This is a genomic window from Pseudomonas sp. TH08 (assembly GCF_016651275.1).
Classification (GTDB): domain Bacteria; phylum Pseudomonadota; class Gammaproteobacteria; order Pseudomonadales; family Pseudomonadaceae; genus Aquipseudomonas.
Genome location: NZ_JAEKEE010000002.1, coordinates 65,172 through 120,829 on the forward strand (window position 1 = coordinate 65,172; position 55,658 = coordinate 120,829).

Here is a 55,658-nt window from a genome sequence, read left to right on the forward strand (position 1 = left end):
GTCATAGATCTGGAAGCCACCACCGATGAGGGTGGCTGGCCGGTCACCGAGATGGAAATTATCGAGATCGGCGCCACCCTGGTCGATCGTGCCGGGCGCGAGCAGGATCACTTCCAGCGCTTCGTGAAACCGACGCGGCGGCCCTTGCTCACGCCCTTCTGTCGCGAACTCACGCACATCTCCCAAGCCAACATCGACGCAGCGCAGCCGTTGAACGAAGTCTGGCCGGCATTTGAACGCTGGCTCGCTCAGCATCAGGCGCGCCTGGAAGGCTGGGCCAGCTGGGGCGATTACGACCGCAAGCAGTTGTTGCAGGAATGGCAGCGTCTGCACATCGACAGCGGGTTGAGCCGCGTGCCGCACATGAACCTCAAGCAACGTTTCGCCAAGGCCCGGCGCTTGGAACGGCCGCTGGGGCTTAACGGTGCACTGCAACTGGCCGGCATGCAGTTCAGCGGTCAACAGCATCGGGCCCTGGAAGATGCACGCAATACCGCACGGCTACTGCCCTTGGTATTGCCACTCTAGGGTCAGTTCGAGAACTCGGCGGACAGAGGCTGGGCAGGTGACGGCGCTAAAAGCCTTGTGCATACTGGCCGCCTCACTTTTTAACCCTTTTCGAGGAATCGCCCATGTTTAAAGTCAACGAGTACTTCGACGGCACCGTCAAGTCGATCGCCTTTGGCACTGCTGAAGGTCCTGCGACCATTGGCGTCATGGCCCCGGGCGAATACGAATTCGGCACCAGCCAGCGTGAAATCATGCACGTGGTGTCGGGCGCACTGACGGTCAAACTGCCGGACAGCAGCGACTGGGAAACCTTCGCCGCCGGCAGCCAGTTCAACGTCCCGGCCAACAGCAAGTTCCAACTGAAAGTCGCGGTCGATACCGCTTACCTGTGCGAGTACCGCGGCTAAACCCACGGTTTCCAAAGCGCCAATAAAAATGCCCGTGTCCAAGGACACGGGCATTTTTTGTTTCCGCGGCGGATTACTCGAGGATTTCTACCGGCATGCCGACTTCGAGTCGGCCATTACCGTCATTGACCAGGTTCTGGCCGAACATCGCGCCATCGGCCTCGGCACGGTATTTCTGCAAGGTCGCCAGTGGTTCGCGATCGGTGCTGCGCTCGCCCGTTTGCGGATCAATGGTGGTAAGGATGCAGCGCGAGCACGGTTTGACCACGCGGAACTCGACATCGCCAATGCGAATGCGCTTCCAGCGGTCCTCGGCATACGCTTCGCTGCCTTCGATCACCAGATTCGGTCGGAAACGCAGCATTTCCAGGGGCCGCCCGACCTTTTGCGCAAGGTCCTGCAGCGACGCTTCGCCGATCAACAACAACGGAAAACCATCGGCAAACGCAACCTGATCATCATCGTTGCCATAACCGGCTTGCGTGGTGCGGGCACGATCCAGCGGCACTTGTACCAGTCGCGTCGGTTTGCCGATGAAGTCGCTGACCCAGCGGGCCGCCTCGTCGCCGGCATCCGGCACGCGCAGGGTGTCTCGCCAGATGGTCACGCCGCGCAGTTCAGCGTCGTTGCCCGGCAAGGCTATCTCGATGGAGGACTGTTGCGGCGCGCTCAGGGTCAAGCCGCCCTGCGCATTCCACAAGGCCGACAACTGGCTCATCTTCGCCTCGGCACGCTGGGTCAGGAAGCGCCCACTGGCTTCATCCACGAGCATCCAGCGTCGGTCGCCATCAAGCCCCAGCTTGTCGAGGTCGACGCTTTGCAGCACATCGACTTTGCCGGATTTCAACGGGTAACGATAAAGCGCGCTCAGACGCAGCATGGCCAGCTCCCTGGAGGGTAAAAAACGCCACCCTATACGAGCTTCATGCACGAATCAAAGGCTGAATGAATCCATTAGAAGATGAGCCCTGTGGCGAGGGGATTTATCCCCGATGGGTTGCGGAGCAGCCCCTCTTTCGATTTCAAGAAAGGGACATTCCGTAGCGCATCGGGGATAAATCCCCTCGCCACAGGGCTCACTCCTACAAAGGGGGTGTGATCAGGCCGGGACTTCGTCGAGCATCAGGCGCTGGCGCACCACGTCGACCAGTTTGTCCGGCTGGAATTTGGAGAGGAAGTTGTCGCACCCGACCTTCTTCACCATCGAGTCGTTGAAACTGCCCGACAGCGAGGTGTGCAACACCACGTACAAACCGCGCAGGCGCGGGTCGTTACGGATCTCGGTGGTCAGACGGTAGCCATCCATTTCCGGCATCTCAGCGTCGGTGAAGATCATCAGCAGCTTGTCGGTCATGTTCACGCCGGTGTCGGCCCAGGCCTTGAGCATGTTCAGCGCCTTCAAGCCATCGCTGGCGATGTGCATTTTCACACCGAGTTGGCCGAGGGTGTCGCGCAACTGCGAGAGCGCCACGTTGGAGTCGTCCACCAGCAGCACTTCACGACCACGGGCACGTTCCAGCACCGGGTCTTCGAGTTTTTCCCGCGAGACTTTGGCGTTGTACGGGACGATTTCGGCGAGAACTTTCTCGACGTCGATGATTTCCACCAGTTGGTCGTCGACCTTGCTGATCGCGGTCAGGTAATGCTGACGGCCAGCGCTGGTCGGCGGCGGCAGAATGGCTTCCCAGTTCATGTTGACGATGCGATCCACACCACCGACGAGGAAGGCCTGCACCGAACGGTTGTACTCGGTGACGATGATAGTGCTGTTCGGACCCGGCACCAGCGGGCGCATGCCGATCGCCTGCGACAGGTCGATCACCGGCAACGTCTGTCCACGCAGATTGACCACGCCGCAAACAAACGGGTGACGCTGAGGCATCAGCGTCAACTTCGGCAACTGCAATACTTCCTGAACCTTGAACACGTTGATCGCGAACAACTGCCGTCCGGCCAGACGGAACATGAGAATTTCCAGGCGATTCTCACCCACCAGTTGCGTGCGTTGGTCTACCGTGTCGAGAATGCCGGCCATCAATGACTCCTGGGCTTGTTCTGATGAATTCACTATGGGAGGTTATCGGCTGCGGATGGCGGTTCTTGATGGCCACACGCAGTCCGTTAAAAATGCCATGTTCAGGCATTGATGTCACATTAACATCATGGTTTACTGGCCCGGTGAAATTCATCTGCTACATTCTCTGCAGCGCGACCTCGGTTTGCGCCACAGGTTCCCGCGCCTAAGGGATTCCCCTATGGGCAATCAGGCCTAACCTGATGTTCGCAATATCCAATAGCCATTAATGTGACGCCATTCTCATTGCATGAACGGAGTCAGGCTATTGTGTGCGATCGCAGGTCAGTGGAAACACATCCTCTTGAAACCCCGAACCTGTGCACCTGCACACCGGGGCGCGATCTCGCGACGGTTCATGAACGTCGACACACACGGCATTCCCTCATCAGACATGACGTTGTGGAGATAAGCATGCCAAACGACCTCAAGGACTGGGCGCAACGGTTCCCCGAATTCCTCGTCGAGGCTGAAACACTCCTGGCCAAATCCGAGGAATGCCTCAGTCACCTGCGATTGATCAGCAACGACAAAGACGCCATCGAATGCATGCTCAGCACTCTCCTCAAGCTGGCAAGCAAAGCCGATGCCCTCGCGCTGGAAGCGATTTCCGGATTTTCCCTGCACCTGCACGGCCTGCTCAATCAGGCGCAAGACCACGTCGACCTGCATGCACAGGCACTCGAAGCCCTGCAAGACTGCTTCACCCTGATGGCCTGGCAACTGGAACTGATCGATCAGACCACCGGCCAGTTGAGCCTCGACGACAGCGAACAGACCTCGCTCATCGAAGCCTTCGCCTCTCAGGTCGGTCAAAGTCAGTTCCAACGGCCACACGCCAAAACGCTGTCTCTGGTGACGTTTACGGAGCGACAAGCCTGACCCCGGCTAGAGAGCTGCGCGTTGCCGGCGCCTGACAACGCCGATACCGAATGTCGCAATTGAATAGTTCATACCCGCCAGCGACATAATCGAATAAATAATCACACCTGAACCCAGCAGACTTCTTCCTCCCGGTGTCAGGGTTTGCCTGTGTATATAGAAGCCAACTTCAGGCATCGTCGATTGCTATCGAATTGAATAAATCAACTTTTTCATTATGGAACTCACGTCCATCCTCACGTGTTTCCTGACCGACTGGACATATATAGCAAACGCGACCAACGGTATCTTAAGTGGTATTATGCCGCGCATTAGTTGCTTTCAATTAATGGCACAGTGATTTCAGCGATAAGCTCCCGGCGAAGTTGGCGAGCACATATCGATCACGCGACGTTGTTGAACTCAATAACATAAATGACAGTGTTTTCAGACAGAGACCCGCCAGCCAGCTGACCGGTCTGCCCGCAGCGAACATCCATTGGCTCCATCCGTTATGTACGCCAGCCTCAAGTCAATCGCCACATGGCCACCTTCCCGGGAAAATGCCCGCCGGTTCACACTTATATTGTGTGTCGCCGCGGCGCTCGGCAGCCTGCTGGCCTATGGCTTTTCCCTGCCGCTGCCCTTGGGGGTGCTGGTTCTCACCATCGCCGCCACCGCGTGTGTCTGGGTGCAATATCGGCTGTCGCGCAAATCAATCAAGTTTCAGCCCCAAGAGCTGGCGGACCGCTTGCTGGAAGTCCAGGAGAACGAGCGCCATCGTCTCAGCCGTGAACTGCACGACGACATCGGTCAACTGCTGACTGCCGCCAAACTGCAAGGCGAATGGCTCAAACGACGACTGCCGGACGACCTGCAGGAACACTGCACAACGCTGTGCGAGACCCTCGAGGAAACCCTCAATAAAGTGCGCGACGTGTCGGCCATTCTTAACCCACGGCAACTCACCAGCCTGGGTCTTGAAGCCAGTTTGCGCGCGCATTTGCTCAAGACACTGACCAACACGTCGGTGAACTGGAGCCTTGATTGTCAGCAGCGGTTGAACGGCATTCCCGAAGAAATGGCCGTCGCGGCCTTTCGCATTACTCAGGAAGCCGTGACCAACATCCTGCGCCACGCGCAGGCGAAGAATCTGCTGATTCGCGTCCAGCGTTTGCCCAAGGGCCTGACGCTGCTGATCAGCGATGACGGGCAGGGATTTGCCCCGGCAGCCAATCCGGGGCGTGAAGGACAACGCGGCATGGCCGGGATGGCCGAACGGATCGAGCAGTTGGGTGGCACCCTGAGCGTGACCAGCGAGCCGGGCAAAGGCACTCAAATCGAAGCACTTTTCCCCTGGGCGCCGCGCGCACTCGAGCGGGCCAGTACGAATAAGGTTATGCGTTGACTTGTAACTTACTTCTGGTGGATGACCACTCGCTGATCAGGGCCGGCGTGCGCGCTCTGGTACTGGATATTCCCGGTTACGCGGTAATTGGCGAGGCCAATGACGGCTCGCAGCTGCTCGAAATGGTCGAGCAACTGAACCCCGATATCGTCTTGCTGGATATTTCCATGAAAGAAACCGGCGGCCTGGAAGCCCTGCAACGGCTCAAGCGTGTGCGACCACAAAGCAAAGTGCTGATCCTGTCGATGCACACCGACCCGGCGCTGATCATGCAAGCGCTGGAGTCCGGCGCGCATGGCTACCTGCTCAAGGACACCACCGCCACCGAACTCGAACACGCGCTCGAAGCGTTGCGTAACAACGAACGCTACCTGAGCCCGGCCATCGCTCACACGGTGATCAACCAGGCCCTGACGCGCAACCAGAAGAGCCAGCCGGAAACCTCCGACTCGCACAACCTGACCGCGCGCCAACTGGAAATCCTGCGGCTGATCGTACGGGGCAAATCGACCCGGGAGATCGCCAACGGCCTGGGCCTGAGCATCAAGACCGTCGAAACCCACCGCTCGCAGATCATGAAGCGCCTGCAGATCTACGACGTGGCGGGCCTGGTGCTGTTCGCCGTGCGCGAACAGATCATCAGTCTGGACGACTGACGGCGCGAACGCCGCCCAACAGCGGCGAGTCAGCCGGCAGGTGCACCTGCAGCGCTGCCGGCCGCGCCTCGAAGCGCATGCTGCTGCCCTCCAGTGGTTCGCCGTCGAGATTGATATAGAGCCCTTCGGCCACTTTGATTTCGACCCACGGCAAACGCGTGCGTACAAACATGTTTTCGATGCCGAAACCGTCACTGAGCAAGTTCTTCAAAGTGCCGACCAACTCCTGCGGCGCCGGCAGAATACTGATGTCCAGCAAACCGTCATCGGCCAGCGCTTGCGGGCACAACACGTGCCCGCCTCCCGCCTGACGGCCGTTACCGATGCCCAATGCGAGCAGCTCGCCACTCCAATGGAAGTCCGGCCCTTGCAGCTCGCCGTAGGCAGCATGCAATTCGCTGAAGCGCGATAAGCCGGTGAACAGATAGGCCGCGCCACCCAAAACCTTCTTTAGATCTTCCGAGGTATTGGCGGTGACCTGACTGCCAAAGCCGCCGGTGGCCATATTGAGGAAAACCTGCCCGCCCACCTCGCCCAGATCGATGTCACGCGGCGGTACGTCCAACAATTCGAGCGCCTCGGCCGGTTCCAGCGGCACACCCGCCGCACGGGAGAAATCATTGGCCGTGCCCAGCGGCAACAGCACCAGACTGGCCTCGCCCGGATGCGCCGCCAATGCCTGAGCGACGTCGCGCAACGTACCATCGCCGCCCCCGGCAATGATCTTCGAGTAACCGGCAGCCAGCGCCTCCTCGACCATCCGCTCGGCGTCACCGGCTTCCCAGGTCACGCGCACTGCCAATTGCCATCCTTGCTCGCGTTTACTCTCGACGGCGCTGCGAACCGCCTCGTTGAGTGCCTGCTTGCCATGCAGAATCAATAGCGCCCTGCGTTCACTCATTACGGTCACTCCCTGAATGGAATCGGTACGGGACATCTTGACCACTGCGCCGCGCAAAAAAGCCGCAACAATGACAATTAATTCAAGCACTCCAGCCAGCACGTCCTACACGGCGGTATATTTTCTTACAAAACCTGAGGAAACGGCTGAATTGACCCGGCGCCATCATTGGCACATCGTGCCCTGGCGGTAGCAATCTTCAATTTGAAACACACAAGGATGTGCAGTAATGAGTCGATACACCCCGAATGCTTTTAAAAGCTCAAAAGATGGAACAGGTCGCCAACGAATTTCGGAACATGCCGGTGGATACTTCCATGCAAAGCCATGAAGCCAGAATGCCAGTGAGTCCGGTTGCCCCTCTCGCCGATAATCGTGCGAATCACAAATCCGAATTCAAGAACAGCGCCAAGACCACTGGAGAAGTGAATATGGAACCTCGTGTCACAGAGCTGGAAACCCACCTCAAATACATTCGCCGGGACATGGATGAAGTCCGCAGCGATGTCAGAACCATCAAACATCGATTGGCCTATTCGGCGGGCGCCACAGCCGTGATCCTGTGCTTGCTTGGATGGGTGGCGAACAGCCGCTTCGAACAACTCGTTTCGATCATGACTCGCTGAATGTTCGATTGAATGCAGGCTTCGGAGGCACCTCCGAGCCTGCACATGCAGCGGTCGAACTAGCTGAGGAGCTCACTCAGCGGAATGAACAGCACTTCGTCGCCCTCGACAAGCGTTCGCCCTTCCAGCACCTCCACCAGCCCATCGGCCCACGCCGCGCTGCGCAGGACACCCGAGCTTTGATTACGATAGATAACGGCACGCCCCTGATCCAGGCGCCCACGCAAATACTCGCGCCGGTTACCTGCCACAGACCAGACGAACCCTGCAGGCACCACAAACTTCAGCGGCTCAACGTCCTGAACGCCCTGACGGCGCAACAGATAGGGGCGCGTCAGCAAGGCGAAGGTCACCAGAGTCGACGCAGGATTGCCGGGCAGCCCAATGACCGGGACACCCCGAAAATGACCAAACGTCAGCGGCTTCCCGGGCTTGATGGCGAGTTTCCACAGCGCCAGTTCGCCCTCCTCTCTCAACGCAATGCCAAGAAAGTCAGCCTCACCCACCGACACACCACCGGTCGAAAGAATCAGATCAACGTCCTGCAATGCACCGAGGCGCTCGCGGGTGGTGGCCAGATCATCCGGAAGAATTCCGGCATCAATCACCTCGCAACCCATGCGCTGCAACCAACTGCACAGCACCACGCGATTGCTGTTGTAGATTTGCCCCGGGCCCAACGCCTGACCCGGTTCGACCAGCTCATCGCCGGTCGACAGCACCGCCACGCGAACCTTGCGCACCACCTGCAAGCCAGCGCAACCCAAGGATGCCGACAAACCTTGTTCAATGGGCCCAAGCCGGGTGCCAGCCGCCAGGATCAATTCGCCGACTGTGGTCTCCTGACCTTGCGCACGAATGTTTTGCCCGGCAATCATGCTTTCAACGAAACGCACGCGGCCATCGGCAAGCACTTCAGCGTTTTCCTGCATTTCAACGCAATCAGCCCCGGCCGGTACCGGCGCACCGGTAAAAATCCGCGCGCAGGTTCCAGGCTGCAAGGGTTCAGGCGCTTGCCCGGCAAAGATTTTCTGACTGACCGGCAACGGCTCGCCGGTCCAATCGGCCAGATTCAGGGCATAGCCATCCATTGCACTGTTCGGCCAGGGCGGCAGATCCAGTGTCGATATCAGGTCCTCGGCGAGCACCCGCCCCTGAACGTCTGCCAATGGCAAAAACTCGCGCTCGACTATCGGCGAGGCCTCGGCCATTTCCAGCAGTCGCGCCAGCGCCACTTCGACCGGCATCAAGGTGCCGGTCTTGCCCGGCTTACCCACGGGATTCACAAGGTTCAGCCTGTTTCAGATGGGGGACAAAATTGCATGGGCGGTGCCGAGAATCCAACTGCTCGGCAAGAATACCGTCCCAGCCTGTACGCACGGCGTTGGTCGAGCCCGGCAGGCAGCACACCAGCGTGCCGTTGGCCAGACCTGCCAGCGCCCGGGATTGCACGGTCGAGGTGCCGATATCGGCCACCGAGATCTGCCGGAACAACTCACCGAAACCATCAACCTGTTTGTCGAGCAGGCAAGCCACCGCTTCGGGGGTGCTGTCACGACCGGTAAAGCCGGTGCCGCCGGTAATCAGCACAACCTGCACGACATCGTCGGCAATCCAGTTGGCGACTTGCGCGCGGATTTTGTAGAGGTCATCTTTGAGCAGAACCCGCTCGGCCAGCAGGTGGCCTGCCGCCGTCAAACGGTCGACGAAGACCTGGCCCGAGGTGTCGGTTTCCAGGGTTCGGGTATCACTCACAGTCAGCACCGCAATGTTCAGCGGGGCGAAAGGTACATCAGCCTTGGCTTTCATAGGCTCGTCCAGTTGTAGGAGAAACAGCCCGGTGTTATATCACAGCGCCCCCTTTTTTCGCCGCCCCTCTGGAGAGCCGAGATGACCCTGAATACACAATTGCCTGCCTGCTCCATTCTGCTATTGGCAGGCGGACGCGGCCAACGCATGGGTGGTCAGGACAAAGGTCTGGTTGAATGGCTGGGGGAACCGCTGATTACGCATTTGCACCGCAAGGTGCGCCCGCTGACGGATGATCTGATCATTTCCTGCAACCGCAATCGCGAGCGTTATGCGCCGCTTGCCGACCAATTGGTCGTGGATGACGAAAACGACTTTCCGGGCCCGCTGGCCGGTATCCGCGCAGGCCTGAAGGCGGCGCGTCATTCGCATTTACTGGTATTGCCCTGCGATGTCCCGCGCATTGATGGCGCACTGCTGCAAAGCATGCGTGAAACCGCCCACCAGAATTCTGAAAAACCTTTAATGTTGCGCCATGACGGGCATTGGGAACCTTTGTTGTGCGTGATTCCGGTCGCCCTGCTGGCGGCATTCGAAGAAGCCTGGGATGCGGGTGAGCGCAGCCCCGGCCGAGTGATGCGCAGCCTCGGCGCAACCGCCCTGCAATGCCCGGACAACGACCCGCGACTGGCCAACCTCAATACCCCGGAACTGTTAAATTCGCATAACACTGTGTCAGACTGACAGCATTCAAGGAACTCTCACGCCTTGTGTACGTCTCAGCCTCAGTAACCAAAAGAATTTCCACTCGGAGACACACTCATGACTCAACGGACCCTCGCCACTCTCATGCTCGCACTGGGCTTGGCCACCCTCGCCGGTTGCTCCTCGCCAACAGTGATCACGCTGAATGACGGTCGCGAAATCCAGGCCGTCGACACCCCGAAATACGATGATGATTCGGGCTTCTACGAGTTCAAGCAGCTTGACGGCAAAGAGACTCGCATCAACAAGGATCAGGTTCGCACCGTTAAAGAACTGTAAGCTCTGGGTCGACACCGGATACAGAAAAGCCCGCATTCATGCGGGCTTTTTCATGGGCGCTCGAAAGGCTGAGAAGTCACCACTGCAAGGTGATGCGGCTTTCGAATTCGCGCGCTTCGCCAGTCACCGGGTCAATGAAGCGCAGGCCCTGCGCCAAGAGTTTCAGCGGATTGGCGTAGTCATCCTCGACGTCTTTCAATACGTCCGGGTAAAACGGATCGTTGCAAATGCTCGCGCCCAACGCAGTCATGTGCACACGCAATTGATGTTTTTTGCCGGTGACCGGATACAGGCCATAACGCCACAGGTCGCCATTCTTCTCGCGAACCTCTACAGCGGTTTCAGTGTTGCTGACACCCGGCCCTTCCTGCATGCGGAAAAACGGTTCGCCATCGACCAGACGGCTCTTGTGTACCAAGGGGAAATTCAGCTCTGGCAGCGCCGGTGCGATGGCTTCGTAGCGCTTGTCGATCTGCCGGGTCGGGAACAGTGACTGATACGCCGAACGGGTTTGCGGATTGGCCGAGAAGATCACCAGCCCGGCGGTGTGCCGGTCGATGCGGTGCAACGGCACCAGGTGAGGATTGTCCAAACGCCGAATCAAGCGCCGCAGCAACGTCTGTTCGACATACTCGCCGGCCGGCGTCACCGGGAGGAAATGCGGTTTGTCAGCCACCACCAGATGCTCATCGGCATACAGGATGGTTTCGATGACCGGGATCGGCTTTTCGTCCGGCACTTCACGGAAATAGTGAATGCGCAGACCTTCCTTGTAGGGCAAATCCACCGCGATGGGCTGACCGTTACCGTCCAGCACACGGCCTCGGGCAATTCGATCCAGCCATTGCTCGCGGCCAATGGCACTGAAATGCTCGCACAAGCAATCAAGCACTGTCTGCCAGGAGCCCGGTGGCAGATACAAGGTACTGGCCTGATTGTGTGCCGCGGAAAATGTAGATGTGGACATACGAAAATTCTAACCCTCAATGCAGGCTGGCATTATCCAACACTGGGGGAAACGAACCTAGCGCAGAATCCTCAGGCCGGAATCGACTTGAGCGCCGCAGCCTCAGTGAATTCCTTGAGCCAGCGCAACACCTCGACCGCCTCCCAACGACCCGGGTCATACAAGGCATAAAGCAAACCCTGGTAACCGACCACGTCGAGTTGCTTGTGATAACCGGCTCGCTGAAACAGCGCCTCGATCTCAGCAAAACACGTATTGAAATGGACTTTATTGAACGGCGTCTTGCCTTCCGTGACCAAGCCGTCGAGACGCAATTCGGTGACGGCCTCGCGCACCACGTCAACCGACATTCGGTTCACGCTGTTCTTCAACTGTTCGACATTGACCACGGTTTATCCCTCTGACCCAATTACTGTATGAACATACAGTAACCGAATAAACCGTAAAGTGCCAAGGAATGGATGAGCAGTCGCGACCAGCGGGGAGGCGCCGCAAACGCGGGTTAACCCAGGAACGCCACGACCTCATCGGCGCTGAACGGCCAGCCCAGTTCCGCCCCGGTGTCGACGCGGCGTAACACGGGAATCCGTAGGCTGTAAGCCTCGAACCAGGTTTCGTTGTCAGCGATATCCACCAGTTCCACCAGCAGACCGTGTTCGACAAATGGCATCAGCTCGGCTTCGGCCAATTCGCACAAATGGCATCCGAGGGTGCCGAACAGCTGACATTCAGGAGGCATGATCGCTCGACCACAAAAAGAGTGCGCCTATTCTAGGCCGCCGCGCAAAACCCGTCGACCCACCGCCGCCCAAAGGCTTGAGCCTGCCGGCACGGCTTGTACGCAAAACCCTGACGCAAATCAGTTCGCAGAAAAACCAATTGCACGATGCTCCCGGTCTTTTTGCCTCTACGCTTGAGAGGCGAAAGCCCGACATCGGAGTGTTAAGTGTTTGCCAACCTGCTGATCATCCTCGCCTCGTCCCTCGTGGTGATTGCCCTGTTCCGTCGCCTGCGACTGCCACCGGTGTTGGGTTACCTGTGTGTGGGCTTGCTGGTCGGGCCGAGCGCCTTCGATTGGGTCAACGAAAGTGAGCACCTGCCTGACGTGGCTGAACTGGGCGTGGTGTTCCTGTTGTTTTCGCTGGGCCTGGAGTTTTCCCTGTCGAAGATGATCGCCTTGCGCCAAGTGGTATTTCGCCTGGGCAGCCAACAGGTGCTGATCAGTGCGGCGCTGCTGGGCTTGCTGCTGATGTCACTGGGCATGCCCATGACGCCCGCCCTTTTACTCGGGGCCGGGCTGTCATTGTCATCGACGGCGATCGTGACCAAGGAGCTCGGCAGCCTTGGTGAGGTGTTCAGCAGCCACGGCCAGAATGCCATCGGCGTTTTGCTGTTTCAGGATGTGGTCGCGGTCTTGCTGCTGACGCTGGTGCCGGTGTTCGCCGGCAGCAGCGATCAGGCCTGGTACTGGGCGCTGCCACTGACCCTGGCGAAAACCGTGGTGCTGTTTCTCGGTTTGCTGCTGGCCAGTCGCTGGCTGTTGCCGCGACTGTTCCATGAAGTGGCAGCCTCGCGCTCGGCAGAACTGTTCGTGCTGCTGGCGTTGGTGATTGTGTTGCTGACCGCGTGGCTGACTCACCTGCTGGGCCTGTCCCCTGCCCTCGGCGCATTTCTCGCCGGCATGCTGCTCGGCGAAAGCCATTACCGACACCAGATCGAGGCCGACATCCGGCCCTTTCGCGACATCCTGCTCGGGGTGTTTTTCGTCAGCATCGGCATGCTCATCGACCTGCAATTGTTCGTCAGTCACAGCCTGCTGATCCTCGGTCTCACCCTCGGCCTGATGGTGATCAAGGGCATCGTTGTGGCGCTGTTGGTGAAGTGGCGCGGCAGCGACAGCGAAACGGCGTGGCGCAGTGGCCTGGCGTTGGCACAGGGCGGCGAATTCTGTTTCGCGCTGATGGCGCAGATGCAGCAGAACAGCATGATGCCCGCTGAACTCGGTGCCCTGCTGCTGGCGGCAACGTTCTGCTCAATGCTGCTGACACCACTGTTGTTGCGCGGCGCACCACGCATTGCTGCGGCCCTGCATCGCAAGCCGAATGAGGAAGCGCAAATCGAACAGATCAGCGCCCTTAACGCCGACCTCGACCAGCACGTGGTGATCTGCGGATACGGTCGCGTCGGCCAATCCATCGGGCGTTTCATGCGCAATGCCAAACAGCCCTTTATCGCCCTGGACAACGATCCGGTGCGGGTGCAGGAGGCCGCGAGCGGAGAAAGTGACGTGCATTACGGTGACTCGGCACGCGGCGATCTGCTGACGGCCGTGGGCCTGCTGCGCGCCAGACTGCTGGTGATCGCCGTGGATCAGAGTGACGTTGCCCTGCGCATTCTCAAGGAAGCACGCCGGCTCAACACGCATGTGCCGATTCTGGTGCGCACCCGCGACGACAGCCAATGGGCGGAACTGAAAGCCGCCGGCGCCACCGAAGTGGTGCCGGAGCTCTTGGAATCGAGCCTGATGCTCGCCTCGCATGCGTTGATCATGCTCGGCCTGCCGGCGCATCAGGTTCAGGAGAAAGTCGATCAGGTGCGCATCGACCGCTATCGCCTGCTGCACGGCTTTTATCCTGGAGCCGAAGATGAAGAATCCTAGTCCTGACTCACTGCGCCGATCTTGTGCAGTGACAGATCGGCGCCGTAATACTCTTGTTCCTGACTCAGGCGCAGCCCATGCAGCGCCTTGATCGCGCCGTACACAACGAAGCCACCGATCAGCGCCACCACGACGCCGAGCGCGGTGCCGAGCAACTGGCTGATGAGGCTGACGCCGCCCAGGCCACCGAGGGCGGTCTGGCCAAAAATCCCGCAGGCAATTCCGCCCCAGACGCCGCACAAACCGTGCAAAGGCCACACGCCCAGCACATCGTCGATGCGCCATTTCACCTGCGCCGCGGTAAAGCACCAGACAAACAAGGCGCCGGCAATCGCACCGGTGACCAGCGCGCCGACCGGATGCATCAAGTCGGAGCCGGCACAGATCGCCACCAGCCCGGCCAATGGCCCGTTGTGCAGAAAGCCCGGGTCATTGCGGCCGACAATCAGTGCCGCCATCGTGCCGCCGACCATTGCCATCAACGAGTTGACCGCCACCAGACCACTGACGCCTTGCAGTGTTTGTGCGCTCATCACGTTGAAACCGAACCAGCCGACAATCAGTATCCACGAGCCCAATGCCAGAAACGGAATGCTCGACGGCGCGAACGCCACCAGGCGCCCGTCGCGATAACGGCCATTGCGCGGGCCAAGCAGCAACACCGCTGCCAGCGCCAGCCAACCGCCCATGGCATGCACCACCACGGATCCGGCAAAATCGTGAAACGGCGCACCGAACTGCGCTGCCAACCACGCTTGCAGACCGTAGTTGCCGTTCCAGATCATGCCTTCGAAAAACGGGTAGATGAACGCGACAATCAGCGCCGTCGCGCACAACTGCGGAACGAATCGCGCGCGCTCGGCAATGCCGCCGGAAATGATTGCGGGGATCGCCGCCGCGAAGGTCAGCAGGAAGAAGAATTTCACCAGTCCATAACCATGATCGGCATTCAACACCGCCGCTGGTTGCATGAACGTCACGCCGTAAGAGATCCAGTAGCCTATAAAGAAATAGGCCAGCGTCGAGACGGCGAAATCGCTGAGAATTTTCGACAGCGCGTTGACCTGGTTTTTCTGGCGAACCGTACCGACTTCCAGAAAAGCGAAACCGGCGTGCATCGCCAGTACCATCACCGCACCAATCAGAATGAACAACGTGTTGGAGCTGTGAACCAGCGTGTCCACAGCGCTTTGCAGATTTTCCATAAAGAGGCAGACCTGAAGGCTAAAAAGGCACCAAAGCGGTTCATGCGCACATTCCATGCACCAAGTTGCGACCACAGAGTCACACAAGCGAATGCCGGGTGAACTGCTTTGGCGCACGAGGTCGATGTGCTGACACGAACCGGGTTTAATTGGGTTAAGGTTTTTCAACACTTACGCCCGGCAACAGCGCACGACCGCCGGGCAACGCACCACGACACAGCAAAAGTTGTACCAGTCATTTGTACTGAACCTTCACGCAAGGCTCATACTCGAACGCTTCAGACGTCACTTACGGAGATCCACCCATGGCCAGCATCAAGGCAAAGACTGCTCAAGAAATCCTCATGAACGACTTCCAGACTTTGGTCGCCGACACCGAACGGTTGCTCGAGCACACCGCCACCCTGGCCGGCGATCAGGCAGATGAACTGCGTGAGCAGATTCACGACAGCCTGCTGCGTGCTCGGGAAACCCTGAAGCTGACTGAAGACTCGCTGCGTGAGCGCGGTCAGGCAGCCGTTACTGCGACGGAAGACTATGTCTCGGCCAACCCATGGCAATCGGTCGGCATTGCCGCTGGCGTCGGCTTTCTGATCGGCCTGCTGGCCACTCGGCGCTGATCATGTCGATCGGTGAATCCGGCCCGACTGCGGGCACCGCATCTTCCACGCGGCGTTTGGGCGCCGCTGTCCTTGGCTTGTTGCACAGTCACGTCGAACTGTTCGGCATCGAACTGCAGGAGCAGAAATCACGCACCGTCAGCCTGCTGCTGTTTGCAGGTCTGGCGCTGGTGTTTGCCCTATTGCTGCTGGTCGGTTTATCGACGCTGGTTCTGATCGTGTTCTGGGACACTTATCGCTTGGCCGCGATCATAGGCCTGTGCGTGTTCTATACCCTGGCGGCGATTTTCTGTGCGGTGCGCCTCAGGGCCGCGATCTTCGATGAGTCCTCACCTTTCCACGGCACGCTCGAAGAGCTGGCCAACGACCGGGAGCGCCTGCTGCCATGAGCCTGCCTGAACTTCCGCACAACAGCTCACGCAGAGAGATGCGCAAGGCACTGATTCGCCTGCGCATGGAAATGCATCGCCAGGAAATCCGCCACGAAACCGGGCAAGTGCTGCAACCCTTGCAGCGCATGCGCGGCATGACGCAGAACCTGCAAGGTGGATTCGGCATCAAACACGCGCCGCTGTGGGGCGTGGCGGCGGTGACGCTGCTGGGTTTCATCACTGGCAAAGGCGCAAAAAGCGGCGGCGTCAGTGGTCTGACCCGATTGGTGCGTCTGGGCACCAGCCTGGGCCCACTGATCAAGCTGGTCATGCAGAACTCGGGCAAGCGCTGAGCTGACGCATCTGGCTACATTCTTGCAGTAACGGCGGGATGAACCTCTTATCCAGAGGTTCAATCCTGCCTGCCTATCCGGTCGGCAGGGTTCAACCAGAACAAGAACGACTAAGGAGGCCCCGTGATTGACGGGCAACCGCTCGCCTGCTTTCAGCCTTTCATCGATACCGCGACCGGACGCATAGCCGGCGTCGAAGCATTGGGCCGTCTGCGCCAGGCCGATGGTCAATTGAGCTCGGTCGGGCCGCTGTTCGCCGACCCTCGGACCCCGGCAATCGCCTTGCGCCGCCTCGACCGGCAGATCCGCGACAACGCCTTGAGCCGTCTGCATGAAGCGCCAGCGGACTGGTTTCTCAGCCTGAACATGTCGCCACGCTGGATCAGCCGTCTTCGCGCCGATCAGGCCTTGCCCAGCCTCAAGCAACTGGCGCGGCACGGTGTCGATCCGCAGCGTATCGTTTTCGAGATCACCGAACTGGGCGGCAACAGCCAGCGCTTGGCTGAAGTGGTGGCGCGCTACCGCGAGGCCGGGGCAAGAATCGCTATCGACGACTTTGGCGCCGGCTACTCGCAACTGGATCGGGTACTCGCGCTGCAGCCAGACATCCTCAAACTCGACATGCGCCTTTTTCAGGCGGCAGCCCTCGGCGGGCCGAGTGGTGACGTGGTCAAGGCGCTGGCGCTGATGGCCGAGAAAACCGGGTGCTGGATCATCGCCGAAGGCGTCGAGACCGAAGCACAATTGAATTACGCTCTGGAGTGCGGCGCGCGTTACGTTCAGGGTTTTCTGTTCGCACGGGCGCAGGAAGCCTTCTTTCCTACCGATGCGTTTGTGCAGCGCTTTGCCGAACTGCGCCAGCGCTATGTGCGGCAAAAGCTTGCTGAACGTGGCCGATTGATGCAAATGCGCCAGCAGCTCAGCGAATTAATGGCGATTCTGCAAGCCTGGGCTCAAGCCCATGCACCTTTGAGTGCACTGCCGAAACTGGAAGCCTTTCCCTGGCTGCTGCGGTTCTACCAGTGCGATCGCCACGGCACGCAACTGACCCCGAACCTGGAATGGCGCCACAACGGCTGGGTCGCCGACGACCGCTATTTGGGGCACAACTGGTCGTGGCGCCCGTACTTCTATCATCTGCTCGCCGAAGGCTGGGAAGAGCGGCGCCTGACCCTGTCGAACACTTACCGTGATGCCACCAGCAACCAGTACTGCCTGACGGCCGGACAATTTTTCGACAACGGTGAACGCCTGCTGCTGATCGATATTGATGCGGCGGGTTTGTAGTTCCGCTTGCAGGCGCAGAGCTGAACCCGGAAGCTAGGGCATCAGTCACCAGACGGAGAGAATCAGCCTTGGATTGGCCTACCCTGCTCAACCGCGAACGCCTCGGAAAACCGCTGCACAGCCCGCAAGAACTCGGCCGCAGCCCTTTTCACAAAGACCATGACCGCATCATTTTCTCCGGCGCCTTCCGCCGTCTGGGGCGCAAGACCCAGGTTCACCCGGTCACCAGCAACGACCACATTCACACGCGCCTGACCCACTCGCTGGAAGTCAGTTGCGTAGGCCGCTCGCTGGGCATGCGCGTCGGCGAAACCTTACGCAGTGCCTTGCCCGAATGGTGCGACCCAGCCGATCTGGGCATGGTCGTGCAATCGGCCTGCCTGGCCCACGACATCGGTAATCCACCGTTTGGTCATTCCGGTGAAGACGCGATTCGCCATTGGTTTCAACAGGCTGCCGGGCGCGGCTGGCTGGATGGCATGAGCGAAGCCGAACGCGGCGATTTCCTCAACTTCGAAGGCAACGCCCAGGGTTTCCGCGTACTCACACAGCTTGAGTACCATCAGTTCGACGGCGGTACGCGGCTGACCTACGCGACCCTCGGCACTTATCTCAAGTACCCGTGGACGGCGCGCCACGCCGATTCGCTGGGCTACAAGAAACACAAATTCGGCTGCTATCAGAGCGAACTGCCGCTGCTCGAGCAGATCGCCCATAAACTCGGCCTGCCGCAAATCGAAGACCAACGCTGGGCACGCCATCCGCTGGTGTACCTGATGGAGGCTGCCGACGACATCTGCTATGCACTGATCGACCTCGAAGACGGCCTCGAAATGGAGCTGCTGGAGTACGCCGAAGTCGAATCGCTGCTGCTGGGCCTGGTCGGTGACGATCTGCCGGAAACCTACCGCCAGCTGGGTCCGCAGGATTCACGGCGGCGCAAATTGGCGATCCTGCGCGGCAAAGCCATCGAGCACCTGACCAATGCGGCGGCACGCGCCTTTGTCGAACAGCAAGATGCACTGCTTGCCGGCACGCTGCACGGAGATCTGGTGGAACACATGCACGGCCCGGCCAAACGTTGTGTGTTGAACGCCAAGGACATCGCCCGCAAGAAAATCTTTCAGGACAAGCGCAAGACCCTGCACGAAATCGGCGCCTACACGACCCTGGAAATCCTCCTCAACTCGTTCTGTGGCGCTGCGCTGGAACAACACAACGGTCGTACGCCGTCATTCAAAAGCCGGCGCATCCTCGACTTGCTGGGCAATAACGCCCCTGATCCGCAGGGTTCGTTACACAGCTCGTTTCTGCGCATGATCGATTTTATCGCCGGCATGACCGACAGCTATGCCAGCGATATGGCGCTGGAAATGACCGGACGCTCCAGTCACTGATCACGTAATGTTCAACTGGCCGGCAAGGTCGGCCAGTTGAATACATGACAATCACTTGCGCTGTCCGATATCGGAGTCGATGCATGCGTTTTCAGCGATTTGGCGACGCAATGTAACCACATGATACAAACAACAAACTTTCAAGCAGCCACATTTTTTAAACATCTACAAAAAAGTCAGTTATAGCCAGCATTTGCAAAACATTCAAAGCTAACTATAAGCCGCTGCAAATCCCGCACTTCCTTACGTCGAACCTAGTTCAGACGTAGTCCTCGTCCTCATTACTTGTAGGAATAATCCGATAACACACCTTGAGCCATACCCGTTCATGTGAGCGCTCATACATCTGAGCTAAGGTGCGCGCTTTATTCGTGCTTGTATGGGATTTGATTATGAACTCCGTTTTTATCGTCGACGATCACCCGGTCATCCGTCTTGCTGTTCGAATGCTGCTGGAACACGAAGGCTACAAGGTCGTCGGCGAAACCGATAATGGGGTCGATGCCATGCAAATGGTGCGCGAGTGCATGCCGGACCTGATCATTCTCGACATCAGCATTCCCAAGCTCGACGGCCTGGAAGTCCTTGCGCGGTTCAACGCCATGGGCTCTTCATTGAAAACCCTGGTGCTCACCGCGCAATGCCCGACTCTGTTCGGTATTCGCTGCATGCAGTCCGGCGCATCGGGATATGTCTGTAAACAAGAAGACTTGAGCGAACTGGTCAGCGCAATCAAAGCGGTACTTTCCGGTTATAACTACTTCCCCAGTCAGGCTTTGAATCCGGTTCGCACTGATGATATTCGTTACGCTGAACTGGAACTGTTCAAGTCCGTCAATGATCGTGAACTTATGGTGTTGCAATTATTCGCTCAAGGTCGCACCAACAAGGAAATCGCCAAGGGCATGTTTCTCAGCAATAAAACCGTCAGCACCTATAAAAAACGCCTGATGCAAAAACTCAAAGCCAAATCCCTTGTAGAACTTATCGAGATGGCCAAACGTAACGCACTCGTGTGAGAGCCAGCATGCCCAGTCGTTTAAAGGACTATTTAATTGCCTTGAGTGCCAGTCTGTTGCTGAGCACCAACGCCTTCGCCGTGCTCTCGACCACCCCGCACTATTCGCTGCTCAGCCGCTCGGCAAGCGAATCAGTGCCGGTGACGCTGCAACCGTCTCAGCAGCAATGGCTACAGACTCGTAGCGAACTGATACTGGGCACATCTGCTCCCGATTATCCGCCCTTCGACATGACAGTCAGCGGTCGTGATTACGAGGGTCTGACCGCTGACTATGCAGGTTTCCTGAGCATCGCCACAGGTTTGCCTGTGCGCATTGAGCGTTTCCCTTCCCGCGATGCTGCCATTCGCGCGCTGGTCGACGGGCAAGTCGACATGCTCGGTACGGCCAACGGCTACGAGGCCCGCAACGCTAACCTCGCGCTTTCCGTTCCCTACGCCACCGATCAACCCGTCCTTGTCACCCGCGAAGGCGAAAGCCGCTCTCTCAGCGAAGGCCTGGCGGGACTGCGCCTGAGCATGGTCTATCACTATCTGCCGCTGGCCGAAGTCAAGGCGCTGTACCCCAAGGCACTGATCACCTGCTACCCCTCCTACCAGAACGCGCTCAACGCCGTCGCGTTCGACCAGTCCGACGTGTTTCTCGGCGATACCCTCTCCACCCACTACATGATCAACAAGGGCTACCTGAACAACGTGCGCATGGCCAACTTTGGCAAGCAGGAAGCCCAGGGATTCAGCTTCGCCGTGCGCCGCAATAACCCCAGGTTGCTGGAAATCATCGACACCGTACTCAACGCCGTGCCACGCAGTGAACGCGAAAACATTGCCAAACGCTGGAGTGCCGGCAGCGACCTGCTGCTCACCGACCGCAAGCTGCAATTGAGTCAACGCGAAGAGTCGTGGATCAAACGTCATCCCGTGGCCAGCGTGGTGGTGAACGAGGCCTACGCACCGCTGACGTTCTTCGACAGCGACGGCAACTTTCGCGGGATCAGCGCCGACCTTCTCGAACTGATTCGCCTGCGCACCGGCCTGCGTTTCGAGATCCGCCGCAGTCGCAACGACGCCGAGATGATCAAGCAGATCGACAACCATCAGGCCGACCTCATCGCCGCGCTGCTGCCGACGGCCGAACGCGAAGAAACCCTGAATTTCAGTCGGCCGTATCTGGAAAACTCTTACGTCCTGCTGACCCGCAAAAGTGCCGACAGCGCGACCAACCTCGGTCAGCTCAAAGGCAAGCAAGTGGCGATCGCGCAAGGCAATCCGATGGTCGAGTACCTGCGCCGGGACTTTCCGAGGATTAATCTGATCGAAACGGCGGACACCTTCAGCGCGGTCTCGTTGCTGGCTGAAGGTCATGTCGATGGCGCCGTGAACTCGCTGGTAATCGCCAATTACTTCATCTCGTCACGCATCTTCGACCGTGCGCTGCAGATCACCACCACCATCGGCACTGGTCAGGCGGCCTTTTCACTGGCCACTGCGCGCGACAATACCGAACTGAGTTCAATCATCAACAAGGCCTTGCTGAGCATCGCGCCTGAAGAACTCGGTGTCATCAATGGCCGCTGGCGCGGTTATTCAACCGCCGCCCAGAACACCTGGCGCAATTACCAGCGCCTGTTCTATCAAGTGATTATTGGCGCCTGCCTGGTTCTATTGCTGTTGCTCGCCTGGAATGCCTACATGCGCCGACAGATCAAACAACGTCGGGCCGCCGAGCGGGCGCTGAACGATCAGTTCGAGTTCATGCGTTCACTGGTCAACGGCACGCCACATCCGATCTACGTTCGCGACCGCCAGGGCCTGCTACAGAGCTGTAATGACAGCTATCTTGAGGTCTTCAACACCAGACGCGAAGACGTCATTGGCAAAAGCGTAATGGACGGCACCCTGAGCAACGCCTTCGAAGCCCAGGCGTTTCAAGCGGATTACCAGCGCGTAGTGGCCGAAGGGATTCCGCTGTTACTCGACCGGCCGCTGCACATCGGCAGCCGGCGACTGACGATCTATCACTGGATCCTGCCATATCGCGACTCTGGCGGTGATGTGCAAGGCATCATCGGCGGCTGGATCGATATCAGCGAACGCCGCCAGTTGTTTGACAAGTTGCGCACGGCCAAGGAGCTTGCGGACGATGCCAACCGCGCAAAAAGTACCTTTCTGGCGACGATGAGCCACGAAATCCGCACACCGATGAACGCGGTGATCGGCATGCTCGAGCTGACGCTCAAGCGCATGGATCAGCAACACCCGGATCGTTCATCGATCGACACCGCCTACCACTCGGCCAAAGACCTGCTGGGTTTGATCGGCGATATTCTGGACATCGCGAGGATCGAATCCGGACGCCTGACCCTGTGCCCGGAACGGGTCAATCTGGTCGAGACAGTGGCGTCTGTCAGCAGAATTTTCGACGGTCTCGCCCGACAGAAAAACCTCTCCCTGCACCTGACGTTCAATCCCCCGGAGCTGGCAGTCGATGTGCAACTGGACCCATTGCGCTTCAAACAGGTGCTGTCGAACCTGGTGAGCAATGCCATCAAGTTTACCGAACAGGGCCACATCAGGATTACCGTGGATCTCATGACCACGGACATGCCTGGGCCTGCCTTGATGCAGTTAAGCGTTCAGGACAGTGGCGTCGGGATCAGTGCCGAGGACCAGCAGCGTCTGTTCGAACCCTTTGCCCAGGCAGAAAACAGCACACAACAAAGCCGAGGCGGCGCAGGCCTGGGCCTGGTCATCAGTCGCAACCTGTGCGAGATGATGGGCGGCAAACTGCAACTGAGCAGCCATCCCGGAATCGGTACTCAGGTGTGTATTTCCCTGCCGCTGGAAACCTTGCCAGCCGAAGTCGTCACGCGAAAAATCGAACCGTCGATCAACCCTACGCTTACGCCCCTGAATGTGCTGGTGGTCGACGATCATCCCGCCAATCGCTTGTTGATGTGTCAGCAGCTTGAGTTCCTCGGACACCGTTTCAGCGTCGCCGAAAATGGCAGCAGCGGACTCGAACTGTGGAAGGAAGGTCAATTCGATCTGGTAATCGTCGACTGCAACATGCCGTTGATGAACGGCTATGAACTGACCCGCGCCATTCGCCAGCATGAGCTGCAGCACCGCTGTCCACCCTGCACGGTGCTGGGTTTCACCGCCAACGCGCAACCTGAGGAGATACAACGCTGCAAGCAGGCGGGCATGGATGATTGCCTGTTCAAACCCTTGAGCCTGAGCCAGTTGAGTCAATGGGTCGACAGCGTGACACCGGCATCGACACCTGCCGCATTCAATCTGCAAAGCCTGAACATGCTCACCGGCGGCAACCCCGAGCAGAGCCGACGGCTGTTGGTTGAATTATTGAAAAGCAGCCGCCTCGATCGCGAGGAACTGCTCGCGCTGTCGCCACAAAATGATTGCCAGGCATTGGTCGTGGTTGCCCACAAGATCAAGGGGGCCGCACGCATCGCCCAGGCCTCGCGGGTGATCGAGTGCTGCGAAGCCCTTGAGCAAGCCTGTACGCAAACGCTGGCAAAAGAAGAGATCGCCCGTCGTTGCGCCGCCAGTAATCAGGTGATGCTCGAACTGGAGCACGCCCTGCAGCAACAATTGGATTTAACCGACCAAGGCAGAATGACTGTGCCTTAACTATGCTTGGGCGCTGAGCAGTGAGTTACACCCTATGGAGAGCCCGAAATGCCCAGCCCACTGCGCCCGGAACAACGCCGGTTTCCCTTGCATGTGCACATCAGCGTCATGTTCACGTTTTTGCTGCTGCTCACCGGCATCGTGCTGGGGCTGTTCAATTATCGGCAGACCACGCAGATCATCCTCTCTAGCAGCGAGAAGCTGTTCAACCGTATCGAACAGGACGTGCGTCTCGACCTGCATGCCACCTACCAGCCGATCCGGCATCTGTTGAGCCTGTTGGCGGAAAACCCGGCCACCCAGGCGCTGCGCCTTGATCAGCGCCTGCCGTTGCTCAGACCGTTCAGCCAATCGCTGACCGACAACCCGGATCTGGCCTCGTTATATCTGGGTTACGCCAATGGTGACTTTTTCATGGTGCGGCCCCTGCGCACGGCGGCACTGAAAACCCTGCTCAAGGCACCGGAAACGGCGGCTTATCAGGTCTGGAACATCGAACACGACGCCGAGGGTCAAGCACACTCGCAAACACTGTTTTTCGATCAATCACTGACCCCCATCAGCCGCCTGGACAACCCTGAAGATACCTACGATCCACGCAGCCGTGCCTGGTTTATCAGCGCTCGGCAGCAATCCGAACAGATCACCACCGAACCGTACGTATTTTTCTCGACCCACAATGTCGGCACCACCCTTGCCCGACGCAGCGGCGACAACGCCGTCATCGGCGCCGACCTGACGCTGCAAGCGCTGTCCGCGACCCTGAGCAAACACGTGGTGACGCCGGCCACCGAAATTGCCCTGTTCAACGCTGACGGCAATGCCGTGGCCTACCCCGACAGCAGTCGACTGATTGTCGATGACCGCACCGCGCGGCTGGCCAAAGTCACCGACCTGAGCCCGAGCCTGCACGCATTGCTGTCCGGCGAGCAGAGGGGCAACCGTCTGGAGGCTGACGGTCGACAATGGATCGTGGCCCGCAGCAGCATGCAGGAGGGTGGCCCGAAGGGATTGCAACTGGCGTTGCTGGTGCCTGAGGACGAACTGCTGGTCGATGCTTACCGCATGCGCTGGCAAGGCGCGCTGATTACGCTCGCCACCTTGCTGCTGTGCCTGCCCCTGGGCTGGCTGATTTCACGGCTGCTGGTCAAACCCTTGCACGCATTGGTGAAAGAAGCCGACGCGATTCGCAGTTTCGACTTCAATTTTCCGCTCGCGCGGCGCTCGCCAGTGCTCGAAGTCGACCAACTGAGCGTGTCGATGGCGCGGATGAAAGACACCCTGGCGAGTTTCTTCCGTATCACCGACAGCCTGTGCGCCGAAACCCGCTTCGCCCCCTTGCTGCAACGGGTGCTGTTCGAAACCGTGCAGATCGCTCAGGCCCAGGCCGGTCTGATCTATTTGCGCGATAGCGACGGCAGCCGTATGGAGCCTTACGGGCTAGTGGTCGACGGTACCGCGCAAACCCTTGAGGCGTTTGATATTCAGGGCCGAGACCTGCAAGCGAATGAGGGCCCGGCATGGTTTCAGCAACTGGCGGTCGCCGACAATATCGTCAGCAATCTGGGTTTCGAGCAGGCTGGCGATCTGCAAAAAGTCCTGCTGGCGATGTCCTCGCCGCGCGTGCACCTGATCGGTATCCGCCTGCGCAATCGACACAACGAAACCATTGGCTTGCTGATTCTGTTGGTGAACGACAGCGGCACCGCGGCCGATCTGGAAAAACTGCGGCCCGACCGCATCGCTTTTCTGCAAGCGGTCTCCGGGGCAGCGGCCGTCAGTATCGAAAGCCAGCGGTTGCAAGCCAAACAGAAACAACTGCTGGATGCGTTCATTCAATTGCTGGCCGGTGCCATCGACGCCAAAAGCCCGTATACCGGCGGTCATTGTCAGCGGGTGCCGGAACTGACGCTGATGCTCGCGCATGCCGCGGCTGCCAGTCAGGCGCCCGCGTTCAGCGCCTATCAGCCCAGCGAAGATGAATGGGAGGCGCTGCATATCGCCGCGTGGCTGCACGATTGCGGCAAGGTCACGACGCCGGAATACGTCGTCGATAAAGCCACCAAACTGGAAACCATCAACGACCGAATCCACGAAATTCGCACGCGTTTCGAGGTGCTCAAGCGCGATGCCTGGATCAGCTACTGGCAGGCGCTGGCCATGGGTGGAGACGAAACCTCACTGACCGCACTGCGCGAGACGACCTTGTCGGCACTGGACGAAGATTTCGCCTTTGTCGCGCGCTGCAATCTGGGCAGCGAGGCGATGGCCGAAGCGGATCAGCAACGGCTCAACGAGTTGGCTCACCGCACATGGATGCGCACCCTGGATGATCGCCTGGGCGTGTCATGGGAAGAAAACCGCCGTCAGCAAAAAACGCCGGCACCGCTGCTGCCGGTCAGCGAGAAACTCCTCGCGGACAAGCCCGAGCATCTGCTTGATCGCGATGCCAGCGAGTTGATTCCCGAAGACAATCCATGGGGTTTCAAGCTGGACGTACCGCGCTACAAATACAATCGCGGCGAGCTGTACAACCTGAGCATCACGCGCGGCACGCTGACGCGCGAAGAACGCTACATCATCAATCACCACATGGTGCAGACCATCCTGATGCTCAGTCACCTGCCCTTCCCCGGCCACTTGGACAGCGTCGCGGAAATCGCCGGCGGCCATCACGAAAAAATGGACGGCAGCGGTTACCCGAAACGCCTGAAGCGCGAAGAAATGAGCCTGCCGGCGCGGATGATGGCGATTGCCGATATTTTCGAGGCACTGACGGCGGCCGATCGGCCGTACAAGAAGGCCAAGTCGCTCAGCGAAGCGCTGAACATCATGGCAACGATGAGCCACGAAGCGCACATCGATCCCGAGCTGTTCGCTTTGTTCATCAACGAAGGCGTGTACATGCAATACGCCCTGCGCTTTCTCGATCCACAGCAGATTGATTCGGTGGATTCGGCCAGCCTGTTGCACAAGGCTGGCCTCACGGCATGATCAGCAGTCGGTCAGGCGCAGGAAAATCGCTGCCAGGTGCTCGATACCGGCCTGGTCAGCCGCGCCGAAACGCGCCAGCTTCGGGCTGTCAAGGTCGAGTACACCGATCAGGCGACCGTCCTTGACCAATGGCACCACCAGTTCACTGTTCGACGCGCTGTCGCAGGCGATATGGCCGGGAAACGCGTGAACATCTTCAACCCGCTGGGTCTGCCGAGTGGCCGCCGCGGCGCCGCACACGCCACGACCGAACGGAATACGCACACAGGCGATCTGCCCCTGGAACGGGCCGAGTACCAGTTCCTCGTTGCGATTGAGGTAAAACCCGGCCCAGTTCAAATCATCGAGCTGGTTGAACAGGAACGCTGAAAACTGCGCAGCATTGGCGATAAAGTCGCGCTCGTCCGCCAGCAGCGATTCCAGTTGTGCGGCCAACATGCCATAGCCTTCGAGGCCCTGGCCGCTTTGTTGCAAATCAATCATGCCTTGTGCTCCAACAATTTCAGTCCCACCCAGTAACGGGCGAATTGGTACGCGCAACGTCCATTGCGATTGCCGCGGCCGGTAGCCCAACGCACGGCGAGGATGTCCAGTTCTTCGTCGCGCTGCCAACTCAGGCCGGCCTTGGCCGCCAACTGGCCGATCCAGTGTTCGACGACGTCGAGAAAGTGTTCTTGGGTAAACGGGTAAAACGACAGCCACAGACCAAAACGGTCGGACAGTGCGATCTTGTCTTCCACCGCTTCGCTGGGATGCAACTCACCGTCGACGCGCTTCCAGTTTTCGTTATCGCTCTCCTTCTCCGGCACCAGATGGCGGCGGTTGGAAGTGGCGTACAGCAAGACGTTCTCCGGGGCCTGCTCCAGCGAGCCATCCAGTACGCTCTTGAGCACGCGGTAATCGCCTTCGCCGGACTCGAACGACAAGTCATCGCAAAACAACACGAAGCGTTGCGGCAGTTTGCCGATCTGCTCGACCACGCGCGGCAAGTCCGCAAGGTGATCGCGCTCGATCTCGATCAGACGCAGCCCCGCCGCGGCGTGTTCCGCCAACAGCGCGCGCACCAGCGAGGACTTACCGGTACCACGCGAGCCCCAGAGCAGCGCGTGGTTGGCCGGCATGCCGTCGAGGAATTGCTGGGTATTGCGGCCCAATTGTTCGAGCTGACGATCGACACCGATCAGGTCGGACAGGCGCATGTCGAGGCTGACTTCCAGTGGCAGTAGATAGCCGCTGCGCCCGTCACGCTGCCAGCGCGCCGCCAGGCAAGTGCTCCAGTCAATCACCGGACGGGGTGCCGGCAACAACGGTTCGATCCGCGCCAGTACCGACTCGGCGCGTTCAAGAAAAGCATTCAATCGGGAATCCACGTCTTCTCCTCGGGCACGTTCACAGTGATGATGGCGATCCAGCGACGACACACAGACTTAAATCCCCCTACCAGGCCTTGTTACAAGGCGATTCGGGAACCTCGGTATCCATACATGATCGACTATGCTTGAGCAGCGAAGGGAAACGGAAGTGGTTCAACACCCCATGGATATCAAATTCACCCACCGGCTATCGTACAAGCAAGCCAAGCTCACTGTGCTGGTCGGGTTCATTCTGGGCACGCTGCTCAGCCTGCTGCAAATCGGCATCGATTATGCCAGTGAAGACGCCTCCATCAACCGTGAAATCCTGTCTTTGCTGGAAATCAGCCACAATCCGGCATCGCGTATCGCCTACAACATCGATGCCGAACTGGCTCAGGAGCTCACCCTCGGCCTGCTGCGGTCGCCGGCAATCATCTCGGCGCAACTGACGGACAACAACAATACGGTGCTGGCCAGCGTCAAACGCCCCGAACTGCAAAGCGGCTATCGGGTGATCAGCGATTTTCTGTTTGGCGCAAAACGCCAGTTCGAAGACCGCCTCTACCTCGATCATCTGCCCGCAGAATCGCTCGGCGCCTTGAGCCTGGAAGTCGACACTTATGCATTCGGCAGCCGTTTTTTACGTCGGGCGGAAATTACCCTGCTCAACGGTTTCGCCCGCAGCCTGATCCTCACCGGTATTCTGCTGGCCTTGTTCTACGTAATGCTGACCAAACCGCTGGTGCGAGTGATTCGCGAGCTCAGCGGACGCGACCCACGCAGCGCCGAGCCGACCACTCTGGAATGCCCGGCCGGCCATGCCAACGACGAGATCGGCGTGCTGGTCAAAGTCGCCAATCAACAGTTCGAAAACATTGCCACGGAAATCCAGCAGCGGCGCAACGCCGAAAACCGTCTCACCGACTATCTCGGCCAGTTGGAAAATATCGTTTCATCGCGCACCGCCGAACTCAAAGCCATCAACGCCAGGCTCAGCCAGTCCAATCAGGAACTGGAAGTCGCCCGCAGCACCGCGCTGGACATGGCCGAAGCGCGCTCGGCGTTCCTGGCCAACATGAGCCATGAAATCCGCACGCCGCTGAACGGCCTGTTGGGGATGATCGCGTTGTCGCTGGACGGCCCGCTGAATGCCGAGCAACAACAGCAGCTGTCGATCGCCCACGACTCGGGCAAAGTGCTGGTGGAGTTGCTCAACGATATTCTCGACCTGTCCAAGTTCGATGCCGGGCAACTGGAGCTCGAACACATTCCATTCGACCTTGGTTCGCTCGTCGAAGACACCGCCAACCTGCTGTCACAGAACGCTGCACCGAGCGTCGAACTGACCTGCCTGATCGACCCGCAGTTTCCTGCGCTGGTACTCGGCGACCCGACCCGGGTTCGGCAGATCGTCAGCAACCTGCTGTCCAACGCATTGAAATTCACCCGTTTTGGTCGGGTCGATGTGCGCTTGTCGGCGCACAAGGACGGCGTGCGTATCGAAGTCTGCGATACCGGGATCGGCATCGCGCAGGAAGCGCAGGTGAAAATTTTCCAGCCGTTCACTCAGGCTGGCGCCGGCATCACCCGTCAGTACGGCGGCACCGGGCTGGGCCTGGCGCTGACCTACAACCTCTGCGAAGCGATGCAGGGGCGTCTGACGATCAGTTCCGAGGCAGGTTTCGGCAGTCAGTTTTGCGCCGAACTACCGCTGCCCTGCCATACCCGCGCTGTCGCCCCGGCGGCGCTGCGCGGAAAAGTTCTGGCGATTACCGCTGGCAGCAGCGGTTTGGCGGAGTTGCTGAAGAGCCTATTGCCCGGCTGGGGACTCGAGTATGAGCAACGTACCATCGACGACTCATTGCTTGGCCTGACTCCCGACGTGCTGATTACCGACTGTCCCGAATGCCTGTTCGGGCTGCGACCGACGCTTGGCGCGCCCATTCTGCTGGTAACCGCCTACGGCAGTTTTCTGCCCAGCGAAGAGGCGGCAGCCCTTGCGCCGCTGCAACAACAGGCACGACCGCTGGCACGAAACGCGCTCTATCAGAACTTGCGGCGCACCTTGCAACCGGACCTTGCCACCATCAATGCTACACAACTTGAAAGCCCACCCTCGACAAGACGCGGGCGAGTGCTGCTGGTCGAGGACAACCCGGTCAATCAATTGGTGGCCAAAGGCATGCTGGGCAAACTCGGCTGTGATGTCGTAGTCGCTGCCCATGGGGCCGAAGCGCTGGATCAGCTGGAATTCCATGAGTTCGACCTGGTGCTGATGGACTGCAACATGCCGGTGATGGATGGCTACGAGGCGAGCCGGCAGATTCGCCAGAGTGGGCGCTGGCCAAATCTGCCGATTGTCGCGCTGACCGCCAACGCCATGTCCGAAGAACGCGAGCGTTGCCGCGCGGCGGGTATGAGCGACTACCTCGCCAAACCGTTCCGCCGCGAAGAGCTGGCAGCGCTGCTCGATCTGTGGATCCCGACTACGACAGCGCTTTGATCTGCCCCAGCAGGTGATCGAGGCCGTCGCGCAAGCCATTGAGCTGATCCAGATCCACACCGCTGTCGCAGAGCAAACGGGCCTTGAGCGGCCCGACCTGCTCGCGCAGTGCAAGCCCGGCTGCGGTCAGGCTCAGGTGCACTTCACGCTCGTCGCGCGCCGAACGCTGACGCTGCACCAGTCGCAACTGTTCCAGTCGCTTGAGCAGCGGCGTCAGCGTGCCGGAATCCAGCGCCAGGCGTTCGCCCAAGGCTTTGACCGTGGGTTGCTCCGGCGCGGTGTCCTGCCATTCCCACAACACCAGCATCGCCAGATATTGCGGATAGGTCAGGCCGAGCTGATCGAGCATTGGCTTGTAACCACGAATCACTGCCCGCGACGCCGCATACAACTTGAAGCACAACTGACTGTCGAGCTTCAGCGAATCGACCGACAAACTGTTCATTTGAGCAGAGCTTCGATCTCGCGGCTCAGATCCTGCGGCTTGGTGGCCGGGGCGAAGCGCTTGACCAACTGGCCGTCCTTGCCGATCAGAAACTTGGTGAAATTCCACTTGATGCCCTGGGAACCCAGTACGCCCGGCGCACGTTTTTTCAGTTGCACGAACAGCGGGTGGGCGCCGGTGCCATTGACTTCAATCTTCTTGAACAGCGGAAAGCTGACACCAAAATTCAGCTCGCAGAATTCGCTGATGGCGCCCTCGTTGCCCGGCTCCTGCTTGCCGAACTGATTGCACGGGAAGCCCAGCACCACCAGACCTTGATCCTTGTAGGTCTGCCACAACGCTTCGAGGCCTTTGTATTGCGGGGTGAAACCACACTTGCTGGCCGTGTTGACGACCAACACCGCTTTACCGGCGAAGTCGGCCAGGGTCTTTTGCTCGCCGTTGATGGTCGTGCAGGGAATATTCAGCAGGTTGTCGCTCATGGGACGGGCTCCGCAAGAAGTCGGGAAAAAACAAACATAGCGAGCAATTAAATTGTGTGCAATTTAATTAATCAGGATTAACCCCGTGTAGGCGCCGCCGAAGGCTGCGATTTTTTGACGTTCAAGATCAAAAGATCGCAGCCTTCGGCAGCTCCTACAATGGAAACGTGTTACGAGCGCGGTTCGAGATTCAGGCACACCGAATTGATGCAGTAGCGCAATCCGGTCGGCGGCGGGCCGTCCGGGAACACGTGGCCCAGATGCGCGTCGCAGCGAGCGCACTTCACTTCGGTGCGGATCATGCCGTGGCTGACGTCGCGGATTTCGGTCATCGCACTGTCGCCGATCGGCGCGTAGAAGCTTGGCCAGCCGCAGCCGGAGTCGAATTTAGTGGCGGAATCGAACAGCGGCTCATTGCAGCAGACACAGTGGTAAACACCGTCGGTTTTGGTGGCGTTGTATTTGCCGGAGAACGGTCGCTCCGTGGCACTGAGGCGGCAAACCTCGTACTGCTGCGGATCAAGCATGGCTTTCCATTCTTCCAGGGTTTTTTCCAACTTTTCCATCATCACACCTCAGCGGCTGAAAAAGCCCGATCTGTACCTTTTCCACGGATCGGGCGGCACGTATGATTGCGCCTCGTCACGTGCCAGTCTGGCAGCCAGACCGGGCGCATTCAAACGGATTCTGGAGGCCACGGTTCCAGACGTCCGCCTGTGCGAAGACGCAGGAATCCCAGTACGGTTGTCCATTCGCCGCCTGGATCGTTCATTTTCGGGATCACATCGCCATGCAGTTCAGCAAATCGAACAAGCTCGCCAACGTCTGCTACGACATTCGCGGCCCGGTGCTCAAGCACGCCAAACGACTGGAAGAGGAAGGCCAGCGCATCCTCAAGCTGAACATCGGCAACCCGGCGCCGTTTGGTTTCGAGGCACCGGACGAAATCCTTCAGGATGTGATCCGCAACCTGCCGACCGCGCAAGGCTACAGCGACTCCAAAGGTCTGTTCAGCGCGCGCAAGGCAGTGATGCAGTACTACCAGCAAAAAAACGTTGAAGGTGTCGGCATCGAGGACATCTACCTGGGTAACGGCGTATCCGAACTGATCGTGATGTCGTTGCAGGCGCTGCTCAACAACGGCGACGAAGTGCTGGTACCGGCCCCGGACTACCCGCTGTGGACCGCTGCCGTTAGCCTGGCGGGTGGCAACGCCGTGCATTACCTGTGCGACGAAGGCGCCGACTGGTTCCCGGATCTGGCCGACATCAAGGCCAAGATCACCCCGAATACCAAAGCGATGGTGATCATCAACCCGAACAACCCGACCGGCGCGGTGTATTCGAAGGAAGTGCTGCTGGGCATGCTCGAGCTGGCCCGTCAGCACAACCTCGTGGTCTTTTCCGACGAAATCTACGACAAGATTCTGTATGACGATGCCGTGCACATCTGCACCGCTTCGCTGGCCCCGGACCTGCTGTGCCTGACCTTCAATGGTCTGTCGAAGTCCTACCGCGTGGCGGGTTTCCGCTCCGGCTGGATCGCCATCTCCGGGCCCAAACACAATGCCCAGAGCTACATCGAAGGCATCGACATGCTGGCCAACATGCGGCTGTGCGCCAACGTGCCGAGCCAGCATGCGATTCAGACCGCGCTGGGCGGCTATCAGAGCATCAATGATCTGGTGTTGCCGCAGGGTCGTCTGCTGGAACAGCGCAACCGTACCTGGGAGCTGCTCAACGACATTCCGGGCGTAAGCTGCGTCAAACCGATGGGCGCGCTGTACGCATTCCCGAGAATCGACCCTAAAGTCTGCCCGATCCACAACGACGAAAAGTTCGTGCTCGACCTGCTGCTCTCCGAGAAGCTGCTGGTGGTGCAAGGCACGGCATTCAACTGGCCGTGGCCGGATCACTTCCGCGTGGTCACCCTGCCGCGCGTCGATGATCTGGAAATGGCCATCGGCCGCATCGGCAACTTCCTCAAGTCGTACCGCCAGTAATTGGCCAGCAGTGCGCAACGGCCCGAACGTTGCGCGCTGTCTGATTCAGCAACACTTCTACATCCCCCGCCCTCACACGCCTTCTACACTTGCGATTCGTAGTGCTCACAAACGCCTGACGTAATAGCGACGGGTCTCGGCTATCTGTCGTCCATGTCGCTGTGTGCTGTGGGAAACCAGCCGTGTGCCGAAGAATCTGCTGTAGGACACAGTTTGAAATAGTCACTCGGTTGAATAGCCCGGTGCAGCACCTTATATACCCCGCAGTACGCTACATCTTTAGCTTGAGGAGATTTCTACAACCATGATGCGCATCCTGCTGTTTTTGGCCACTAACCTGGCGGTCGTGCTGATAGCCAGCATCACCCTGAGCCTGTTCGGCTTCAACGGGTTCATGGCGGCCAACGGGGTTGATCTCAATCTCAATCAGCTGCTGGTTTTCTGTGCGGTCTTTGGTTTTGCCGGTTCGCTGTTCTCGCTGTTCATCTCCAAGTGGATGGCGAAGATGAGCACCAGCACTCAGATCATCAGCCAGCCACGTACCCGGCATGAGCAATGGCTGTTGCAAACCGTTGAGCAACTGTCCCGCGAAGCCGGGATCAAGATGCCCGAAGTCGGTATCTTCCCGGCCTACGAGGCCAACGCCTTTGCCACCGGCTGGAACAAGAACGACGCGCTGGTCGCGGTCAGCCAGGGCCTGCTCGAGCGTTTTTCGCCCGATGAAGTCAAAGCCGTGCTGGCGCACGAAATCGGCCACGTCGCCAACGGCGACATGGTTACCCTGGCGCTGATCCAGGGCGTGGTGAACACATTTGTAATGTTCTTCGCGCGGATCATCGGCAATTTCGTCGACAAGGTGCTCTTCAAGAACGAAGAAGGCCAAGGCATTGCCTACTACGTGGCGACCATCTTCGCCGAACTGGTGCTGGGCATTCTGGCCAGTGCAATCGTCATGTGGTTCTCGCGCAAACGCGAATTCCGCGCCGACGAAGCCGGCGCCCGTCTGGCCGGTACCAGCGCGATGATCGGCGCACTGCAACGGCTGCGAGCTGAACAGGGCCTGCCAGTACACATGCCCGACACCCTGAATGCCTTTGGCATCAATGGTGGCATCAAACAGGGCTTCGCCCGCATGTTCATGAGCCACCCACCGCTGGAAGAGCGTATCGACGCCTTGCGTCGTCGCGGTTGATGCAACCGATGTAACAACGAAAAAGGCCCGCAGTGATGCGGGCCTTTTTTGTTGCCTTGAAGAGTGGGCTGTTCTTGCTGGCCTCATCGCGAGCAGGCTCACTCCTACAGGGTTCTGTGGCGCTCACGCAATCTACGATTCAGCACAAAGCAATGTAGGAGTGAGCCTGCTCGCGAAGAGGCAGCCACAGACAATTAAATTTGCCTGGAAGAAATCCGATAAACCCGCTCTTCCAGCCGCGTCACTCCCGCCTGGACAAATTTCCAGCTATCGTCCAACACGTCCTGCGCCTCTAACAGCTTTACCTGCCATGTTGAACCCAACAAACGCTGCACCTGCGCACCGTCAACCGAGAAGGGTGGCCCAGCCATTTGCGTCTGATCGTAATCCAGCGTGATCAATAATCCCTGTAACCCAACAGGCAAGATGCTTTGGAGATGCGCCGCATACTGCTCACGCATCGGCGGCGGCAAGGCGATCAGCGCTGCGCGGTCATAGAGTGCCGTGCAATCAGCAACGTCTGTCGCTGTCAGCGCGAAAACATCACCGCACCACAACTCGATCAGGCCCGCGCGATAGACCTTGAACGCACCCTGCTCACTGACTTGCGGTTGCAGTGATTGTTCAGCGAAAAAGTCTTCGACGGCTTTTTCCGCCAGCTCGATCCCGAGCACGCGGTGGCCACGTCCCGCCAGCCACAGCAAATCCAGACTTTTCCCACACAAAGGCACCAGCACGCGCGCTTGCGTCGGGATCGCGAGATCCGGCCAATACCGTTGCAGATACGGGTTCACTTGCGGCAGATGGAAGCCGATCTGATTGGAAGCCCACTTCTTTTGCCAAAACTCAGGCTGCATGAATATCCCCTAAAAAATCGATCAAAAGGCGTTAAAACTTATATTAGATTTAGATCAATGATCTGACTGAAGATGACCTCATCTTACCGCTCAGGAACCCATCATGTTTCCCAGCCTGTTTATTTCCCACGGTTCGCCCATGCTCGCACTGGAGCCCGGCGCCAGCGGCCCGGCTCTCGCACGTTTGGCAGCCGAACTGCCGAAACCCAAAGCCATCGTGATCGTCTCCGCCCACTGGGAGAGCCAAGAATTACTGGTCAGCAGCCATGCGCAACCGGAAACCTGGCATGATTTCGGTGGCTTCCCTCGTGCGTTGTTTGAAGTGCAATATCCGGCGCCAGGCAATCCGCAACTGGCTGCCGAAGTCGCCGATCTGCTGGCCGCCAACGGTCTGCTTGCGCGCCTCGATCCGCAACGTCCGTTCGATCACGGCGTGTGGGTGCCCTTATCGCTGATGTATCCGCAGGCCGATATTCCGGTGGTGCAGGTTTCCTTGCCAAGCCGTGCAGGCCCGGCGCTTCAGACCCGCGTTGGACGGGCGCTGGCCGGTTTACGCGAGCAGGGGATTCTGCTGATCGGCTCTGGCAGCATCACCCACAACCTGCGCGAACTGGACTGGCATGCTGGGCCGGAAAGCGTTGAACCGTGGGCTAAAGACTTCCGTGACTGGGTAATCGCAAAGCTCGCGGCCGACGATGAGGCGGCGCTGCACGACTACCGCCAGCAGGCGCCGAACGCAGTACGCAGCCATCCGAGTGATGAGCATTTGTTGCCGTTGTATTTTGCGCGAGGGGCGGGTGGCGAGTTCAGCGTGGCGCATCGGGGGTTCACGATGGGCGCGCTGGGGATGGATATTTATCGTTTCGGCTGACGTCATCGCTGGCAAGCCAGCTCGCACAGAGTTTTGTGTGAATCCAAAAACAGACAAAAAAATCCCCGAACCAGTCGGGGATTTTTTATGTTCGATCAATCAGCCCAAGGGCGGATCAATCTTCGCGATAGCGACGCAGTTTCAGCTGCTTACCGGCAACGCGAGTGTCCTTCAGTTTGGTCAGGAGTTTGTCCAGACCATCTTCCGGCAGCTCGACGAGGCTGAAGCTGTCACGCACCTGGATGCGACCGATCGCTTCACGGGCCAGACCACCTTCGTTGAGGATGGCGCCCAGCAGGTTTTTCGCAGCGATACCGTCACGCGCACCCAGCGCGGTACGGCAACGAGCACGGCCTTCGCCCAAAGGCATTGGCGCGCGACGCTCGCGGTCACCACGATCAGGACGGTCACCAGTACGCTCAGGACGGTCGCCACGCGGTGCGTTGTTCGGCACCAGTGGACGTTCCTTCTCGATCGCCGCCAGGTTCAGCGCTTGACCGTTGGTGGCTTTGCGCAGCAGCGCAGCAGCCAGAGCACGCGGAGTGCAACCGATGTCTGCAGTCAGACGATCAAGCAGTTCACCGTGAGTCGACTCGGCATCAGCAACCAGCGGCGACAGGCTGTTGGTCAGTTTCTTGATGCGTGCATCGAGAACTGCCTGTGCGTCCGGCAGGCGGACTTCAGCAACTTTCTGACCGGTTACACGCTCGATCACTTGCAGCATGCGGCGCTCACGTGGAGTCACCAGCAGCAGTGCACGACCTTCGCGACCGGCACGGCCAGTACGGCCGATACGGTGAACGTAGGATTCCGGATCGTACGGCATGTCAACGTTGAACACGTGAGTGATGCGCGGAACGTCCAGACCACGAGCAGCAACGTCGGTCGCCACAACGATGTCCAGACGGCCATCTTTCAGCGAGTCGATGACGCGCTCACGCTGGTTCTGGGCGATGTCACCGTTCAGCGCAGCGGCTTTGTAGCCTTTGGCGTCGAGGGCACTGGCCAGATCCAGGGTCGCTTGCTTGGTGCGTACGAACATGATCAGAGCGTCGAAATCTTCCACTTCCAGCAAGCTGAGAACGGCCGAAGTCTTCTGGTCAGCGTGAACCAACAGGTGAGCCTGTTCGATCGCGGTAACAGTCTGGGTCTTGGTCTGGATCTTCACGTGTTGCGGATCGCGCAGATGGCGTTCGGCAATGGCGCGGATCGACTGCGGCAGGGTAGCCGAGAACAAAACGGTCTGACGGGTCGCTGGCAGAGCCTTGAAGATGACTTCCAGGTCATCCATAAAGCCCAGCTTCAACATTTCGTCAGCTTCGTCGAGAACCAGGTGGTTCACGGTCGACAGAACTTTCTCGTCGCGACGCAGGTGGTCGCACAGACGGCCCGGAGTGGCGACAACGATCTGTGCGCCGTTACGGATAGCCTTGAGTTGCGGGCCCATCGGCGCGCCGCCGTAAACGGCAACAACGGTGACGCCTGGCATTTGCTTGGCGTAGGTTTCAAAAGCGGTTGCTACTTGCAGCGCCAACTCTCGGGTTGGCGCCAGGATCAGGGCTTGCGGTTCGCGCTTGGCAGGATCGATGCGGTGCAGAATAGGCAGAGCGAACGCGGCGGTTTTACCGGTACCGGTTTGCGCTTGGCCAATCATGTCCTGGCCGGCCATGATGATCGGGATCGATTGCTGCTGAATCGCCGAAGGCTCTTCGTAGCCGGTCGCTGCGACGGCTGCAAGAATATTCGGGTTAAGATTAAAAGCGGCGAATCCGCCGGTTTCCTGGGTCATGGGTCTGCCTCTAAGTGCATCCGCAAAGACCCATGCTCCAAAGCTGCGCATGCCGTGTTGAGACTCAAGAGTCGCCCTGGCAGCTTTGTCGGCGGGGATTTGCGAAAACGAATGAATGAAAAAAAGAATCGTCCGGGAAGAGCCCGCAATGCGGACGTGCAGCCGAAGCTGACTTCGGGAAATTGCGCTACCTAAACGCGGCCCGGTTAAAGGCCGGCGCGCACTATACCGGATTTTGCCCAAAAAGGGAGCTTTTTTTATCGCCTGAATGCGTGTGTCACCGCTGTGTAACGGGGTTTTGCGGATAATCGTGCGAAGGGCTATTTTTCAAAGGCCCGGCCCTGCGGGCGATGACGCTTAAACGATTCACCGATGTGCGGCATACCGCCGCTGCCCCCGCCCTTCCCGCCCGAGGATTTATCCATGAGTCAGCCCTGCCCCGGCCGCGTCAGCCGTGAACGTCGTGGTCATGTCCATCTGATCGGCCTGGACCGAGCGGCCAAACGCAATGCTTTCGACCTCGACCTGCTCAATGACCTAAGCCTGGCTTACGGCGAGTTCGAGGCCGACAGTGAAGCCCGGGTGGCCGTGGTGTTCGGCCACGGCGAGCACTTTACCGCCGGTCTCGATCTAGTGAATGCCAGCTCGGCGCTGGCGCAAGGCTGGCGGGTTCCGACCGGCGGTTGTGATCCGTGGGGTGTATTCGTCGGGCCAAGGGTGAGCAAACCGGTAATTGTCGCTGCGCAGGGTTATTGCCTGACCATCGGTATCGAATTGATGCTGGCTGCTGATATCAATCTTTGTGCGAGCAATACCCGCTTCGCGCAAATGGAAGTACAGCGTGGGATCTTTCCTTTTGGTGGCGCGACGTTGCGTTTTCAGCAGATCGCCGGTTGGGGCAACGCGATGCGCTGGTTGCTGACCGGTGACGAGTTTGATGCGCACGATGCGTTGCGCTTGGGGTTGGTGCAGGAAGTGATGGCCAGTGAGGATTTGCTGCCACGGGCGATTGAACTGGCCGAACGGATTGCCCGGCAGGCACCGTTAGGGGTGCAGGCAACGTTGATGTCGGCGCGCCAGGCGCGGTATGAGGGTGAGACGGCGGCGGCACAGGGATTGCCGGCGTTGGTGAAGAAGTTGCTGGCGAGCGAGGATGCCAAGGAGGGGGTACGGTCTTTGGTGGAACGGCGCCCCGGAATATTCAAAGGTATTTGAAAGTATGGTGTCCGTGAGGACGTCATCGCGAGCAGGCTCACTCCTACAGAGGGAACGCATTCCAATGTAGGAGTGAGCCTGCTCGCGAAGGGGCCATCACTGACGAATCATGTGGCCGGGCGAATCGCCTTGATCAACGACTCCAGCGAGTAGCCCAACTGCGGCGCCAGTGCTTCGGCCCGGGCGCTCAGCGCCTGCATGTCCAGCTCCTGATCGAGGTCCGCCGGCACCAGCAGAATCACATTGCCCTCCTTCACCGGCAGCTCCCAGTAATGCCGGTGATAGAGCCCGCGCAACAGCGCCGCGCCCAGTGGCTGGCCATCATCGGTAGCCCACTGGTTGATCACCAGCCAGCCATCCGGATTCAAACGCTTCTGGCAATCACCGAGAAAACCCCACGCCAGATGCCCGACACCCGGCCCGACGTCAGTGTAGAGGTCGACGAAGATCAGATCCGCAGGTTCCGCCGTCGGCAACAACTCCAACGCATCACCGACACGGATATACAAACGCGGATCATCGTCCAGCCCAAGGTATTCGATGGCCAGGCGCGGCACGTCCGGGCGCAACTCGATGGCTTCGACGTCTTCCAGCGGCAAGAACTTGAGGCACGCTTGAGTCAACGTCCCCGCACCCAGCCCGAGAAACAGCGCACTCTCCGGCAGCTCATGGCACAACGCGCCGATCAGCATCGCGCGGGTGTAGTCGTATTCCAGCCAGCTCGGGTCAGCAGTGAACACGCAGCTCTGCTCGATCGCATCACCGAATTCCAGAAAGCGATAATCAGCCACTTCCAGCACGCGAATCACGCCGAACTCATCCTGTACTTCGGCGAGCAGATGCTCGACGCGCTCCTCAGTCATTTCGTCTCCTGATGGTCACCGGGCGCGGTGACGCGATGGCACCGCTATGGCGCCGTGGCAAAACGGCGATTGTCGGCGAAGGGGCAGGAACAGGTCACGCACTAATTTGCTGATACCATGGCCTTCCGTGCGTAGAACCTTAGAGACCGTGATGAGCCAACCGTGGAGCCCTGACAGCTGGCGCGCCCTGCCGATCCAGCAACAACCCCAATACCCCGACGCCGCGCACCTGCGCCAGGTCGAGCAAACCCTGGCCAGTTATCCGCCATTGGTGTTTGCCGGCGAGGCGCGCGAACTGCGCCGTCAGTTTGCCGAAGTGACTCAGGGCCGGGCGTTCCTGCTGCAGGGCGGCGATTGCGCGGAAAGCTTCGCCGAATTCTCCGCAGCGAAGATTCGCGACACCTTTAAAGTGTTGCTGCAAATGGCGATCGTCATGACCTTCGCGGCCGGTTGCCCGGTGGTCAAGGTCGGGCGCATGGCCGGTCAGTTCGCCAAGCCGCGCTCGGCCAACGACGAGACTATCGACGGCGTGACCCTGCCCGCCTACCGTGGCGACATCGTCAACGGCATCGGCTTCGACGAAAAGAGCCGCGTGCCGGATCCGGAACGCCTGCTGCAGTCCTATCACCAGTCCACCGCGACGCTGAACCTGTTGCGCGCCTTCGCCCAAGGCGGTTTTGCCGACCTGCATCAGGTGCACAAATGGAACCTCGATTTCATCGCCAACTCGGCGCTGGCCGAGAAGTACAGCCACCTCGCCGACCGCATCGATGAAACGCTGGCGTTCATGCGTGCCTGCGGCATGGACAGTTCGCCGCAACTGCGCGAAACCAGCTTTTTCACCGCTCACGAAGCGCTGCTGCTGAACTACGAAGAAGCCTTCGTGCGTCGCGACAGCCTGACCAATGATTACTACGATTGCTCGGCGCACATGCTCTGGATCGGCGACCGTACCCGTCAGCTAGACGGCGCGCATGTCGAATTCCTTCGCGGCGTGAACAACCCGATCGGCGTCAAAGTCGGCCCGAGCATGAACCCGGACGACCTGATTCGCCTGATCGACGTGCTCAACCCGAGCAACGACCCGGGCCGCCTGAACCTCATCGCGCGCATGGGCGCGAACAAGGTCGGCGATCACCTGCCAGCGCTGATTCGTGCGGTGCAGCGTGAAGGCAAGCAGGTGCTGTGGAGTTCCGACCCAATGCACGGCAACACCATCAAGGCCAGCAGCGGCTACAAGACCCGCGACTTCGCGCAAATCCTTGGTGAGGTCAAACAGTTCTTCCAGGTGCACGAAGCAGAAGGTACTTATGCCGGCGGTATTCACATCGAGATGACCGGGCAAAATGTCACCGAGTGCATTGGTGGCGCGCGGCCGATTACTGAAGACGGGTTGTCGGATCGGTATCACACGCATTGTGATCCGCGGATGAATGCTGATCAGTCGCTGGAGTTGGCGTTCCTGATTGCTGAAACCCTGAAGCAAGTCCGCCGCTAAACCGCGCCGGCCCTATCGCGAGCAGGCTCACTCCTACAGGGGTAGCGCACTCCAATGTAGGAGTGAGCCTGCTCGCGATGGCTTCAGTTCAGTCACAGCCGATCTGCGTCAATGCCACCCGCAATCGTGCGGCACTCTCGCGCTGACAATTCAGCTGTATCCGCGCAAGCCCCAACCAATCCGCCATCCGCCGCAAATTCACCGCCAGCGCCAACATCCCCTCCTCATCCAACCCCGTTTCCTCTTCGTGCACCGCATGCACCGCCAACCGTCCTGACGCCCGCTCGGCGCGCAGATCGACCCGCGCAGCAATGCGCTCGTTGTGCAAAAACGGCAACACGTAATAGCCGTAAACCCGCTTGTCCTGCGGTGTGTAAATCTCCAGCCGATAGCGGAAGTCGAACAGCCGCTCCGTCCGGCTACGCTCCCAGATCAATGAATCGAAGGGCGACAGCAGCGCACTGGCGACAACCTTGCGCGGGACTTTCGGCTCCGCCAGGCAATAAGCGATCTGCCGCCAACCGGCGACTTCGCACATCAACAACTCTCCAGCCTCGACCAACTCGGCCAGACGCGGACGTGCGTCAGCCGGACTCAAACGGAAGTAATCACGCAGATCCTTTTCCGTGCCAACCCCCAAAGCCTCAGCCGCATGCAATAACAGTCCATGCTGCGCCTCGGCATCATCCGGCACTGTCCGTTGCAGGATCGAGGAGGGAATCACCCGTTCCGGCAAATCGTACAAACGCTCAAAACCGCGCCGTCCGGCCACCGTCACCTCACCGGCAGCGAACAACCATTCCAGCGCATGCTTCTCCGCGCTCCAGTCCCACCATTGGCCGGGCTTGTCTTCGCGAGTCGACAGACTGCCAGCACCCAATGCGCCACGCTCTTCGACTGCGCTCAATACCCGGCGCACCACGTCTGGCTGCTCGCGGCCAAACTTTGCCAATTGCTGATAGATATCTTCGCCACGCCTGGCCCGCTGCATCCGCCAGCCCATCAGCGGATACATCGACAGCGGCAGCAACGACGCCTCGTGCCCCCAGTATTCAAACAACGTACGACGTCGCCCCGAACTCCAGGCGGCCTGGTCGAGCAAATCGGAAGAATAGGCGCCGAGACGGGAAAACAGCGGCAGGTAGTGCGAGCGCACCACGGCGTTGACGGAATCAATCTGCAAAAGGCCCAGCCGTTCGATCAGCCGGTTGACGTGCGTTGCCTTGACGGTCGGCGGCTGGCGCCCGTTGAACCCTTGGGCAGCCAGCGCCAGACGTCGAGCCTGTTTGAGGGAAAAGGACAGTGTCGCGGGCATGAGCATCTCCTTGTCTGCTCGCAACCTACCTCACCTGAAAGTTGTTTGTGTAGTAATGCCCTGATCATTTGTGCATTGGGTCGTCCCAGAACGGCCGCACCGCTTCATGTTCGACATCGGCACGGCTGATCCCGATGTCCTTCAACGCCTCGTCACTCAGACTGGCGAGCAACTCACGTTCGCGGTGCAGTTCGTACCAGCGGCTAAACTTGTGCAGCAAATCGGAAACGATATGGCCGTGACCGGCAAATTTATCGTCCCTTACATACTCGCTTTGACCTTTCATCGTGTTGCCCTCCATGTGGATGGCTCAAGTCTCGCGCCGGCGCTAAGATCAATCCAACGAATGTTTCTGATGGCATGCATCACGGAGATTCATCAATTGTCGGCCTACCCGAGTATCGATACCGATGTACTGCGCACCTTTGTCGCGATTGCCGACCAGGGTGGCTTTACTCGCGCAGGCGAGATGGTCAACCGCACGCAATCGGCGGTGAGCATGCAGATGAAGCGTCTGGAAGAAGACGTGTTGCAGCGCCAGCTATTCGAGCGCGACGGCCGTCAGGTGCGCCTGACTGCGGAAGGCCAGGTGCTGCTCGGGTATGCGCGGCGCATCCTCAAACTGCACAGCGAAGTGTTCAACACGTTGCGCGAGCCACACATGGTCGGCACCGTACGCATCGGTACGCCGGATGATTACGTGATGCGCTTTCTGCCGGGGATCCTCTCGCGATTCGCACAGTTCTATCCGCTGATCCAGATCGAAGTGCACTGCGAGTCGACCAAACAACTGCTGCAACGCACCGATCTCGATCTATCGATCGTCACTCGCGAGCCGGGTAACGAGATCGGCCAATTGCTGCGCAAGGAGCGTTTCGTCTGGGCTGAAGCGCAGAACTTCAGCGCCCACGAGCAAACACCGCTGCCACTGGCGATGTTCAACAGTGATTGTTTCTGCCGCTTGTGGGCATGCAACGCGCTGGACGCGATGGGCCGCGATTACCGTATCGCCTACAACAGCACCAGTTTGTCGGCGCTGATGGCCGTGGTCAGCGCAGGTCTGGCGATTACCGCCCAACTGGAGAGCCTGATCACCCCGGACATGCGCATTCTCGGCGCCGCCGAAGACCTGCCATTGCTGCCCGAGGCGAGCATTATGCTGATCCGCAACCTGAACAATCCGTCGCCGATCACCGAGTGCCTGGCCGAGCACATCGTCGAAGGTTTTAAACTTTAAACGCGAGCATCACCGCACACAGCACCAGAAAGCCGCAAAACAGCCCACGCAGGAGTTTCTCCGGCATCGCGTGGGCGACCTTCACCCCCCAACTGATGCTGGCCAGACCGCCGATGGCGAGCGGCAGGCCGATCATCCAGTCCACTTCGTGGTGCACCGCGTAAGTCACCAGGGTGACGCCTGTGCTCGGCAATGCCAGCGCCAGCGACAAACCCTGGGCAACCACTTGCGTGGTACCGAACAGGCTGGTCAGCACCGGCGTCGCTACCACCGCCCCACCAACACCGAACAACCCTCCCATGGTCCCGGACGCCGCACCGAGTACGCCGAGCCACGGCCACGAATAACGCATTTCGGAAGTGGTAGCGGGTTGACGACCGAACATTTTCAGCAGGTTGTAGGCCGACAGCACCACAAGAAACGCGACGAAGCCGATACGCATGGTTTGCGCATCAATGCCCACCGCCCAGATCGAGCCGATCCAGGCAAAGCAGAATCCCATTACCGCCAACGGCAAAGCGTGGCGCAGTTCGATGCGATTGCGCTGGTGGTAGCGCCACAGCGCCAGCATCACGTTGGGCACCACCATCACCAGCGCCGTACCCTGGGCAATCTGTTGATCCAGCCCGAACCACACGCCGAGCAATGGAATGGCAATCAAACCGCCACCGATGCCGAAGATACCTCCGAGCGTGCCGAGCGCCGCGCCGAACAGCAGGTACAACAAAAACTCCATCACAGCCAAATTCCTCTCACGTCAGGCGATTCATCCTACGCAGTCACGGCTGGCGGGGAAACGCACAGCAACGCACAATGGCTGTGCCGATATCGCACAAGCGTTGAATCCACATGAATCCCAATCAATTGACCGATCAACTCGGGCTGTTTCTCGATGTGCTGGAGAGTGGCAGCTTTTCCGCCGCCTCGCGCCGTCATCCGCTGACGCCATCAGCGGTCGCGCGGCGCATCGACAGTCTGGAGAATGCCGTTGGCAGCCAGTTGTTCATTCGCAGCACTCACGCCGTACTCGCTACGCCGGCCGGTCTGGCGTTCGCCGAGCGAGCGCGGCGCATCGTCGCCGAACTGCAACTGGCCCGGGCCGAAGCGGTTTCCCTGAGCAGCGCACCCGAAGGCTTGATTCGCATCGATGCCCCGGCAGCGTTCGGGCGGCGGCATCTGGCGCCGGTGATTGCCGACTTCCTCGTTCTCTACCCAGGGCTGGACGTGCAATTGCACCTGATCGACAGTTTCGTCGACATGGGCGGTTCGAACCTGGGCAAGGTTGATCTGGTGCTGCGTGCGGGGCAACTGGCCGACACACGACTGGTCGCCACGCCGTTGGCGAGCATGGTGCGCATTGCCTGCGCCAGCCCGGACTATCTCAAGCGTCGCGGCGTGCCCAAGCAACCAGCACAGTTGAACGAGCATGACGGACTGGATTGGGAAGGACTGGCCCCGCCCTTCGCCTGGCGTTTCGAGCAGGACGGGCAAATGCACTTGCACCGTCCGGCACGCATCCGCATGAGCGCCAACAATGCCGAGGCACTCGTGTGTGGCGCCTTGGCTGGGCTGGGCATCGCCCACTTGCCCACCTGGCTGGCCAGCGAATATCTGCTGCGCGGGGAACTGCTGCCGCTGTTTTGCGAAAATGGCCTGCCGAAAGCTGAATCTACGGGCATCTACGCACTGCGCATGGAGCAGCAGACCCACTCCCGCAGCCGTTTGCTGCTGGAGTACCTGAAGACGCGGTTCAGCCCGGTGCCCCCTTGGGATCTGGCGCTGCAGCGGGATCTGGGTCGTCACTAGCGCTGGATAATTATCTGGCGCATTAAACATTCGAGCGCTAGATTCATGCCCATCACCGATCAAGGCTTTGATATGACCATCGACCACAACACCCCTGACGTTTGCGAAGAACTGCTGCTGGACAACCAGGCGTGCTTTGCCCTGCACTCGACTTCACTGATGATGACCAAGGTTTACAAGCCGCTGTTGCAAGCGCTGGGCCTGACGTATCCGCAGTACCTGGCGATGATGGTGCTGTGGGAAAAGGATGGTCTGACCGTCGGAGAAATCAGCACGCGGCTGCTGACCGATCCGGGCTCACTTACGCCGCTGCTGAAACGGCTGGAAGGCGAAGGCTTGCTCAGCCGCACTCGCAGCCGTGAGGATGAACGCGTGGTCATTGTCGAACTGACCGAGCAAGGTCGAGCACTGAAAGACCAGGCGCGCAGCGTTCCGCCGTGCATCCTCGGCGCCAGCGGCTTCAGCCTGGAGCGTCTGCAAAACCTGCAGTCCGAATTGCAGGCCCTGCGCAGCTACCTGCAAAACAGCCTCGCCTGAGCCCTCAATTCCAGTTGCACTACAAAAACCTGTGGGAGCCGGGCTTGCCCGCGATGGCGTGCTGTCAGCCGTCATAATTTCAACTGACACACCGTCATCGCGGGCAAGCCCGGCTCCCACAGGGTCTTTATCTTCTGATGAATGCTTGTCCGACTAAATTTTTTTACAGTCAGCCTCCTTTCCATCCATCGCTCTAGATCAATACTTCCGGCGCAGTAATGCACCACGCCGCGTCATGCATTTTCACTTTCTTCCAAAAATTATCTTGCGCGCAAGATATTAGCGAGCTACATTCATCTCGCATTTACTTAGCGCGCAAACAATTAGCGCGAAATACTACATCTGACGAGGCTCACACCATGCAAACGCTCTACACCGCAATCGCAACCTCCACCGGCGGCCGTGATGGTCGTGCGATCTCCAGCGACAATATCCTCGATGTCAAACTCGCCACCCCGAAAGAACTCGGCGGCGCTGGCGGTGCAGCGACCAACCCTGAGCAACTGTTTGCTGCCGGCTACTCGGCCTGCTTCATCGGCGCGCTGAAATTCGTGGCCAGCCAGACCCAACGCAAGATCCCGGATGACGCCTCGATCACCGCCCACGTCGGTATTGGCCAGATTCCTGGCGGCTTCGGTCTGGACATCGATTTGCACGTCAGCCTGCCAGGCCTGGAACAAGCCGACGCACAATCGCTGGTCGACGCCGCGCACCAGGTCTGCCCGTACTCGAACGCCACCCGTGGCAATGTCGATGTTCGTCTGCACACCACCGTTTGAAGCCATACGCAAATCCCAATGCAGGAGCGAGCCTGCTCGCGATAGCGGTAGTACAGTCAATGAAAATGTCGACTGTACTGAAGCCATCGCGAGCAGGCTCACTCCTACAGGGGTCAGCGCAGTGACTCAAATTGCAGGCACAAAAAAGCCCGACTCAATGGTCGGGCTTTTTCTTTCCGCGAAAAGCAGTGCTTATTTAGCACGGCCTTTGTAGGAACCGCCTTCGCGGGTGTCGATCTCGATCTTGTCACCGATTTCGATGAAGTCAGCAACTTGCAGCTCAGTACCGTTGCTCAGCTTGGCTGGCTTCATTACTTTGCCGGAAGTGTCGCCGCGAGCCGAACCTTCGGTGTAGTCAACTACGCGCACGATGGTGGTCGGCAGCTCTACGGATACCAGACGATCTTCGAAGAACACGGCTTCGCAAACGTCGGTCATGCCTTCTTCGATGAACGGCAGAACGCTTTCGATATCTTCAGCGTTCAGCTCGTACATGGTGTAGTCAGTGGTGTCCATGAACGTGTAGGTGTCGCCGCTGATGAACGACAGGGTCGCTTCTTTACGGTCGAGGATCACGTCGTCCAGTTTGTCGTCAGCGCTGTAAACGATCTCGGTCTTGTAACCGGTCAGCAGGTTTTTCAGCTTGGTCTTCATGATCGCGCTGTTACGGCCCGACTTGGTGAATTCAGCTTTCTGAACCAGCCAAGGATCGTTTTCGAGACGAATCACTGTACCGGGTTTGAGTTCTTTACCAGTTTTCATTGCGAATATCCGAATTTGGATGGGATTTACAAAAATCTAGGCCGCGTATCATATCCAATTTAGGTAAAACTGTACCAGCGCCGCGGCAAGATCGGCCAGCAAGCCTTGTTCCAGACACCATGCCTCGGCGTTTTCTTGCAGCTCTGGCCAATAATTCCGGGCATTGAGCCAGTGCTCCCCAATCGGCAGACCAGCGCTCCACGCCTGCCAAAGACCGTTCATCGCCTCAGCGGCTGCCGGCGACAGGCCTTTTGTATAGAGCGCCAGGAAGGCATCGAGCTTGTCCAGATGGATGTCTTCGTCCTGCTGATAGATGTGCCAGAGCATCGGCCGCCCTGCCCATTGCGCCCGGACGAACGAGTCTTCGCCGCGCACCGCGTTGAAATCACAACACCAGAGCAGACGATCGTATTGATCCTGACGGACAAACGGCAGCACTTGCACGGTCAATGAGTGGCGCACCTCAATAGCGCCGACGCTGAGGGTTTCCACCCCAAGCCAGCGCGCCACGTCGCCGAGAATTCGCCCTTCCGGCACCAGCAGATGGGTCGGTTTCGCATCAGCGGCCAATACATCGAGCCAACTGGCCAGCCCGGCGTTCTCGTAGGCAAACAGCGAAATCAACTGAGCGTCAAGCGCGCGTTCGATCCCCAGACCTTGCAGGAATTGTCGCTGCGCTGGCGGATCCTGCTGAAACTGCCGACGCTGCTCAAGCAATCCTCGCTCACGCAGCAGTCCACCCGTGCCCGCCTGGAACCCCGGAAAAAAGAAGATCTTCTGCACCGATTTGTACTTCACCGACGGCAAGCCGTGGCAGCCAACAACCCAATCTTCGGCACTCAGATAGTCGAGATTCATCCACAGCGGCGGTTTCGCCCGCTCGGCCATGGCGTCCATGTAATCAGTGGGCAATTGACAGGCGAACGCGGCGATCACCACATCAGCCGCTTCGGTCGGTGCCCATTCGCGCGGCCAATGGCGCACTTCGACGCCTTGCTGCGATTGCCGTGCGGCATTGCTGTCGATTTCCGGGCAAATCCGCTCGAACGCCCGCAGATCATCGACCCACAGCCGCACCGCCAATGAATGCTCAGCCACTAATTGCCGGGCCAGACGCCAGGTCACGCCGATGTCGCCATAGTTGTCGACCACGGTGCAGAAAATATCCCAGCGGGGTTTCAGTTCCAGCATTCAAGACTCCCGTTGGCAAAAGCAGCGATTGTCCGCATAAATGACCTCGCGCAGAAGAGCCGACGGCGATTAATCTTCGTGCGACAATCGCCACTTGCCCGCAATCATCCGCCAGGAGGCAGCCATGCCCTACCGTCCCAACTCGCGTCGCCCCTTGCCTGTTCAGCTTAGCGCGCTGCACCTGACCGGCAGCATTGCCTTGGGCCTGTGGCTGGGCTTTCTCGCCATCGCACTGACCTGCTGGCTGCTCTCTCGATTTCTGTTCAACGAACAATTGGCCCCGGTCGCTCAGGCGGTACAGCAACTGGCCAATCCACCGGCTGCCGTCCAGGAGCGTCCGGACATTCCGCCGCAGAGTCCGTTGTTCGATCAGTACGAAGAAAACCTGCGCAAGAACGAGCAGCAGAATCGCCTTGATCAGGCACGCAGCAGCAGCCGTAACCAGGCGAACCCAAAATGCCAGTTCTGGCTGCAGCAGGATCAGACCGCGCCCAGCGAAAAGAGCCGCGCCAACGTTTTGCAATTCTGCGATTGATCATGAACAAGCACAGCGTCCACCAACTGATTATCGACAAACTGCGCATCGACCTCGACATCGCCGAACGCGCCGCGCAAACCGCTTACGAAACCGCGACCCACGAAGAGAACATCGCCGAAAACAAGTACGACACGCTGGGTTTAGAGGCGTCGTACCTGGCAGCCGGGCAGGCGAAACGGGTTGAGGAAATCCGTCAGTCACTGGTGCTGTGCCAGAACCTGACACTGCGCGCCTATGATGAAAACCGTGGAATAGAGGTCGGCGCCCTGCTCGGCCTGGAAGATGAAAAGGGTCGCGAGCAATGGCTGTTTCTGGCGCCGGATGCGGCGGGCCTGAAAGTCGATGTGGTGGGTCAACCGATTACCGTCATCACCCCGCGCTCGCCGCTGGGCAAAAGCCTGCTGGGCAAGTTCGAAGGCGATGAGGTGGAGATTCTGGTGGCGGGCACCCGGCAACAGTTTGCTGTCACCGAGGTGCTTTGAGACAGGTGCTTAGTGAACCGGCAGTTCGACGCCGTCGAACAGCTCTTCCAGTTCCTGCTTGTTGTGGCACTGAATGGCTTTGGCCATCACTTCACGGGTCAGGTGCGGTGCGAACTTCTCAATGAAATCGCACATGAAACCGCGCAGGAAAGTGCCGCGACGGAAACCGATTTTGGTGATGCTCGATTCGAACAGCTCACTGGCATCCAGCACCACCAGATCGTTGTCGAGTTTGGTGTCGACCGCCATTTTCGCCACGATGCCCACGCCCAGGCCGAGACGCACGTAGGTTTTGATCACGTCGGCGTCGGCAGCGGTGAACACGACTTTCGGCGTCAGGCCACGATGGCTGAAGGCTTCGTCGAGTTTTGAACGGCCAGTAAAACCGAACACGTATGTCACGATCGGGTATTCGGCCAATGCTTCGAGGGTCAGCTTCGGCAGTTTGGTCAGCGGGTGGCCCTGCGGTACGACCACGCAGCGGTTCCAGCGGTAGCACGGCATCATCACCAGATCGCCGAACAACTCCAGCGCTTCGGTGGCGATGGCGAAATCGACCGTGCCGTCAGCGGCCATTTCAGCGATCTGCATCGGCGAACCCTGATGCATGTGCAGCGCAACGTCGGGGTATTGCTTGATGAAATTGCTGATCACCGGCGGCAAGGCATAACGCGCCTGGGTGTGAGTGGTGGCGATCGACAGGGTACCTTTCTTCTCGTTGGAGAATTCCTGGGCGATCTGCTTGATGCTTTCAACCTTGCGCAGAATCTCACCGGCGGTGGTGATGATGCGCTCGCCGGCTGGCGTGACGCGGGTCAGGTGCTTGCCGCTGCGGGCAAACACTTCAACACCGAGTTCATCTTCCAGCAGACGGATTTGTTTACTGATGCCCGGTTGCGAGGTGTAAAGGCTTTGGGCTGTAGCGGAGACGTTGAGGTCGTGGTGCGCCACTTCCCAGATGTAGCGCAATTGTTGAAGCTTCATATGAATCCCTCAAAGCAGGTAGACGCCACGGGCATCAGCGACGGTATATAACTATATTAATGGTTTGGAGAATAAATCTAGAACTTTTTTATCAAAACGCCATTAATCCCGCTTCAGCGATCCTCCCGCCGCCGACGTTCCACCAGTGGCACCAGATAAACCGGCACCTTGGACAATTGCAGGACCCGTGTCGCCGTGCGCCCCAGCGGCGTTTCCGCGCCCACCCCGTGGCTGTGACTGCCTACGATCAGCAAATCGACGGAGAGTTTCTCCACCTGGTCGAGAATCACCTGCGACGGATCGCCCTGCAGCACGCGCACCGCGCGAATCCGTTGCAAATCCTGCTCGCCCTCATCCCCCAGTTCTTCGCGAAAACTCTCCAGCACCCGCTGCTCGATATTGGCGATGACTGTTTTCAGACCCTCGCTGTGGAATTCGTTCAACGCCTGCTCGTCGAGATAGCTCTGCAACACCGATTCGGCAAACAGCCCCATCGGTTCTACCGCATGCACTACATACAAGTCGGCGTTGAACGTTCGCGCCAACGCCAGGGCATGCTGCATCACTAACGGTGCGTACAGACCGAGGTCAGTGGCATACAGCATCGAACGAATCATATGACCTCCTCGCAAGCCAACATGGCGGAGATTTGATTCAGCTTAGCAGTGCCTTGGCGAGTACGACGTGCGACGCAACGTCTTGAAGCACAGGGGCTTTAGATCGACGGTTCGTTGCTGATGCCATGCGGCACATGGCCAGTGGCGACCACTTCGCGGGCGAGTTCACAGTGACCGGCCTGATCGTCGAAGAACACGTCGGCGGCAAACGCTTCGAGAAACGCCGATTTGGTCAAGCCACCGAGGAACAGTGATTCGTCCAGGCGGATATCCCATTCGCGCAAGGTGCGGATCACCCGTTCGTGTGCCGGTGCCGACCGCGCGGTGACCAGCGCCGTGCGGATCGGGCAGTCGTCATCGGGAAACTCGCGCTGCAACAGATTAAGCGCGGCGAGGAAGCCCTTGAACGGCCCACCGCGCAATGGCTCGCGCGCCGATTCACGTTCCTTGGCCTGAAACGCTTCCAGCCCACCGGACTGATAGACGCGCTCCGATTCGTCGGAAAAAATCACCGCGTCACCGTCGAAGGCAATGCGCAGTTCATCGCTGGCCGCGCGGCTGGCGCCACCGGACAAAATCGTCGCGGCGGCAAAACCGGCATCCAGCGCCGCGCGCACATCCTCGGCATGCGTCGAAAGAAACAGGTCGCAACCGAAGGCTTTCAGATACGGATACGGACTGCGCCCGCCGACAAACGCTGCGCGGGAAATCGCCAGACCGTAATGGTGAATCGAGTTGAACACGCGCAAACCGGTGTCGGCGCTGTTGCGCGACACCAGGATCACCTCGACCCGCGCACGGCCGAGGCGACTGTTCAGGTTCAGGAGTTTTTCCACCAGCGGGAAGGCATCGCCGGGCGCAAGAATCTCGTCTTCGTGTTCGATCTGATATTGCCGATAGGCTTCGACACCGCTCGCCAGGTAGACCTTGTGGCTCTCGCTCAGGTCGAACAGGGCACGCGACGAAATCGCCAGCACCAGTTTGTCATCGATGTTCTTGGCCATGCCTTCCCCCGCCTTGCACAAAAAAACGATCGACTCAAACGTTGCGTCGATCGATAAAACTCAAACTGCGATACAACGCCTCGATTCGCGGCAGCTCACAGCCCGCCGCTTTCGCCGCCGCCAGTGGACGGGCATAGATGGCCTCAAGCTCCAGCGGTCGCTTGTGCGAAAAATCGTGGTGCATGCTTGGCCAGTAATCGGGCATTTTCTCGGTCATCGTGAACAGATACTCGGCGTAACCGGGCGGTATCTGGTGGCCACAAGCCTGGGCGCCCTGCACCACTTCAGCCATCAATGCCTGAATCAATGCGCGACTGTCGGCGTCAGCCATCAGTGGCGTCGTGCTCGCCCCGAGTAGCACCGAGAGACCGTTATAAGGAATGTTCCAGATCAGTTTCTGCCAGCGTGCCTGATGCAGATTGGGCATCGCCTGCGAGTCGATACCGGCGCTGCGAAACAGGCCGGCGCCCTCCTCGACCAACGCCATGCGCGCCGCCTCATCGACGGCCGGGCCGCTGTGATAACCGACATTCACCGCGCCGAGGGCCTGATGGGTAATCTGCCCCGGCCCGTCCCGATGCACGCAGATCAGGCATAAACCGCCCAATACATGCAGGGAGTCGGGGAGCAGTTCACGCAGGCTGTCCTCGACGTCCAGACCGTTTTGCAACACCAGCACTTTCGCGTCGGGTTTGCCTGCCTGGACAATCGCCGGGGCGAGGCCGGCGGTGCTGGTGGTCTTGGCGCCGACAAGAAGCCAGTCGCACGGCGGCATGTCTTCGGCCGCGGAATAGGCCTGCACCGGATCGAGAGTCAGCTTGCCGTGCACCGCGCTGTCCACCTGCAAACCACGCTCGGCAACGGCAGAGAATTCGCTGCGCAACAGAAAGTGCACATCGAATCCGGCCCGCGCCAGCATCAAACCGTAGAACCCGCCGATGGCCCCAGTACCGATAATCCCCACCACCGGTTTGTTGATTGTCCCCATTTATGGCAACTCCTCTGCAATTCGATCCAGTGCCTGGGCCAGTGCCGCATTCAGCGCATCAGCAGCCAGGCGCGTGTGCAATGCCCCAAAGAACTCGCCGTCGCGCACGACAAACAGCGCCGGCAAATGAAAGACCTGATAACGCTCCACCAACCCGCCGTTGTTGCCGGCATCAATCCAGCACAGGCGATCCACTGCCAGATCGAATCCCGGTAAGACCTCGCGGGCGAAGCGACAGCTGGCGCAGCCGACACTGGTGAAAATCACCAGAGAAACGCCGTTCATCGCCAACAGCCGTTGGTCGGCATCGAAATCGGTCAGTTCGGATTCGACCACTATACTGGGGGAAACAATGTCAAATGGCCGACACAGGGAGTCTGTGCTCATGGGACGTTTCATACCTCATCCGGACGAGGTGCCGGTTGAATTAACCTTGCTCAAGCCTGAGTGTATTTCCAGGCAACAGCTGCACACTATCAGCCTCGGCGGCATCGCTTGCAATTACCACCGCGCCTGGCGCCATGGCACGGCGCTGCAAGTGCGCATGCCGACGCTCAATGCCGACATCTGTTATCCGGGCTATGTGGCGTGGTGCCTGCGGCGCAAAAAGGGCTATCTGGTGGGGATCGCGTTCACCGATGAACAGACGCTGTTCAGCGCAAGAATGGGTGAGCAGGTGTGTCAGATCGAACGCTATTGCCGCATGAACGATGCCCACGATGACCTGCAGGATATTCAGGCACTGGCGCTGCAATGGGTCGAGCAACACGCCGAGGAGTTCTCCCATGACAGCGTGCGCAAGGCTTTCGCCCAGCCAGTGCTGGACTGACGCGCTTCTCTAAACAGTTACTTGCCCATTGTCGAGCAGCGCTTGACGCGCTAAGGTTCCGCTCCCCGACGCGCTTAAATCTGCTGTGCTCCGCCGCGCGGGGATCGCTGGCGGCCGGCACCCGTGACCTGACGAGTAAACGATGGCTGATTTACCGATCAACGACCTAAACGTCGCCTCTAACGAGACCCTGATCACTCCCGATCAGCTCAAGCGTGATATCCCTCTGAGCGACGCTGCCCTGCGCACCGTTACCAAGGGCCGCGAAGTCATTCGCAACATTCTTGATGGCACCGACCACCGTCTGTTCGTAGTGATCGGCCCGTGCTCGATCCACGACATCAAGGCTGCCCACGAATACGCCGAACGCCTCAAGGTGCTGGCGGAGGAAGTCTCCGACACCCTGTATCTGGTCATGCGCGTGTATTTCGAGAAGCCGCGGACCACCGTCGGCTGGAAAGGCCTGATCAACGATCCGTATCTGGATGACTCGTTCAAGATTCAGGACGGTCTGCACATCGGTCGGCAGTTGCTGCTGGACCTGGCCGAAAAAGGCCTGCCAACCGCCACCGAAGCCCTCGACCCGATCTCCCCGCAGTATCTGCAGGATCTGATCAGCTGGTCGGCCATCGGCGCGCGAACCACCGAATCGCAGACTCACCGCGAAATGGCTTCCGGCCTGTCCTCGGCCGTAGGCTTCAAGAACGGCACCGACGGTGGCCTGACCGTGGCGATCAACGCCTTGCAGTCGGTTTC

General features: G+C 59.2%; 58 protein-coding genes (2 of these 58 cut by a window edge). 31 read left to right on the forward strand and 27 right to left on the reverse strand.

The genetic code is table 11. The features are described from left to right. Nucleotides 1-528: the 3' portion of a 3'-5' exonuclease gene (locus JFT91_RS09890; protein ID WP_201232289.1), read on the forward strand. Its footprint begins 15 nt before the window's first position; 528 of the gene's 543 nt are visible here — the last part of the coding sequence; the start codon falls outside the window, past its left edge; the stop codon is at nt 526-528. A gap of 104 nt (nt 529-632) precedes the next feature. After that, nucleotides 633-917, forward strand: a complete 285-nt coding sequence (ppnP, locus tag JFT91_RS09895; RefSeq protein WP_007940055.1) for a pyrimidine/purine nucleoside phosphorylase — start codon at nt 633-635, stop codon at nt 915-917. Between the two features lie 73 nt (nt 918-990). Here ppnP and JFT91_RS09900 read toward each other — a convergent pair whose 3' ends face one another. Beyond that, the gene (locus JFT91_RS09900) at nt 991-1,797 is read right to left on the reverse strand and encodes an MOSC domain-containing protein (protein WP_201232290.1); all 807 of its coding nucleotides are present in this window, start codon (nt 1,795-1,797) and stop codon (nt 991-993) included. 219 nt (nt 1,798-2,016) lie between these two features. Next, nucleotides 2,017-2,952: a chemotaxis protein CheV gene (locus JFT91_RS09905; protein WP_007908676.1), complete on the reverse strand. Its 936-nt coding sequence runs from the start codon at nt 2,950-2,952 to the stop codon at nt 2,017-2,019. A 453-nt stretch (nt 2,953-3,405) separates the two neighbouring features. On the opposite strand from JFT91_RS09905, the gene JFT91_RS09910 reads away from it, so the two are divergent. The 3 genes from JFT91_RS09910 to JFT91_RS09920 all read left to right on the forward strand — a co-directional run bounded on the left by JFT91_RS09910 (nt 3,406) and on the right by JFT91_RS09920 (nt 5,916). Continuing rightward, nucleotides 3,406-3,873 carry a hypothetical protein gene (locus tag JFT91_RS09910; protein WP_201232291.1) on the forward strand — a complete coding sequence of 156 codons (468 nt, stop codon included), beginning with the start codon at nt 3,406-3,408 and terminating at the stop codon, nt 3,871-3,873. A 493-nt stretch (nt 3,874-4,366) separates the two neighbouring features. Then, the gene (locus tag JFT91_RS09915) at nt 4,367-5,260 is read left to right on the forward strand and encodes a sensor histidine kinase (protein WP_201232626.1); all 894 of its coding nucleotides are present in this window, start codon (nt 4,367-4,369) and stop codon (nt 5,258-5,260) included. Further along, the gene (locus JFT91_RS09920) at nt 5,257-5,916 is read left to right on the forward strand and encodes a response regulator (protein WP_201230784.1); all 660 of its coding nucleotides are present in this window, start codon (nt 5,257-5,259) and stop codon (nt 5,914-5,916) included. Before JFT91_RS09915 ends, JFT91_RS09920 begins: the two co-directional genes overlap by 4 nt. Here the strand turns inward: JFT91_RS09920 and yegS are convergent. Next, nucleotides 5,900-6,817, reverse strand: coding sequence for a lipid kinase YegS (yegS, locus tag JFT91_RS09925; RefSeq protein WP_201232292.1), 918 nt, complete (start codon nt 6,815-6,817; stop codon nt 5,900-5,902). The two genes, JFT91_RS09920 and yegS, sit on opposite strands and share 17 nt — an antisense overlap. Before the next feature lie 317 nt (nt 6,818-7,134). Between yegS and JFT91_RS09930 the strand changes: the two genes are divergently transcribed. After that, nucleotides 7,135-7,443, forward strand: coding sequence for a hypothetical protein (locus JFT91_RS09930; RefSeq protein WP_201232627.1), 309 nt, complete (start codon nt 7,135-7,137; stop codon nt 7,441-7,443). A 59-nt stretch (nt 7,444-7,502) separates the two neighbouring features. Here JFT91_RS09930 and JFT91_RS09935 read toward each other — a convergent pair whose 3' ends face one another. Together JFT91_RS09935 and moaB are read right to left on the reverse strand one after the other, a co-directional pair. Continuing rightward, a complete protein-coding gene (locus JFT91_RS09935; protein WP_201232628.1) occupies nt 7,503-8,690 on the reverse strand; it encodes a molybdopterin molybdotransferase MoeA in 1,188 nt (395 codons plus the stop codon). 22 nt (nt 8,691-8,712) lie between these two features. Continuing rightward, nucleotides 8,713-9,252, reverse strand: a complete 540-nt coding sequence (gene moaB, locus JFT91_RS09940) for a molybdenum cofactor biosynthesis protein B (protein ID WP_201148444.1) — start codon at nt 9,250-9,252, stop codon at nt 8,713-8,715. An 81-nt stretch (nt 9,253-9,333) separates the two neighbouring features. Here moaB and mobA point away from each other — a divergent pair, with 81 nt between their 5' ends. Both mobA and JFT91_RS09950 read left to right on the forward strand, forming a co-directional pair. Next, nucleotides 9,334-9,936, forward strand: coding sequence for a molybdenum cofactor guanylyltransferase MobA (gene mobA / locus JFT91_RS09945; protein WP_201232293.1), 603 nt, complete (start codon nt 9,334-9,336; stop codon nt 9,934-9,936). Between the two features lie 78 nt (nt 9,937-10,014). After that, nucleotides 10,015-10,236 carry a YgdI/YgdR family lipoprotein gene (locus tag JFT91_RS09950; protein ID WP_008088233.1) on the forward strand — a complete coding sequence of 74 codons (222 nt, stop codon included), beginning with the start codon at nt 10,015-10,017 and terminating at the stop codon, nt 10,234-10,236. 76 nt (nt 10,237-10,312) lie between these two features. Here JFT91_RS09950 and JFT91_RS09955 read toward each other — a convergent pair whose 3' ends face one another. From JFT91_RS09955 to JFT91_RS09965, 3 genes are all read right to left on the reverse strand, one after another. Beyond that, nucleotides 10,313-11,203 carry a pseudouridine synthase gene (locus JFT91_RS09955; protein WP_201230835.1) on the reverse strand — a complete coding sequence of 297 codons (891 nt, stop codon included), beginning with the start codon at nt 11,201-11,203 and terminating at the stop codon, nt 10,313-10,315. 71 nt (nt 11,204-11,274) lie between these two features. Then, the gene (locus tag JFT91_RS09960; RefSeq protein WP_201230838.1) at nt 11,275-11,592 is read right to left on the reverse strand and encodes a transcriptional regulator; all 318 of its coding nucleotides are present in this window, start codon (nt 11,590-11,592) and stop codon (nt 11,275-11,277) included. A gap of 113 nt (nt 11,593-11,705) precedes the next feature. Further along, on the reverse strand, nt 11,706-11,942 hold the full coding sequence (locus JFT91_RS09965) for a glutaredoxin family protein (RefSeq protein ID WP_201230840.1): 237 nt from the start codon (nt 11,940-11,942) through the stop codon (nt 11,706-11,708). Between the two features lie 207 nt (nt 11,943-12,149). On the opposite strand from JFT91_RS09965, the gene JFT91_RS09970 reads away from it, so the two are divergent. Next, nucleotides 12,150-13,862, forward strand: a complete 1,713-nt coding sequence (locus tag JFT91_RS09970) for a monovalent cation:proton antiporter-2 (CPA2) family protein (protein ID WP_201230846.1) — start codon at nt 12,150-12,152, stop codon at nt 13,860-13,862. Here the strand turns inward: JFT91_RS09970 and JFT91_RS09975 are convergent. Beyond that, the gene (locus JFT91_RS09975) at nt 13,859-15,067 is read right to left on the reverse strand and encodes an ammonium transporter (protein ID WP_201230848.1); all 1,209 of its coding nucleotides are present in this window, start codon (nt 15,065-15,067) and stop codon (nt 13,859-13,861) included. The two genes, JFT91_RS09970 and JFT91_RS09975, sit on opposite strands and share 4 nt — an antisense overlap. Before the next feature lie 305 nt (nt 15,068-15,372). On the opposite strand from JFT91_RS09975, the gene JFT91_RS09980 reads away from it, so the two are divergent. From JFT91_RS09980 to JFT91_RS10015, 8 genes are all read left to right on the forward strand, one after another. After that, nucleotides 15,373-15,687, forward strand: coding sequence for an ElaB/YgaM/YqjD family protein (locus tag JFT91_RS09980; protein ID WP_201148449.1), 315 nt, complete (start codon nt 15,373-15,375; stop codon nt 15,685-15,687). Nucleotides 15,688-15,689: 2 nt separating this feature from the next. Further along, nucleotides 15,690-16,076, forward strand: coding sequence for a phage holin family protein (locus tag JFT91_RS09985; RefSeq protein WP_201148450.1), 387 nt, complete (start codon nt 15,690-15,692; stop codon nt 16,074-16,076). Next, nucleotides 16,073-16,411 (forward strand): hypothetical protein, encoded by a 339-nt coding sequence (locus JFT91_RS09990; protein WP_201230850.1) that lies wholly within the window; start codon nt 16,073-16,075, stop codon nt 16,409-16,411. The genes JFT91_RS09985 and JFT91_RS09990 overlap by 4 nt, the downstream gene beginning before the upstream one ends. A 123-nt stretch (nt 16,412-16,534) precedes the next feature. After that, the gene (locus tag JFT91_RS09995; RefSeq protein WP_201230852.1) at nt 16,535-17,698 is read left to right on the forward strand and encodes an EAL domain-containing protein; all 1,164 of its coding nucleotides are present in this window, start codon (nt 16,535-16,537) and stop codon (nt 17,696-17,698) included. Nucleotides 17,699-17,766: 68 nt separating this feature from the next. Further along, nucleotides 17,767-19,095, forward strand: a complete 1,329-nt coding sequence (locus JFT91_RS10000; RefSeq protein WP_201230854.1) for a deoxyguanosinetriphosphate triphosphohydrolase — start codon at nt 17,767-17,769, stop codon at nt 19,093-19,095. Between the two features lie 392 nt (nt 19,096-19,487). Further along, a complete protein-coding gene (locus tag JFT91_RS10005; protein WP_201148455.1) occupies nt 19,488-20,114 on the forward strand; it encodes a response regulator transcription factor in 627 nt (208 codons plus the stop codon). Between the two features lie 8 nt (nt 20,115-20,122). Next, nucleotides 20,123-23,767 (forward strand): transporter substrate-binding domain-containing protein, encoded by a 3,645-nt coding sequence (locus JFT91_RS10010; protein ID WP_201232294.1) that lies wholly within the window; start codon nt 20,123-20,125, stop codon nt 23,765-23,767. A 48-nt stretch (nt 23,768-23,815) separates the two neighbouring features. After that, nucleotides 23,816-26,761 carry an HD domain-containing phosphohydrolase gene (locus JFT91_RS10015; RefSeq protein ID WP_201232295.1) on the forward strand — a complete coding sequence of 982 codons (2,946 nt, stop codon included), beginning with the start codon at nt 23,816-23,818 and terminating at the stop codon, nt 26,759-26,761. Here JFT91_RS10015 and msrC read toward each other — a convergent pair whose 3' ends face one another. Together msrC and JFT91_RS10025 are read right to left on the reverse strand one after the other, a co-directional pair. Further along, nucleotides 26,762-27,244, reverse strand: a complete 483-nt coding sequence (msrC, locus tag JFT91_RS10020; protein WP_201232296.1) for a free L-methionine (R)-S-oxide reductase MsrC — start codon at nt 27,242-27,244, stop codon at nt 26,762-26,764. It lies immediately after the preceding gene. After that, entirely contained in the window at nt 27,241-28,131 is an 891-nt protein-coding gene (locus JFT91_RS10025) for a DUF815 domain-containing protein (RefSeq protein ID WP_201232297.1), read from the reverse strand. Before JFT91_RS10025 ends, msrC begins: the two co-directional genes overlap by 4 nt. Nucleotides 28,132-28,297: 166 nt before the next feature. Here JFT91_RS10025 and JFT91_RS10030 point away from each other — a divergent pair, with 166 nt between their 5' ends. Further along, nucleotides 28,298-30,619 (forward strand): hybrid sensor histidine kinase/response regulator, encoded by a 2,322-nt coding sequence (locus JFT91_RS10030; protein WP_201232298.1) that lies wholly within the window; start codon nt 28,298-28,300, stop codon nt 30,617-30,619. Here JFT91_RS10030 and JFT91_RS10035 read toward each other — a convergent pair. The 3 genes from JFT91_RS10035 to msrB form a co-directional block, all read right to left on the reverse strand. Continuing rightward, nucleotides 30,603-31,064 (reverse strand): MarR family winged helix-turn-helix transcriptional regulator, encoded by a 462-nt coding sequence (locus tag JFT91_RS10035; RefSeq protein WP_201232299.1) that lies wholly within the window; start codon nt 31,062-31,064, stop codon nt 30,603-30,605. The two genes, JFT91_RS10030 and JFT91_RS10035, sit on opposite strands and share 17 nt — an antisense overlap. After that, the gene (locus JFT91_RS10040) at nt 31,061-31,546 is read right to left on the reverse strand and encodes a glutathione peroxidase (protein WP_201230868.1); all 486 of its coding nucleotides are present in this window, start codon (nt 31,544-31,546) and stop codon (nt 31,061-31,063) included. The genes JFT91_RS10035 and JFT91_RS10040 overlap by 4 nt, the downstream gene beginning before the upstream one ends. A 170-nt stretch (nt 31,547-31,716) precedes the next feature. Beyond that, entirely contained in the window at nt 31,717-32,112 is a 396-nt protein-coding gene (gene msrB, locus JFT91_RS10045; protein WP_201232300.1) for a peptide-methionine (R)-S-oxide reductase MsrB, read from the reverse strand. Nucleotides 32,113-32,336: 224 nt separating this feature from the next. Between msrB and JFT91_RS10050 the strand changes: the two genes are divergently transcribed. Both JFT91_RS10050 and htpX read left to right on the forward strand, forming a co-directional pair. Beyond that, entirely contained in the window at nt 32,337-33,548 is a 1,212-nt protein-coding gene (locus JFT91_RS10050; RefSeq protein WP_103483824.1) for a pyridoxal phosphate-dependent aminotransferase, read from the forward strand. A gap of 304 nt (nt 33,549-33,852) precedes the next feature. Continuing rightward, nucleotides 33,853-34,740, forward strand: a complete 888-nt coding sequence (gene htpX / locus JFT91_RS10055; RefSeq protein WP_201232301.1) for a protease HtpX — start codon at nt 33,853-33,855, stop codon at nt 34,738-34,740. A gap of 194 nt (nt 34,741-34,934) precedes the next feature. Here htpX and JFT91_RS10060 read toward each other — a convergent pair whose 3' ends face one another. Then, nucleotides 34,935-35,597, reverse strand: a complete 663-nt coding sequence (locus tag JFT91_RS10060) for a thiopurine S-methyltransferase (RefSeq protein ID WP_201232302.1) — start codon at nt 35,595-35,597, stop codon at nt 34,935-34,937. Between the two features lie 103 nt (nt 35,598-35,700). Between JFT91_RS10060 and JFT91_RS10065 the strand changes: the two genes are divergently transcribed. Continuing rightward, nucleotides 35,701-36,468, forward strand: coding sequence for a DODA-type extradiol aromatic ring-opening family dioxygenase (locus JFT91_RS10065; RefSeq protein WP_201232303.1), 768 nt, complete (start codon nt 35,701-35,703; stop codon nt 36,466-36,468). Between the two features lie 115 nt (nt 36,469-36,583). Here JFT91_RS10065 and JFT91_RS10070 read toward each other — a convergent pair whose 3' ends face one another. Next, complete coding sequence (locus JFT91_RS10070) at nt 36,584-38,257, reverse strand: DEAD/DEAH box helicase (protein WP_008088238.1); 1,674 nt, start codon at nt 38,255-38,257, stop codon at nt 36,584-36,586. A gap of 423 nt (nt 38,258-38,680) precedes the next feature. Here JFT91_RS10070 and JFT91_RS10075 point away from each other — a divergent pair, with 423 nt between their 5' ends. After that, nucleotides 38,681-39,472, forward strand: a complete 792-nt coding sequence (locus JFT91_RS10075; protein ID WP_201232304.1) for a crotonase/enoyl-CoA hydratase family protein — start codon at nt 38,681-38,683, stop codon at nt 39,470-39,472. A 107-nt stretch (nt 39,473-39,579) separates the two neighbouring features. Here the strand turns inward: JFT91_RS10075 and JFT91_RS10080 are convergent, their stop codons facing one another. Continuing rightward, entirely contained in the window at nt 39,580-40,335 is a 756-nt protein-coding gene (locus JFT91_RS10080; protein ID WP_201232305.1) for a spermidine synthase, read from the reverse strand. 151 nt (nt 40,336-40,486) lie between these two features. On the opposite strand from JFT91_RS10080, the gene JFT91_RS10085 reads away from it, so the two are divergent. Continuing rightward, the gene (locus JFT91_RS10085) at nt 40,487-41,833 is read left to right on the forward strand and encodes a class II 3-deoxy-7-phosphoheptulonate synthase (RefSeq protein WP_103304747.1); all 1,347 of its coding nucleotides are present in this window, start codon (nt 40,487-40,489) and stop codon (nt 41,831-41,833) included. Between the two features lie 88 nt (nt 41,834-41,921). Here the strand turns inward: JFT91_RS10085 and JFT91_RS10090 are convergent, their stop codons facing one another. Together JFT91_RS10090 and JFT91_RS10095 are read right to left on the reverse strand one after the other, a co-directional pair. Further along, nucleotides 41,922-43,148 (reverse strand): winged helix-turn-helix domain-containing protein, encoded by a 1,227-nt coding sequence (locus JFT91_RS10090; RefSeq protein ID WP_201232306.1) that lies wholly within the window; start codon nt 43,146-43,148, stop codon nt 41,922-41,924. Nucleotides 43,149-43,212: 64 nt separating this feature from the next. After that, nucleotides 43,213-43,434 (reverse strand): DUF1127 domain-containing protein, encoded by a 222-nt coding sequence (locus JFT91_RS10095; RefSeq protein WP_201230799.1) that lies wholly within the window; start codon nt 43,432-43,434, stop codon nt 43,213-43,215. A gap of 96 nt (nt 43,435-43,530) precedes the next feature. On the opposite strand from JFT91_RS10095, the gene JFT91_RS10100 reads away from it, so the two are divergent. Then, nucleotides 43,531-44,385, forward strand: a complete 855-nt coding sequence (locus JFT91_RS10100) for a LysR substrate-binding domain-containing protein (protein ID WP_026000633.1) — start codon at nt 43,531-43,533, stop codon at nt 44,383-44,385. Here the strand turns inward: JFT91_RS10100 and JFT91_RS10105 are convergent. Next, nucleotides 44,375-45,124 (reverse strand): TSUP family transporter, encoded by a 750-nt coding sequence (locus JFT91_RS10105; protein WP_201232307.1) that lies wholly within the window; start codon nt 45,122-45,124, stop codon nt 44,375-44,377. The two genes, JFT91_RS10100 and JFT91_RS10105, sit on opposite strands and share 11 nt — an antisense overlap. Before the next feature lie 110 nt (nt 45,125-45,234). Here JFT91_RS10105 and JFT91_RS10110 point away from each other — a divergent pair, with 110 nt between their 5' ends. The 3 genes from JFT91_RS10110 to JFT91_RS10120 all read left to right on the forward strand — a co-directional run bounded on the left by JFT91_RS10110 (nt 45,235) and on the right by JFT91_RS10120 (nt 47,507). Then, nucleotides 45,235-46,191, forward strand: coding sequence for a LysR family transcriptional regulator (locus tag JFT91_RS10110; protein WP_201232308.1), 957 nt, complete (start codon nt 45,235-45,237; stop codon nt 46,189-46,191). A 72-nt stretch (nt 46,192-46,263) separates the two neighbouring features. Further along, on the forward strand, nt 46,264-46,728 hold the full coding sequence (locus tag JFT91_RS10115; RefSeq protein ID WP_201230806.1) for a MarR family winged helix-turn-helix transcriptional regulator: 465 nt from the start codon (nt 46,264-46,266) through the stop codon (nt 46,726-46,728). A gap of 359 nt (nt 46,729-47,087) precedes the next feature. After that, nucleotides 47,088-47,507 (forward strand): organic hydroperoxide resistance protein, encoded by a 420-nt coding sequence (locus tag JFT91_RS10120; protein ID WP_201232309.1) that lies wholly within the window; start codon nt 47,088-47,090, stop codon nt 47,505-47,507. A 192-nt stretch (nt 47,508-47,699) separates the two neighbouring features. Here the strand turns inward: JFT91_RS10120 and JFT91_RS10125 are convergent, their stop codons facing one another. Beyond that, nucleotides 47,700-48,269 (reverse strand): elongation factor P, encoded by a 570-nt coding sequence (locus tag JFT91_RS10125; RefSeq protein WP_123534886.1) that lies wholly within the window; start codon nt 48,267-48,269, stop codon nt 47,700-47,702. A gap of 48 nt (nt 48,270-48,317) precedes the next feature. Continuing rightward, the gene (gene earP, locus JFT91_RS10130) at nt 48,318-49,460 is read right to left on the reverse strand and encodes an elongation factor P maturation arginine rhamnosyltransferase EarP (RefSeq protein WP_201232310.1); all 1,143 of its coding nucleotides are present in this window, start codon (nt 49,458-49,460) and stop codon (nt 48,318-48,320) included. A gap of 124 nt (nt 49,461-49,584) precedes the next feature. Between earP and JFT91_RS10135 the strand changes: the two genes are divergently transcribed. After that, nucleotides 49,585-49,995: a hypothetical protein gene (locus JFT91_RS10135; protein ID WP_201232311.1), complete on the forward strand. Its 411-nt coding sequence runs from the start codon at nt 49,585-49,587 to the stop codon at nt 49,993-49,995. Between the two features lie 2 nt (nt 49,996-49,997). Then, complete coding sequence (locus JFT91_RS10140; RefSeq protein WP_201230821.1) at nt 49,998-50,480, forward strand: GreA/GreB family elongation factor; 483 nt, start codon at nt 49,998-50,000, stop codon at nt 50,478-50,480. A 9-nt stretch (nt 50,481-50,489) separates the two neighbouring features. Here JFT91_RS10140 and cysB read toward each other — a convergent pair whose 3' ends face one another. The 5 genes from cysB to JFT91_RS10165 all read right to left on the reverse strand — a co-directional run bounded on the left by cysB (nt 50,490) and on the right by JFT91_RS10165 (nt 54,460). Beyond that, complete coding sequence (cysB, locus tag JFT91_RS10145) at nt 50,490-51,464, reverse strand: HTH-type transcriptional regulator CysB (RefSeq protein ID WP_007908591.1); 975 nt, start codon at nt 51,462-51,464, stop codon at nt 50,490-50,492. 113 nt (nt 51,465-51,577) lie between these two features. Next, the gene (locus JFT91_RS10150) at nt 51,578-52,081 is read right to left on the reverse strand and encodes a universal stress protein (RefSeq protein ID WP_201232312.1); all 504 of its coding nucleotides are present in this window, start codon (nt 52,079-52,081) and stop codon (nt 51,578-51,580) included. Between the two features lie 98 nt (nt 52,082-52,179). Beyond that, entirely contained in the window at nt 52,180-53,085 is a 906-nt protein-coding gene (locus tag JFT91_RS10155; RefSeq protein ID WP_201232313.1) for a 5'-nucleotidase, read from the reverse strand. 34 nt (nt 53,086-53,119) lie between these two features. Then, nucleotides 53,120-54,073 (reverse strand): putative 2-dehydropantoate 2-reductase, encoded by a 954-nt coding sequence (locus JFT91_RS10160; RefSeq protein ID WP_201232314.1) that lies wholly within the window; start codon nt 54,071-54,073, stop codon nt 53,120-53,122. Then, nucleotides 54,074-54,460: a thioredoxin family protein gene (locus JFT91_RS10165; RefSeq protein WP_201232315.1), complete on the reverse strand. Its 387-nt coding sequence runs from the start codon at nt 54,458-54,460 to the stop codon at nt 54,074-54,076. On the opposite strand from JFT91_RS10165, the gene JFT91_RS10170 reads away from it, so the two are divergent. Next, complete coding sequence (locus JFT91_RS10170) at nt 54,459-54,902, forward strand: PilZ domain-containing protein (RefSeq protein WP_201148625.1); 444 nt, start codon at nt 54,459-54,461, stop codon at nt 54,900-54,902. The two genes, JFT91_RS10165 and JFT91_RS10170, sit on opposite strands and share 2 nt — an antisense overlap. 142 nt (nt 54,903-55,044) lie before the next feature. Next, nucleotides 55,045-55,658, forward strand: the 5' portion of a protein-coding gene (locus JFT91_RS10175; RefSeq protein WP_201232316.1) for a 3-deoxy-7-phosphoheptulonate synthase. It continues 463 nt past the right edge of the window; 614 of the gene's 1,077 nt are visible here — the first part of the coding sequence; its start codon is at nt 55,045-55,047; its stop codon lies beyond the right edge, outside the window.

What these genes read in the sequence shown, in the direction of transcription:
- JFT91_RS09905 (WP_007908676.1), bottom strand. Translation starts at nt 2,952, where the DNA reads ATGGCCGGCATTCTCGACACGGTAGACCAACGCACGCAACTGGTGGGT.
- JFT91_RS10140 (WP_201230821.1), top strand. Translation starts at nt 49,998, where the DNA reads ATGAACAAGCACAGCGTCCACCAACTGATTATCGACAAACTGCGCATC.
- JFT91_RS10040 (WP_201230868.1), bottom strand. Translation starts at nt 31,546, where the DNA reads ATGAGCGACAACCTGCTGAATATTCCCTGCACGACCATCAACGGCGAG.
- JFT91_RS10070 (WP_008088238.1), bottom strand. Translation starts at nt 38,257, where the DNA reads ATGACCCAGGAAACCGGCGGATTCGCCGCTTTTAATCTTAACCCGAAT.
- JFT91_RS09900 (WP_201232290.1), bottom strand. Translation starts at nt 1,797, where the DNA reads ATGCTGCGTCTGAGCGCGCTTTATCGTTACCCGTTGAAATCCGGCAAA.
- yegS (WP_201232292.1), bottom strand. Translation starts at nt 6,817, where the DNA reads ATGAGTGAACGCAGGGCGCTATTGATTCTGCATGGCAAGCAGGCACTC.
- JFT91_RS10150 (WP_201232312.1), bottom strand. Translation starts at nt 52,081, where the DNA reads ATGATTCGTTCGATGCTGTATGCCACTGACCTCGGTCTGTACGCACCG.
- JFT91_RS10085 (WP_103304747.1), top strand. Translation starts at nt 40,487, where the DNA reads ATGAGCCAACCGTGGAGCCCTGACAGCTGGCGCGCCCTGCCGATCCAG.
- ppnP (WP_007940055.1), top strand. Translation starts at nt 633, where the DNA reads ATGTTTAAAGTCAACGAGTACTTCGACGGCACCGTCAAGTCGATCGCC.
- JFT91_RS09930 (WP_201232627.1), top strand. Translation starts at nt 7,135, where the DNA reads ATGCAAAGCCATGAAGCCAGAATGCCAGTGAGTCCGGTTGCCCCTCTC.
- JFT91_RS10035 (WP_201232299.1), bottom strand. Translation starts at nt 31,064, where the DNA reads ATGAACAGTTTGTCGGTCGATTCGCTGAAGCTCGACAGTCAGTTGTGC.
- JFT91_RS09980 (WP_201148449.1), top strand. Translation starts at nt 15,373, where the DNA reads ATGGCCAGCATCAAGGCAAAGACTGCTCAAGAAATCCTCATGAACGAC.
- JFT91_RS10015 (WP_201232295.1), top strand. Translation starts at nt 23,816, where the DNA reads ATGCCCAGCCCACTGCGCCCGGAACAACGCCGGTTTCCCTTGCATGTG.
- msrC (WP_201232296.1), bottom strand. Translation starts at nt 27,244, where the DNA reads ATGATTGATTTGCAACAAAGCGGCCAGGGCCTCGAAGGCTATGGCATG.
- JFT91_RS10080 (WP_201232305.1), bottom strand. Translation starts at nt 40,335, where the DNA reads ATGACTGAGGAGCGCGTCGAGCATCTGCTCGCCGAAGTACAGGATGAG.
- JFT91_RS09910 (WP_201232291.1), top strand. Translation starts at nt 3,406, where the DNA reads ATGCCAAACGACCTCAAGGACTGGGCGCAACGGTTCCCCGAATTCCTC.
- moaB (WP_201148444.1), bottom strand. Translation starts at nt 9,252, where the DNA reads ATGAAAGCCAAGGCTGATGTACCTTTCGCCCCGCTGAACATTGCGGTG.
- earP (WP_201232310.1), bottom strand. Translation starts at nt 49,460, where the DNA reads ATGCTGGAACTGAAACCCCGCTGGGATATTTTCTGCACCGTGGTCGAC.
- JFT91_RS09965 (WP_201230840.1), bottom strand. Translation starts at nt 11,942, where the DNA reads ATGCCTCCTGAATGTCAGCTGTTCGGCACCCTCGGATGCCATTTGTGC.
- JFT91_RS10005 (WP_201148455.1), top strand. Translation starts at nt 19,488, where the DNA reads ATGAACTCCGTTTTTATCGTCGACGATCACCCGGTCATCCGTCTTGCT.
- JFT91_RS10075 (WP_201232304.1), top strand. Translation starts at nt 38,681, where the DNA reads ATGAGTCAGCCCTGCCCCGGCCGCGTCAGCCGTGAACGTCGTGGTCAT.
- mobA (WP_201232293.1), top strand. Translation starts at nt 9,334, where the DNA reads ATGACCCTGAATACACAATTGCCTGCCTGCTCCATTCTGCTATTGGCA.
- cysB (WP_007908591.1), bottom strand. Translation starts at nt 51,464, where the DNA reads ATGAAGCTTCAACAATTGCGCTACATCTGGGAAGTGGCGCACCACGAC.
- JFT91_RS09955 (WP_201230835.1), bottom strand. Translation starts at nt 11,203, where the DNA reads ATGTCCACATCTACATTTTCCGCGGCACACAATCAGGCCAGTACCTTG.
- JFT91_RS10155 (WP_201232313.1), bottom strand. Translation starts at nt 53,085, where the DNA reads ATGGCCAAGAACATCGATGACAAACTGGTGCTGGCGATTTCGTCGCGT.
- JFT91_RS10030 (WP_201232298.1), top strand. Translation starts at nt 28,298, where the DNA reads ATGGATATCAAATTCACCCACCGGCTATCGTACAAGCAAGCCAAGCTC.
- msrB (WP_201232300.1), bottom strand. Translation starts at nt 32,112, where the DNA reads ATGGAAAAGTTGGAAAAAACCCTGGAAGAATGGAAAGCCATGCTTGAT.
- JFT91_RS10090 (WP_201232306.1), bottom strand. Translation starts at nt 43,148, where the DNA reads ATGCCCGCGACACTGTCCTTTTCCCTCAAACAGGCTCGACGTCTGGCG.
- JFT91_RS10125 (WP_123534886.1), bottom strand. Translation starts at nt 48,269, where the DNA reads ATGAAAACTGGTAAAGAACTCAAACCCGGTACAGTGATTCGTCTCGAA.
- JFT91_RS10160 (WP_201232314.1), bottom strand. Translation starts at nt 54,073, where the DNA reads ATGGGGACAATCAACAAACCGGTGGTGGGGATTATCGGTACTGGGGCC.
- JFT91_RS10050 (WP_103483824.1), top strand. Translation starts at nt 32,337, where the DNA reads ATGCAGTTCAGCAAATCGAACAAGCTCGCCAACGTCTGCTACGACATT.
- JFT91_RS10110 (WP_201232308.1), top strand. Translation starts at nt 45,235, where the DNA reads ATGAATCCCAATCAATTGACCGATCAACTCGGGCTGTTTCTCGATGTG.
- JFT91_RS10120 (WP_201232309.1), top strand. Translation starts at nt 47,088, where the DNA reads ATGCAAACGCTCTACACCGCAATCGCAACCTCCACCGGCGGCCGTGAT.
- JFT91_RS10010 (WP_201232294.1), top strand. Translation starts at nt 20,123, where the DNA reads ATGCCCAGTCGTTTAAAGGACTATTTAATTGCCTTGAGTGCCAGTCTG.
- JFT91_RS10115 (WP_201230806.1), top strand. Translation starts at nt 46,264, where the DNA reads ATGACCATCGACCACAACACCCCTGACGTTTGCGAAGAACTGCTGCTG.
- JFT91_RS10095 (WP_201230799.1), bottom strand. Translation starts at nt 43,434, where the DNA reads ATGAAAGGTCAAAGCGAGTATGTAAGGGACGATAAATTTGCCGGTCAC.
- htpX (WP_201232301.1), top strand. Translation starts at nt 33,853, where the DNA reads ATGATGCGCATCCTGCTGTTTTTGGCCACTAACCTGGCGGTCGTGCTG.
- JFT91_RS09985 (WP_201148450.1), top strand. Translation starts at nt 15,690, where the DNA reads ATGTCGATCGGTGAATCCGGCCCGACTGCGGGCACCGCATCTTCCACG.
- JFT91_RS09975 (WP_201230848.1), bottom strand. Translation starts at nt 15,067, where the DNA reads ATGGAAAATCTGCAAAGCGCTGTGGACACGCTGGTTCACAGCTCCAAC.
- JFT91_RS10060 (WP_201232302.1), bottom strand. Translation starts at nt 35,597, where the DNA reads ATGCAGCCTGAGTTTTGGCAAAAGAAGTGGGCTTCCAATCAGATCGGC.
- JFT91_RS10170 (WP_201148625.1), top strand. Translation starts at nt 54,459, where the DNA reads ATGGGACGTTTCATACCTCATCCGGACGAGGTGCCGGTTGAATTAACC.
- JFT91_RS10065 (WP_201232303.1), top strand. Translation starts at nt 35,701, where the DNA reads ATGTTTCCCAGCCTGTTTATTTCCCACGGTTCGCCCATGCTCGCACTG.
- JFT91_RS09990 (WP_201230850.1), top strand. Translation starts at nt 16,073, where the DNA reads ATGAGCCTGCCTGAACTTCCGCACAACAGCTCACGCAGAGAGATGCGC.
- JFT91_RS09950 (WP_008088233.1), top strand. Translation starts at nt 10,015, where the DNA reads ATGACTCAACGGACCCTCGCCACTCTCATGCTCGCACTGGGCTTGGCC.
- JFT91_RS10165 (WP_201232315.1), bottom strand. Translation starts at nt 54,460, where the DNA reads ATGAGCACAGACTCCCTGTGTCGGCCATTTGACATTGTTTCCCCCAGT.
- JFT91_RS09915 (WP_201232626.1), top strand. Translation starts at nt 4,367, where the DNA reads ATGTACGCCAGCCTCAAGTCAATCGCCACATGGCCACCTTCCCGGGAA.
- JFT91_RS10135 (WP_201232311.1), top strand. Translation starts at nt 49,585, where the DNA reads ATGCCCTACCGTCCCAACTCGCGTCGCCCCTTGCCTGTTCAGCTTAGC.
- JFT91_RS09935 (WP_201232628.1), bottom strand. Translation starts at nt 8,690, where the DNA reads ATGCCGGTCGAAGTGGCGCTGGCGCGACTGCTGGAAATGGCCGAGGCC.